Genomic DNA, 57,249 nt, shown 5'->3' on the forward strand with positions numbered 1-57,249 from the left:
TACCTAATCTCAGCGCGTCCTCAAGCCCAGGAGCGTCCGTGTCGATCAGCCCTCAATTTCAGCGTTACCAGGATATCTGTCCCGATTGGCCCGCCTTCGTGGAGAGTCTGCAGAAGCCTTTGCCCACAACCCTATGGGTCAACACCAAGGCCATACGCTCCGAGGCCCTATTTGATGTGATGCAGTGGCCGCAAAGCTCGGCGCAACCTCTGGCCTGGAGGTCCGATGCGTACCGTGTCCCCGAGGATTGGAAACCGGGCCGGCAGCCGGAATACCAGGCTGGTTTTTATCATCTGCAGGAAGAAGTTTCGATGATTCCGCCGCTGCTGTTGGATCCTCAGCCGGGTGAGCGCATTCTTGATCTCTGTGCCGCTCCGGGCAACAAAACCATGCAGATTGCGCTGGCCATGCAGAACCGTGGGACGGTGGTGGGACACGATTGGAATTTCAATCGCCTCCGCATCCTGCGTTCCCATAGTCAGCGACTCGGCCTTAGCATCATTTCCACATCCCTGGGCAACGGCGCTCATTTTAAAGGTGCCGATGATTTTTTTGATCGCGTGCTGGTCGATGCGCCGTGCAGCTGTGAAGGCACAGTCCGTAAGAATCCACGTATCATGTTTCATCAGCAGCAGCCTGGAACCTTGCTTTATAATGGCGTTCAAATCGCGATTCTGCAAAAAGCTGTGGAGGCCTGCCGCCCAGGAGGACGGATCGTTTACAGTACCTGCACCTTTCGTCCGGAAGAAAACGAATGGGTCATCGATCGGATCCTCGCTGCAAATCCGGGGCTTCATGTGGTCCCCGTGCATGTGCCGGGTCTGATCCATGCATCGGGCTTGACCGCCTTCGAAGGACAAACATTTCATCCCACGGTGCAGCATGCGCTACGCATCTGGCCTCATCAAAATGATACAGGCGGTTTTTTTATCTGTGTTTTGGAGAAAAGTCCAGGACCTGCCGCCGCGGCCACGCTTCAAAAAACAGCGAGGCCGGTCACGGCAGCGGATTTAAGTTTTCTGCAAGATCGCTTTGATTTTCCCGCTGCTGTTTGGGATGACCATGTCGTCTTTCATCGCAGCCCTAAAAAGTTAAGCTACCATCCGACAGTGCATGAAATCCCGATCAGTCTATGTCTTGAGGAGCTGGGCCAAAACTTTATGAAGGTCAACTTTCAGTTTCCCAAGATCTCAACAGCGGCCGCCCGTGTGTGGGGTCATGCCGCGCGGAAAAATCGAGTGGCTTTAAACCGCGATCAATATCGACATTATATGCAAGGTGACGATCTGTTTTTGAGCGCTGAAGAATCGCGCGACATTGGGAGCGATGGCTATGTCATGATTTTTTACGCAGGCGCAGCCATGGGTTTGGCATTGGCACAAAACATGGAAGGCGTGTATCGCCTTCGCAGTCTTTTCCCGAGAGACTGGGCTCAGCAGGTGGATGCCATCACGGACGAATAATATCCAGCGTGCGATCAAAACCGCGCTGCCCAGGCTGCAGACTCAGACGATAGTCCTGAGGCTGGTTTTCCCAGACCCGCGTCTTCGGACGGCCCCGTAAACTGAGCGTAGGCTTTGAAAGGATAGCTCGGGCTGGTGAAACCTGCGTCTTGGCAGAGACCCACATCGATAAAACTATGGACCAGCGCCGGTTCATTGTTATTCAAAAAGAACACATCCTTCTGCACCAGCAGCTGGGATTTGTCCGTGAAGCTGAACGAGCCATCCGCGTAAAAGCCCAGCCCCTCAAAATGTTTATTATCCCATACGGCTCGACGGATGAGACTGCGTATTTCAATCAAAGAGCAGCTCATCGTTTCTGGAAAAGCCTCGTCCTTACCCTCCACAATCATCGGCCTCAGCAGGACGATAGTTTCGTAACCCGCGACGTGGCTGAGTCCACGACGCAGGGCTTCCGTACAATCGAAACGGTCGTTATCCAGCCGGTCACAGTCCTGAGGCAGGATACGCAGATCACTGACGCCTGGAGTTTCGCGGTGATTGAAACGCAAACGTGGACCGACAGACGCATAGAGGGTCTGAACGTCACGACCTTCTTGATTCACAATGTGATCCTGAGCCAATGAAGCTGTCGAAAGTATAAGGCCGAGCAGACTGAGCCGAACCATAATTGATCTCCCACGAGTTTACAGTTGTAGGCGACCATAGCAGGCTGTTCGAGGCAGTCAAGTCGGTGAAAACAGGTTGGAAAGGCGCAAAGCCAACGCCTTGGTAGTAAAAACCAAAGCGTAGGATTCAGCGTATGTTTGTATGGATTGAGGACAGAAGAGGGAGGGCGTGGGATCCACGCCCCTCTTTAGGGGTTAGCCCAGGCGGTTTTCTTGCCGGGCTTTTTCGCTTTACCCGCAAACTTGCTTCCACCAGCAGCAGCTGCTGCTGCGGCTGGATATTTTTTGAACGGCTTGCTGCCGCCCTTACGGACTTTGTCGTCACCAGCATCATCCTGGCGAGTGGCGCGAGCGCTGACCTTGTCCCAGGCGCGTGAGCCTTCTGGACGAGACACAGCGGCCACAACCGGACGGATGCGGCTGTCACCACGAGCGGGACGAGGACCAGAGGAACGTTCGCTGCGCTCACCCGACGACGGGAAACCCGACGAAGGCATAGGCGCAGAACGCTCAGGATCGCGTTCAGCAAAGATTTCTGGGAAAGTCAGGGCCAGGAAACGACCAGCGACTTCCTCAGGCGTCATGGTGGCGAGCAGTTCTTTCCAACCATCACCCAAAGCTTCCACGGCACGTACATAACCAGCAGGTTCCTGGAACTTCTGGAGATAGTAGGACACTTTTTTCACGCCCAATTCCTTTCGGGTGGGGATGGTGCCTTCCTGGAGTTTACTCTTCGTCAAGCGTTCGATCTGAGCGATCAACACGCGCTGACGCGGGGAAATCAGACTCAGGGCGAAACCGGACTTGCCGCAGCGCGCGGTACGACCGATACGGTGGACATAACTATCCAATTCCTTGGGAATCGAATAGTTGATCACGTGGGTCACGTCCTTGACATCAAGACCGCGAGCCGCAACGTCCGTACAGATCAGAAGCTTCACTTTACGGTCACGGAAAGCCTTCATGGTGATTTCACGCGCGGCCTGACTCTTGTCGCCGTGCAAGGAATCCACGCGGTAACCGCGATCCAAAAGATACATGGTCAGGTCGCTGACCAAAGCCTTGGTTTGACAGAAAACCAGACCGTAGAAGTCATCAACCGCATCAATCAGCTTGCGCAGGACTTCAGGCTTATTCGCTTCATGCGTCACGTAGTAACGCTGCTCAATCGCAGTAGGAACCATTTCCGTGCGATTGACCTGAACCTGCTGTGGGTTCTTCAAGTAGGTATCCGCCACGCGACGGACATCGTTACTCATGGTCGCCGAGAAGAGCCAGGTGTTGGCCTGACCTTCGGGCAGACAATCCAAAATCGCGGTCAAATCATCTTTGAAGCCCATGGAAATCATTTCATCAGCTTCATCAAGGATCATGACCTGAAGGCTTTCCAGGTTCAAAGTTCCGCGACGGATGTGGTCGCAGATACGGCCTGGGGTTCCGACGACGACCGGCAGACCCTGGTGCAGGCCGCGGTGTTGATCGGTATAGCTGGCGCCGCCGTAGATCGGCAAAGCTGTGACGCCCAAATATTTGCCAAGAATGTTGACCTGCTCGGTCACCTGCATGGCGAGTTCACGTGTTGGGCACAGGATTAAAGCCTGAACTTCCCGTCGCACGGGATCAATGCGTTCCAGCATAGGGATGGCAAAAGCTGCTGTTTTGCCGGTGCCTGTTGCGGCCAAACCTAGGAAATCACAGGTTTGTTCCAACAGGATGGGAAGCGCCTGCTCCTGAATGGGGCTGGGCTTCTCATAGCCGAGTTCTTGAATAGCGCGCAAGACTTCGGAACTTAAGTTCAAATCAGAGAATAATGACAAGTGGATCTCGTTTCTTTTGGGCGACCCCAAGGAACGGTGTCGCACGATGAATAAGTGAATTGGGCCAAGCCCAAGTTACACAGTGGGGCTTCTGTTATCACAGTTTTTCAGGGTAGGATAGGTCATTTCTTTCTAAATGTCCGCAAGCGTAGGCCCAGCACTTGTTTGCTGAGCAATACCCATACCTTATCAAACTGGCATGCCGTGGCTGCATGCCCCATAAAATGATTAGGCTTGCGACCGAGTCATAGGTCTATCACAGGAAGTTCGCCAAGGAAATCTTTTTTACCTAAATCGACCCCGCCCTGACGCAAAAGTCCATACGCGGTGGTCACATGGAAATAGAAATTGGGGATGGCCCGCTGCAACATGTAATCCCGGCCGCGCATGCCCTTGCCCGGCGTGCTGGGAAGCTTGATCTTGCGCTCGTCCGCACCGGTAAAATCCGCGGCCTTGAAACCGGCAAGGTAGGTGCGTGTGGTGCGTATGCGCTCGCAAAATTGAGTTAGGGTCGTTTCATTGTCTTCATATTGAGGGGGTTCCTTGCCACTGAGTCCAGCAGCTGCAGCCTTGGCCGTATCCGTGGCGATCTGAATCTGGCGAGCCAGAGGAAACATGTCTGGAGTGAGGCGCATGCCGAGAAAGTTATTGGCATCAAAGCTTCGTCGTTCCGCGTGATGACTTGCCTTCACGAGAATGGCTTCGAGACCACCGAGCACCTTATGGAACTGCTGAATCATCTCAAAATACATTGCTGGCCTCCGGTCCGCTGATTTCTTCGACACTAACAGATTGTCAAAGCTGCTGGCAATGGTCGACAGCCTGGCCCTTGTTATAACCGCCCACATGCTCGGCATCCGCTGTATCGGCTAAAAACTGAGCCGCATAAAAGCAATGCAGCTTGCTGCTCGGATGTGTGGCGTCCCAGTAAGGGGTGCTGCCGGGCTGACGACAGAACCGCCTTATTCCTTCCACCTGACCCCGCGCGTCGCCGTTGAAGCAGGCTTCCTTTTTCAGAACAACACCCGTGGATTCGGCCTTTTCCTGACTGATTTTTTGCATTTCATAGGTCTGATAAAGATAGGCGCGCAGGTCCAGCCTCGTCTTTTTCAGCTCCTCCAAAAGCAGGCCAAGACCGGCGTTATGCTCGGCGGCAACTCCTTTCCAAAAGGCGCGCTGCGCGACCGGAACCTTGGGTGACAGAGCCAGGGGCTGCTGGGATGGATCAGGCAGATTCCCCACGGCAATGCGATGGAAGCCAAGGCTATCCAGCGCAATGAGGGCCTTGCGCAGCTCGCCCAACGCCTCCTGAATCGCATCACGATCGGACTCGCCGCGATAGAAATCCGGACCGATCCAAAGGACCACCAGCATCTCCGCGCGGTTCATATTTTTGGTGTCGCGTTTCAACTGCTCAATCTGTTGTGGCACGGACGTGGCAGGAATGGTGGCAAGACCCTCGCCTTCTTCGATGTCGGTAAAAGCATAATTGCGGATGGTCCAGCCCGTAGCACCCTGAACGTAATCCACCCAGATGGGGCCATTGCTGAAGCGCGAACGCCAGAAGACCTGAGGCGGTCCCAAAGTCTGCGTGCGCTGGAACAGGTTGCCTGTATCCGAATAGCTGTCGCCGAGCACAACCAGGGTTGTAACGCCGGTTTGATCAGGATCCAAAACCAGACCTTTCAGCCACTGATTTTGATGAGCTCTGACACCTTCATCCACACGAGGTCCCTTGTCGAGCCAGGGCGCAGTGGTCACCATAGCCTTCGCCGGCAGCTGGGGGCTTTGACAGGCGGCAGCCCCAATTTGGATCATCAAAAGAAAAAATATGCGCAGCATGGTATGTCCTCATCTTCCCTCAATAGGCCATTAAATGTCATTATGACACAAAAAGCAGGGCTGGCTTTCCCTTATGTTTCTCCTTAAAAAGAAGCTCTTGTTGCGAAAGGATTTCCATGTTCAAAAAGTTGCTGCGTATTCTGGCTCTAGGCATCGCCTTGATCGGTGTATATCAATACCTACAAAACCCGCAGCAGGACACCCGGCCCTCGCGTCCCGCTTCACAGGAAACAGTTCCATCGCAGCTTCCCCCTCAACCCGCACCGGCATCGGTACCAGCTCAGGTTCCAGGTTTCGGCGTGAAGCATCCCCGGGATTTTGATGAAGCCAAAGGCATTCTGCGCAAGATCTATCCGCGTGGCGTCGAGATCTACTGCGGTTGTCCCTATGATCTGGAACGCAAGGACCGCATCTATACTGCGGCCTGCGGTTATAAGGGCCAGGGGGCGCGTAGCAAGCGCATTGAGTGGGAGCACGTGGTCCCCGCCAGTGTCTTTGGCCAGCGCTTTGCGGAATGGAAGAATGGGCATCCCAGCTGCGAAAATCGCGGGAAAAACGCCAAGGGTCGGAACTGCGCACGGGCCACATCCGATGTTTTTGCGCGCATGGAAGCGGATCTTTACAACCTCCTGCCTTCCCTGGGCGAGCTGAATGGAGCACGTTCCAATTATCCATTTGGAGGGATTGGTGGCGAGCCTCGCGAATTTGGCCGCTGTGATTTTGAAGTGCAGCATCGGGTGGCCGAACCTCGGAAGGAGATTCGGGGGGACCTGGCGCGAATCTACTTCTATATGGATGCCCGCTATCCCGGCTTTGAAATTGTCCATCGTCGCAACGAGGGGCTCTTGAATGCCTGGGATCGCGATGATCCCATGGATGATAACGAACGCCAACGCGTTCGCCGGATTGCTGAGATTCAGGGAAATAGTTTTTTTATAGGCCGGCTGAGCCGGCTCGCGACAGCTTCAGAGTGAGCCGGGACGATCGGTTTGAATGCTCTGCTCCCGTACAATAGGAGCCTCAAAGTCTTCGAGTTCGATCGCCGGCTTCAGGACATTGACGATCTTATCCTGCTTCACAGGCACCACATCGCCGGAATCCAGTTTCCAGCTGGCGATGATATCGAGATTTTTGACCTTGTCCTGGAGTCCATCCAGACTGGCAGCACTAACGTTATACAGGACATGATAGATGGGAGAAATATCCTGATCGGTGATCTTCACGCCATCGCTGATACTGCTGGACCAGCTGAGACGCTGGCCGGTCGACGCCAGATCCAACTTCTTTTTGGTGCCCTGATCGGTCAACTGGCAGCCGTATTGGGCTTCCAGATCATCCGCCTTGGCTTCCTTGCGTAGGGCACAGGTCAGGTACGATCCGGCAATATTCGACGGAATATCGACCTTTTCCTCGTTGGCATCCTGCGACTTATCGCCTTCATTTTTTTTGGGATCTTTGGTGTTATTCAAGGATTGGTTAGGTTTACAGGACGAGCCCAGGCCACTCGCCAGCAGCACGAGGAAAACCAGCAACGATGCAGGCCAGCGCTTCAGCATGATATCCCCTATGGCTGCAGACAGAAGGTTCGCACTGCAATATTAGCATTGGCTCCCGTCGGGCAGTTCGTCTCATTTTTAACGACCGTACTGCCCAGCGGATTGGTGAGCAGCCGGAAGTTTCTCAGCTTCGGCAAAGCGGCCAGAGGCGCAATATCTGCGATTTGATTATTGGTCAGATTAAGGAGTTCCAGCTTGTTCAATCCCTTCAGCGCGCTGATGTCAGTAATCAGGTTGGCCGCTGCTGTCAGACTGTAGATCTGATTCAAGTCCTTCACTGGTGCGAGGTCAACAACCCGGTTGGCCTGAATATTCAGCACCATAAGATTGCGCAGATCCTTCACACAGGTGATGCTGGTCAGTGCGTTGCGGGCCAGGCTGAGTTCCGAAAGACTGCTGAGGCCCGCCAGGCTCGAACAATCGGCCAGGGCGAGGTCAGTCAATTCCAAAAAGTTGAGCTGCTTCAGGTTGGCAAGACCCGCCACTTCCATTCCTGGGTTGGCCCCCACGATCAGTCGTTTCAATTTCGCAAGGCCGGCCAGAGGCGCGGTGCTGCGAACCTGATTGGTTCCGATATCCAGGACCAGGAGATTGCTCATCCCGGCCAATGCCGCGAGGTCCACAATCTGGTTCGACGCGATATCGAGTTCTCGGATTCGGGTCAAATTTTTGAGAGCTGTAATGTCAATCAGGCGATTGGCAAAGAGGATCAGCTCTTCCAGCTGCAGCATTCCCGCGAGCGGAGTCAGATCCGCAAGCCCGGTCGAGGTCAGATTCACTGATTTCACTTTGGGCAATCCGGCCAGAGCCGCGAAATCTGTGATCGCGTTGGAGCTCAGGTCAAGAATTTCAAGATTTTTGAGATTGGCTAAAGGTGCTGTGGTGGTCAGAGCGCAGCTCGCGCAAGAGAACTGCACGAGATTGGTCAACTGGCTGACGGGTGTGAAATCCACAGGGGTGTTGAAATTTAAGTTCAACGCTTTCAGTTGGGTCATACCGGTTAGAAACGAAAGGTCTGTTATACCCTGGCGAATCAGCACCAGCTTTTCAAGAGTTTTAATGCTGCTGAAAACCCTGGGATCGGCGACCGCGCGTGGAGCGACACCGACGACGTCTCCGGCAGCATCAATATCAATACTGAGGAGCTGAGGCAGTCCCATGAGCGGCGCCAGGTTTTGGACGGTCGCGGAATTGATTTTGATGCCTTTGAGTTCCTTGAGATTCGTCACAAACGAAATGTCGGTCACGGCTGTACCCTGCAGGTCAATGGCTTGCAGGTTGGTCATTTTACTCAGCAGACTGAGATCCTTGATAGCCGGATTATTTTGCAGATCAAGGAAGGTTATTTTCACCAAATTGGTCAGCGGTGTGATATCGCTGATCGCGTTGGTATGAATGCTTAGGATTCCGATATCGACCAGGTCCTTGATGGGCGTGATGTCCGTGATCAGGTTGCGTGAGATCTGGAGAACCTTGAGGCCTTTGAGTCCAGCCAGCGCACTGATATCAACCAATTGGTTTTCCGAAAGACCGAGTTCGATCAGGTTGGTGAGATTCTTAAGGGCACTGATGTCCTGAAGACCATTGCGGCTGATTTCGAGGTACTTCAGTTCCAAATTATCCTTGAGCGGGCTCAGGTCAGCGATGCGGTTGTCATTCAAATTGACTCGCTGTAGCTGCGGCAGATACTGAAGGGGTTTAATATCGGTTAAACCCGATCCTGAAAAATCAAGCTCGGTAGCTTTGGCAAAATAAGGCACCGAGGCATCACAACTGGCAAACTCGTAATGAGCGGCCATTTGTAAATAGGCCCGCTGACCCGGAGCCGAAGCTTCCGACACGGACGTTGAACAGTATTCTGTAAGTTTGGAAACGTTGGGTTGAGGCACAACGGGATTGGCGGCATCGGTTTTGGAATCGTAGGATCCCACCCGCTCCGATTGCTTCGTGAACCGCAGATCCTTGGTGACAGGACTGCAGGAACACAGCTGCATGACAGCAATGATAGCTAACAAGCGCATTGCAAACCCGCCCCTGAAAGGTGCCTTAAAACACAACATCGTCCTTATCGGCTATTTGCTGGTGAAAATTGAGACAAACCGGCTTTTATTGAGAGGTTCACGGAAGTTACGCTTGTCATTTCAGGCAGCGAGGGCGTCGGCGAAGCCGCATTTCAGGATGAGAATGGTTTTACGCCCTCGCAGGATAACTGCGTCCGGGCAACGATCCCTTCAAAAACTCACTTCGGACTCGGAGATGTTTGCGACAGAGCCGGTTTATTAAGACCTCAGAACTACTGGGCGACGCCTTACGATCACGGCCAAACTTGCCGATAAAGTATAGCCTGGGAGGGGCGCGACGAGAGCGTTGATACTCTAGCAAATATCACGGGTACTTATCCCAGGTGCGCTGAGGTGAATGTGCCGTTCGATCTGGATACCGCCAGCACCATCGGCTGTGCAATCCATAGTGAAGAAGCCGATGCGCGAATCGATATCAATCAGTAGTGTCCGATATAGACCGGGCCTACGATCGATCCGGAATCTCCCAAGAGACATCTGTTTCCATTTTCAATGCTGATAATGCCCTAAACCTTAACTATAATGTCTATGACTCGTTTTCGGGTTTCTCAGGGGCTTTTTCAGAATTACTTTCTCGATTCACTATAAAAATGAATGTCACCGGGTGATGTCATAGGGAGTCCGTAGTAATGGAACGGGATGCCTATCCAATCAGATCTTTCGCGCGCTTCAGCGCTCTTGCATTATTGGCAATTTACGCTGTCGGTTGCGTCGATGTCTTCTCCGTACAGAACGTGTCTGTCAGAGGGAAGGGCGGCCTACAGGGGACACTGAAATCGGCGGAGGACGAAGGCTCTTCGGATCAAATGAAAACCATTCCGTCTCGGGCGATTGAAAACAAGTTTGCATTTGATTCCATATGCCCTGAAAGCCTACAAGGGCGGTCGTCCAGTGAAATTAGCAGGACGATTAACGCAATCCTGGACGCCCTTGACACAAAATCCTGTGAGGAAGCTTCGCTTAAGCTAAGGAAAGTAACTGAGATTAACCTTGCCTCCCGCGAATTGATAGACTTGACCCCTCTAGTAGGACTGCCCCCTAATGTCAGCGGCCTCGATCTTTTCGGCAACAAGATCACGGATCTCGTGCCCCTTACCTATACTTATCTGCGGAAGCTGAGTGCAGGCAGTAATCAAATATCTGACCTGACTCCGCTCAAGAAGCTTGATCTCGAAACCTTGGCTATTGGGAACAATCCGGTCAAGGACTATGGCGTCTTAAACGAGCTGACAAAATTGAATAATATTGATTTGTCCTCATCGGATTTGAGTAAGGGCCTCAACCTTTCCTCGGATGCAATCCGCCAGCTTGATTTGAGTTTTTGCAACATTCAGGACCTAAAGACCATTGTCTTGCCTCCGCATGTTATTACGCTTTATCTGACTGGCAACCCTTTGAACGATATTAGCGTCCTTGCTCAGTACCAATTTCTGAAAGCGATCCAGCTTGATTTTGTGCCCGTGAGCAATCTTACGCCTCTGGGCAATATAGCGGGTTTACGGAATCTAGGTATGCTTGATGTGGCAGCAACCGATTTGACTCCATTAAACCGTCTGAAAAAACTCGAGCAATTCAGCTTCAGGTCCACTTCCGATGCGGTTGCAATTGATTTCTCCTTCTTTAAAGGCATTACGACGCTCACACGGATCTTCATTAGCGAAGCCCGATTCACCGATCTGTCCGTATTGGGGGATTCGGTCGACATGGAGCTGCTCGTTTTACTCGACAGCACCATAACTGATGTTTCAATTTTGACTCGATTTCCCAAACTTCGGGAGCTGGATCTCAGTGGCACTGTTTCGATTGCCAATATCAGTAAGCTTGGACTTTTGCCGAGCCTTGAGGTGTTCAATTGTAGCGGATGCAATCTTTCGGAGGTTGCATTTTTAGCTAATTTTCCAGCTCTGACGAAGGTGTCAGTTGCGTCCAACCCAATTGTATCCATCGAGGTCCTTAAGACCCTGACTAAGCTTGGTAAAGTTGACCTGGGAGGTACATCGGTAGCAGATCTGAGCCCGCTTAACTCGCTCCCCATTCTCAAAGAGATCGATCTTAGCGGTCTGGCTTTTTCAATGCTGAGCCAAATTTCTAATCCTCAGCGAATCAAGTCCTTAAGATATTCAGCTTCGAATATTACGGAGTTAAAAGGGGCCGAAGTCTTAACTGGTCTGGAGATTCTGAACTTATCCGGAAACCGAATCGCCGACCTTGATCTTATTGCAAGTCTTCGCTTGCTGGAGCTTACGGTTAGTGGGAACCCTTTGACCAACGTCAAACCCTTACTTGCGATGAAAACCTTGCAGAAACTCGACATAAGCAATACACAGGTTCATGATCTTGGACCCTTGAGGATACTCCCGCTGAAAAGTTTATTCGCCCGTCGCATTCCTTTGGGCACAACGATTCAGAAAACGTCCAATAACTGCCCGACAGAACGTGGCACTGCTTTTCCGTTGGAGCGTTTTTGCCTAAGTCCTTAACCGTTGGACCAAGGGTAAAGTTGGCTCTGTCGCAAACATTTCCGAGGCTGAAGTGAGTTTTTGAGGGAATCATTCCGGACGCAGTTATCCTGTGAGGACTAGCAGAGAGTGATAGGGGCGGGATACGACGAGGCGGGATCAAGTTCCAGCCGACGATTGTGATGCGCTTACGAGCAATTCCGTTTAGAGCCCTGGATTATTGACCAGACCGCATAAATCCTCGCATGCTTCAGGATCGATCGGTCCTGGATCGCCACCACTTCGAAAAGTGGGCTGAATAATGTAAATAACCCATCATTGCAACTGGCTTGTACTGTTTTGTGCATATCGGGCAGCTGACCCTCTACCAGCCTTCTCATGCAGTTGTCAGATCAAATCAAAACTTTTGCACCTTAATCACGTCCTCCCGGCGCCTTCGTTCGGACTTTTCTTCTTTGCAGCTTCGGCGGTGGCCCGTCATTGTTTTGATTCTTCCTCCCGCAAGAATTTTCAAGTGATCCTCATGGTTTGCAGTCGATCGCGGAAATCCGATATCGCCTTGACGCGCTAGAGTTTTCTTATGCATGAACTTATTCAAAGATATAAGACATTTACAAAAGCTGCGAGAATTCATGGCTGAGGCTCTGTCGGGAATCTGCCATTCCTAATTTCCTATGGGCTGCGAATATAATTAAGATTTTTGTCTGGCCCAAGGCTTGTAATAAGGAGTTTGTGTTTTACGAATCACTTCGCCCAAGAGGTTATCCAATGCTCTCCTTGAACAAAGTACTATCAGCTTCGGCCCTTTTGCTTCTCCTGACTGCTTGCGGAACCAAATCGTCGAAAAAGGATAGAGACGCATCCCAGAATCCGAACACTGAGACGAGTGGGGACGCCAGCAAAGACGCTGCGCCCTCATCCAATGACGACCAAATTGCCCCGTCGAAAAACGACCAGGTTGGGCAAAACGCTGACATACCCGCGCCTATCAGCACAAAGCAATCATCAGAGCTCACCCTTGAACCGTTAAAACCACAGTTTTATAAAATAGACGTACCTGGTGCGACGAACTTAAACATTGTCATCGAGGCAAAAACTGCAGGAACGTATACCCTTACTGCTGAGTTGTTTAACGATGATTGCAAGGCTTCATCAGGCCAGGGCAAGACTTCCGTCAGTAGTGGCAGCTCAGGAACTATATCGGCCACAAATAATGTTTGTCTAAAAGTCTCTGCAGACAACCCGACACCGATTCAGTTCACATTTACAGTTCAGTGAAGGGAGGGCCCGTTTCCTTTATACCTCAGTGCCGTAACCACTCCCTGGATACGGTGAACTGGCGACCATGATCAATTCCATGTCAAGATACTTCTTAAGTCGCACTCGCCTCGAATGAATCGGCCAGGGAAAAGGCAGACCGTATGTCAGATTGCATTGAAAAGCGTCCCGAAGAGGAGGATTGAATCTCTCGGCTGGCGTCTTTTAGTCAACAATATTAGTGACTTGATTAATTTATAGGCAATCTTTCCGGGGCCCTGGCATTTATAGACGGGCTTAGCGGATTTACACTGACATTTCAGGCGGCGATGGCGTCTGCGAAGCCGCGCTTCAGGACGAGAATAAACCGAGTCCCATGATCATCCGGGCACTCTTCCACGGGCTTGCTTTCCACACGCAAGTCACCCTGATATTTTTCCACATAACTCTTCACAATCGGCAGACCAAAGCCGGTGCCTTTTTCCCCCTTCAATCCGGGACGCGTGGTGGGACTGGAGATATCAAAAATCTTGGATTGAAGGTCGCTGTCCATACCGATGCCGCGATCGGCGATCATGAGCTCAACCGTGTCAGGCTTGGCGGTGATCGTCAGTTCAACGCGCGAATGGTCAGGACTGAATTTAATGGCGTTGCTGAGAAGATTCGCGAGCACGTTATACACGAGGCTGCGCTCTTCCGCGAGCACGTGCAGATCGGGTTCCAATCCGGTTATGACAAGGTCAACGCCCTTTTCCTCGAGGCGTTTCTGCAGGAAGTCCTGCAATTGCGTCAGTGTTTTAGCGAGGGGCACCGCTGTGAGTTTAACTTGAATCTTTCCGGAATTGATCGCTTCAAACTCCCGGACGTGTTCGATGATTTCCTGCTGGTGCACGGCGGCGCTGTGCATACGCTTCAGATAGCGTGTTGCTTCAGGCCAAGTCATTTCAGGTTGTTCGTAGATGGTCGAATAATTAAGCATGATGTTCAAGGGATTGGCCAGATCGTGACAGATCACGCGGACGAGGTTGCGATTGGCAGCAGCTTCACGCTCGTGAATCAACTTTTCCCGTCGCCGGGCTTCGGCCATCAATTCGGCTTCACGTGCCGCCAGTTCTTCATTACGAATACGGCGAAGATAGTTGATCTCCTGCTTTTTGATCTGATTGAATTTATCGCCTAGACAGACGGACAGGAAAACCGCTTCCCAGATGGAACCAAAGGCCAGTTCCACACCTTGCGGCCAGGAGCTGATCACATAGCCAAGCCGTACAAGCGAAAACAGGACAGCCCCGAGGATCAAGGGGACCCAGGCAATGAGAAAGAGAATTGCATAGCGATCCCGTTTGAAAGCTCCTACCAGGGACACCACAAAAATCATGAGTGGCGCGAGAATCAAGACATAGTAGAGCGTGTGCATGACGAAGAGATAGCCGCCGCCGAAGGCCCCAAACAAACCGACCAAGATTTGTATCATCGCAATCGTCTGAATCACCCACCAAAGGCCCTTGCTCTTATCCCGAACCCCTAAATAGGATGCGGTAAAGACCAGAGCGGAAGCCGGCGCCAGGCTGGGAAGAAGGAGCGACATGACACTATTGATGTAAGGTGATTCGGGCCAAAGCAGTCCATAGGCCGAACCAAAGCTGATGGATATCGCTCCCGCGGTGACTCCCTGGAAAAGGCAGTAGCTGAGATAGATCCTTTCCCGACTACTCACAAAAAGCAGGAAATTGAACAGAATAATCGATGCCATGGCTCCAAAATACAAGGTCCCGGCATGACCCGCCTTGGCGGCTTCACGCTCCAGGCTGAGCGTGGGATAGATCTGCATATCGATTTCCACGGGTGCTGTCGATTGAAAGCGCAGGTAGACGTCACGGGTTTCACCAGGTTTCATCGTTAAGAGAAACGCGAAGCCCCGATAAAAAAACGCCCGCGATGCAAAAGGAGTATGGTCACCGGTGTGCCTTTCGAGCAGCAACTGGCCCTGATCCACAACATAGAAATCAATGACATCCGTGCGAGGATCTTCGCTGACGAGATAGAACGATTTGGTCTCGTCGGCCGAGTTAACGAGCGTGGTCCGAGCCCAATAGGCTTTATCAGTAATACCAAATTTAAAGGTTTTGAATCCTGGCTCCACCCCACGCCAGCCGGTGGCATTCCGCATGGTGTCGAACCGCAGTCCGGGCAAAGGTTCCTCGACGACTTCGAATTCCTTGGAGACAGCGACTTTTTTCGCAAGATTGCCAATATCGATCGTCGACGCCGCAGCATCGAACGTCAAAACCAGCAAAATGGCTATGACCCACTGCATAATCGATCGAAACCTCCAACTGCATTATCGGAAGAGACGGTCTCAGCTATAATGATAGGAAACGCTGCCGCGTGGAGGTCCCTTTTATGATTTGCATGCAACTCCGGCCTTTCATCTTTGGTTTAGGCAGCTTTCTGCTGCTCCCTTCCTGTGGCCAGGAATCCAAAAAGAAGGGTCCCGCCGCCCCTCCCCTGGGAGAGATGGCTCAGGTCTTTGCTGATGTTGCCAGCCAGTATCGGTTGCCCAGGGACATTCTCATGGCCGTGGCCTACAAGGAATCCGGGCTGTCGGCCGTACCCAGCCGTGGGATGTATGACCAGGATGGATCCATCCGAGGGATGCTCAATGGTGAGACGGCCGTTGGTCTGCCCCGCTCCATATTGCAGCTGGATGAGGCGCCGGAGAACAACACGTTCCGCGCCCAGATGCAGGCCTATGGCGCCTTCGTTCGCACCAACCTGGACGCGCAGCATCTCGACCTGTCACCGGCATTGAGCACACCGGATGCGATTTATGATTGGGCCTGGCAGCTCGCCCAGATGCATTCCCGCGACAAGGAAGCCCGTAAAAACGTTCAGATCATCTTTGCCATGGAAATGATCAAAACGCTGAATCAAGGTTTTCTCTGGCAGGATACTCAGTCGTTGGAAAAAATTGAACTGATGCCGCGCACGCCGCCTTTGACCCCGGAGAGCTTTTCCGCGCCGATTCAGGCGAATCTGCAGCTCGATACCAGCATCTCGGAAATCTTTACGGTCGATTATCTGCAGTTGACCTATGGTGAGACGGGCAAGGTCGACAATCAACCCAAGCGGGTGATCGTGGTGCACTGTCCCCTGACGCTTTCCAGTTGCCTCGCCTCCCAGGTGCAAACCGGTTCGTCCGAGCATGTCGTCCTCGGCACCCATTACATCATTCCTGCTGATGAGGACATGCTGAAGAAACCAGTTAAAATCCTGCCGCATCGCGCTCCCGTACGTCTCACCGATGTCCACGGTCAGCAGCAGCTGATCACGGATGCGATTGTCATCATGATGGTGGGACAATCGGGTCATTATAAGGACGGCCAGAGGATGCAGGCGGACCCTGCCTGGTATAATCGCAAGCAGCTGCAGCACATGGGCAAAGTGATTCAAGGCGTCTGCACCCTCATCAACCGTGATGATCCCAGCGTCGATCTGGAACGCTGCCGGACGCCCCAGGATGGACTTGAATTCAGAACACCGACAGCAAAAGCCTTTCGCATCGGCGATATTCCCGATTTTGAACCCTCCATCTTCTGGTCCTTTGCCCGTAATCCGGATGACCTGAGTGGGGATATCGACCTGCAACTCCCGCCGAATCAAAAACTGTTTCCAGCGGGCTCACCGGTCACGATCAACCTTGCTTTTATCCGCAGCACAGCCAAGATCGATGTTCAAATCCTCGAGCGCTGTCCTTCGGGAAAAACAGTCTGGTCCACGGTCAACAGCATGGCCGTCCGTAATATCGATCGCAAAACCATTCAGGTGGAACGGTTTGACCAAGGGCCCAATCTCAACGGGCAGCAGTTTTTAAGAGCCCTGGCCTACGATGCCAATGGCCGTCTTATGGGTTGGGGTATGCAGGATTTCTTTTTGAGCAACTTCGATCGAGCCGGAACACCGGGTCCCAATGAAGGTCTGTGTGCAGCGCCCTGATGTTTAAGGCCAAAGCAGGTAACGATTGTTGATGGGCAGATCGATGACATCCATGCCATTGCGCGGCCCACGCATCGTTTCCAGCTTGGCGTCATAGTAATCCACAAACGTGGATAGCCCATCCTCATTCACCAGGTGCAAAACGTTCGGCTGCCGTGGACTGATCCCTTTCACCGTAAACGAATCACCCTCACGAAAATCAGCATTTTTTCCGCGGACGAGGCGCACCTCGTCCTCCACTTCCATTTCGTGAAGTTTGGGCGGCGGTTGCCGGCGAATGGAATGCTTCACCCCATCTTTCATGTAGGTGACCGTATACGGAGTTCTGGGAAAACGTACGCCCAAAAGCAAGTCCTCGCACTCCGGAAGGGAGTCGAGGACGTATCGGGCGCAGAGGCTATGCAGTTTCTTACTTTACCGTCGCAGTTCTAGACTTTGCGAACAATTCCGCTGGCATTCGGAGCGCCGTTGGCCGTGATACCAAGCGCCTGCAGCATAACATGATGCACATCGCCTTCGCTCAACTGCCTGCCGCTCTGAGGTTCGCCGGTAGAAAGGTCACAGCCATAGGTATAACCCGTGTTGGGATTGACTCCTCCGTAAACCTTATTGCCCTTGAGCAGCGGGGAAACCATAACCGCCGCATTATTCAAATCGTGACCACTGCCGCCTACCTTGGATCGATCACGGCCGAATTCTGTCGCCACATACATCAGGCTGCGATTCCACATTTTACCGTGTTCCGGTATTCCCAAGTGATCCTCGGTTTTCAAGAGCTGGATCAAACGATCCATCACGGAAAGCACCCGGCGCCACATCGTGTTTTGTGCGCCCTGATGGGAATTATGCGACCAATCGAAGCCCAGCGGCAGATTGCTCATGATACGGCCCGAGCCCAGGTTTTCAAAACGTACAAGGTTATCAAGGCCAATGGTCACGCTGCAGCTGACGCCATAACGCAGAAGCAGAAAGGCCATCGCCCCTTGGGCTTCCAAGGGATCGGTCAGGAACTTGGGAAAGACTTCCCGCAGTTTGGTCAAAAGCGTATTGCGTTCATCACGCAGCTGGCCCATTTCATTAAAGCGTGCCAGATCCAGTAGGCTCAAAGCCTCCAGAAGCTGAGCGGCTTCGATCTGAGGAACCTTCTGACGGAAGGTGAGAAATTCCCGCACGGGGCTCAGACTCTGCATAGCCTTCGCGCGCGGCTGCAGTTCTTCCAGCTGACCACGAACCACACGCGCCGCTTCCAAAAGCTCATGGTTGGTTCGATCCGCAATGACCTGTTCGCGATGCAGAGCCAAGGGAAACAGGAGAGCATCGGCAATCTGCTCCGCTTTGGCCAAGGCCGGCAGGCCGGAATCCGTTCCATCCAAAGCATAACCGCCAAAGGACATGTTGATGTTCGGCAGCAGTTTATCGGCTCCGTACTGGGCCGCCACAGCCTCCATCAAGGTTCGACCCTTGTTCGCGCCGTTGCCATTCAGGGAACGCTGCGCGGCGATCAGATGGTTGACACTGCTGCAGGTAAACGGCAGGACCGCCATATCCGAACCATGACGTTTGAGAAAGTCCTTCATCTCATAGTCATTGCCAACCGGAACACCGAGCGCATAATTTACTTTTTTCACAGTACGGAAGGCCGAGCCCTCAACGCTCTCGATCTGTTCCGGCTTATACGATCGGATGCTGGCATTGTCGCTGCTGGCCACAACCGGCAAAAACGAATCCACAATACTCGCGCCCCCGGCGGCGGCGAAGACGATCAACAGCTTGCCCGGATCCGCAGCGAAGCGTTCGGGCGAACGGGAACGGGCCAGAAGTGAAGGACAGGACAGAGCCGCGGCTCCGGTGGCAGCGACCTGAATAAATTGACGTCGATTCCCTTGCATGTCCTTGCTCCTTAGAAGAACAGATTGGTCCACTGAGAACCTACTGCCAGACAGAGCGCCTGACTCCACTGATCCATGCTGGTGGACCCAAACCGATTGCGATCCGCGAGCTTAAGGGCTGTCGTGACTTCGGTGCCAGCCGCTGGCCTTTGGAAAAAGCGCTGATAGAGATCCTGAATCTGCAGTTTGATCAGCTCATCACTGGTGTCATTCAAAGTCTTATTGAGTGCATAGAAGCGAAAGACCTTGGGATCGCTGCCATCCTTTTTGATGCGCTGGATGCAGCTCTGCAGCACGGTGCGTTCAAAGGCTGTCGCGGTCAGCTGGGATGGCTTTTCCATGGACGTGTACTGAGCGCGGTCAAAAGGATCCCGACCACCCAAGGAAAAGTTGTGAACCAGATCGGTGCAGGAATAGGTCCCCAGTTCCAAACATAACTGATTCGGAGGCAAAGCCAGGGCTTGGGCCAGATCATTGCGCAGCATCGTCGCCCGTTTCCACATGGGATCGGCGTGGAGCTGACTGGACAGGAAAAGCATGATGATCAGAATTCTATTGCGCATCGCTGACCCTCCCAGCAAAGCTCAAGGTTTCGACAAGGCGATGAAGCAGGCGATCTGCGGAATATCCGTCGTCATCCAGATTTTGCCAGAGACGGGTAAAATCCGTTCGATGTTGGCTGCTGGCTGGATTTCGGCCAACGGCAAAGTTAAAGAACATGAGCGTCAGAGTCTTTTTGAATTCATCCGATTCAGAGGCCATGCGGGCCCAATCCCCGAGATCGCCGACCGGCTGCCCGAAGAGGTAACCGCGACCTTCATACTGCGTGCGCTCAGGTACATAAGTTCCCACTTGATGTCCACGCACGGCAAGGCCAGCATACGGAGTGAACGCATAGGAAAGAGGATCCAAAGTGCTGTGGCAGAAGGCACAGGCGGCCTGCTTCACACCCTTGTTATCATAGTCGGCCGGTTCATGCTCAATGGGGAAGAGTCCCTCGCTCTTGGCGATATCATAGCCCAGGTAAGACCGATAGGCCTGCGCTGCAGTATTACGCGGGATATCGGCAAACATCGTGTTCAAAGAGATAAACCATTGGGTCGTGAGCATTCCATAGCGACGATCCATTTGCAGAGGCTGACCATTCCCGATCACGGATTTGCCAGGAATCGAGTAGCTGGGTATAGGCCCCTCCACTTTCTGACCCTTGTCATTGATATGATACTGGGCCAGAAGAAGGTCACGGGCATCGTGTCCTTCGCTGAGCGCATAAGCAAACAGGCGATAGTCATAGCTGTAGTCACCAATCACAAAGGGATCACCTTGGGGACCGATGGCGAGATTGGGCCGGATCTTGTCATCCGCCAGGCGCTGCAGGGCTTCTTTTTTCCAAAAATCACTGCGCAGGCACTGGTCGAGATAGTCCTGCCTCAGCTGCTTTTTCAGGATCGGATCCACCTGATCGCGCTGCTTCTGAAGATCGGCAGAAGACGGGCTGCTGCCGCAGAACAAAAGTCCGATCCGCCGCAGAGCAAGCTCGCCATCAAACACCAGGAGTGCGTCTTGACCAGGCTTATGGGTAGGATCACCGGGGCCGGTTCCCACATCAATTTCCGAACCATTGCCCGTGCCATCGGCATCACTGTCCAGTGTTTCCACCGTGATCATCACCGGGCGGAGATACTTTTGAAAGGCGACCGGTTTTCGATCAAAATCAGGGAATTTGATAAGTTCGGTCCGCAAATCGCGACCGTAGGGGTTCAGATTCGGCGCCTCGGTGTGACAGGTGGTGCAAACCGTGGCCTGATTCACGCAAAGGGGTGAACCGGGATACCCTTCACAAAACAGTCGCGTATTCTGAGGAATGGCCAGAGCCGTCGCTGAGCCCAGCTGCCAGAGGCCTGCGATCGCTAAAACAAGACGCTTCATGGAAAGCTCCTTGCGTTCATAAGACGAACTAAGATCTGGCTTCATGCTAGATTTTTTTGCAAGTTTCGCCAACAGGAATTTACGGTCAAAAAAATTGAATCAACAATCCAATTGAATGAGCTTTGGCGTTTTATTAAACATTTGTATCCCTGGCTTCGGATCAAAGGGTCCATGAATTTTGTGATATCCTGATCCATACAGCCATAGGGGACCCGGACATGCATTGTTTGCTCCTGCTCCGACCTTCGACCGCCTTGCAGAAAACAACCGATGAGGCTATCCGTAAGTTCTCGGGTATCCACGAGGTGAAGATCGAAGTCGATATCGTGAAAACCGCCATCGAATTCGCCAAATGCGTGGATCAGGGCCGGCGCTACGGGGCTGTGATCATTGAGCATGAGATCGAAGAGGTTGAGGTCAACTATATCCTGAACCTCTACCATGACCTGAAGCGCAAGCCGCCCCTGCTGCTCTCCAAGGCGAACTATGAAAAGCTGGTGAAACGCCTGCTCGCCACCCAGATCACCCCGGTTTTCAAGGATTTCAATAAGGACTTCATCTACGACTACCTGAAAGAAACCCTGATCATCGCCGAAAAAAAGATCGACATCCGCATCATCAAGGAGGTGCTGCTGTCGGTCACGGGCATTATTCATGAAAACACTCAGGTCAAGCTCGAGGCCTTGGGTCTGAGTGAAATCAAAGCCAAGGATTCCAAGCAGGAGATGAGCTCCATCATTGCCTTTATAGGTGACGGTGTGATGGGAACCCTCAGCATTGCCACGACCAATAACCTGATTGGTCTTTTCTGTCAGAAGATGCTCTTCTGCGAGCCGTCTGATGTCACCGCCACGATGCGGGCGGATGTTCTCAATGAGCTGTCGAATCAAATTCTGGGCGCCTTCCGCAATAAGCTGGCCCAGGATGGCTACGAGCTTTCCACCAGCATGCAGATTGTGGTGGCAGGGGACAAGGATCATCTCTTTCAAACCAAGACCAATGGTCACTACTACTACCTAAGATTCAAACATGCGAATGATGATTTCCTCATCACCTTTGCTTATGGATCTTATAAAAAGCAGACGGGCGAGCCCAACTTCAGTCGGGCTGCGCTCGGCAATCGCTCGCTCGATGTGCGCGTCCTGAATCTGGTGGTCAAGGCTCTGGGGGATGTCATCAACATCAACGGGGATAGGCCACACAAGATGTCCCTTTCGGAGCAAAAGGGACAGGATTATCTGGGTGAGTCGCTGCATATCCTGCACTGTCGTGGCCACCAGGGCAGTTTCATTGCCGCGATTGATATGCCCCGCTCCACCGTAGGACTCATTACGCAGGAAACCATGGGCATCTCGGCCGCCGACCTTACGCCTGATATGATCAATGACGTCTGCGGCGAGCTCATCAACCAGGTGGCGGGTTCCATCAAAAAATATATCAGCGCTATGGGATATGAGTACCTGAATGTATTTCACGGCAGTTTTTGTGCTGAAGATCAGATCAGCTATCTTCTGAAAAATCAGGGCCTATACTGCCGGATGGGTTTCACCCTACGTGATCAGCCTTTTACAGTCTGCTATGGAATGGAAGCCGCGCAGGGATCCAAGATTTTTGATATCTGGGGTTATGTGAAAAGTCTGGGTCAGGCTGCCAAGCCTGCTGGAAAAGGCAAGTCAGCCGGCTGAACGCTACGAGGCTCGCAGCAGCTCAAGCTGTTCCTTGGCTTTGGTGTAGTCCTTCGGGGCGACCTCGTGGGCTGATTTAAAATACTGCTCGGCGCGTGCCAGATCCCCTTCCTTCTTGGCCAAAAGACCCAGATTCATCCAGACCTTGTGGACATCAGGCTGCTGAGGAATCAGCTTTTGCATCGATTCCAAAAGCTTTTGGGCATCGGCATGCCGCTTGGCTTTGGCCAGTTGAAGAACGCGGAGCTGAGCATAGCGCGCGACATTCCTGGGCTGGGCCGCAGCCTTCAGGCGTTCCTTGGCATCCTTGGTTTTGCCGAGCAGGATCTCGGCCACGATGAGGCCGGAGCGGGCTTCATCCTGGAACTCATCCAGCTGCAGACTGGCTTCAAACTTATGCTGGGCCTCTTCGTACTGGCCCCCATCCAGGGACATGTGACCCATAATGGTAAGAAAGCGTGGATGCTTCGGCGCCAAGGCCACGCTTTTATTCAACACCTCATAGGATTTTTCCACAAGTCCGGCTTCCTGATAGATGGAGGCCAGAGTTATCCGGGCTTCCAATGAGTTGCGATTGTCATGGATGGCCGCCAGAGCCGCTTCTGAGGCTGGCTTATACTGTTTCATGGCGAGGTGAGCCCGGGCCTGCAGGAGATGGCCTCGGAATACATCCTTGCCTTCTTCGGCATACTGGGCAATGACTTGCAACGCTGCTGCGTGGTTGTTTTGCTTGAAGAGCATGGCGATCTGTTCCCGCAGGGCCAGAGCTGTATGGCGTTTGCGAGCAAAGAAAATAATTTTTTTGAGGCTGGGAACCAAATCCGCGCTATTAATGGGAAAACTGCATGGCAACACGTATTCCAAATCAAAGCAGATCGTCTTGAGATACGGGTCCAGGTCATGGAGCATGATCAAAATCGGCATTGCACAATGCATGGAGCCATCCCGGACGTGGCGCGCCATATTCAGGATCTTACGGTTACCGCTGTCATCCTGCAGGACAAGTCCCTGAGCTGATTCAATGGAGCTCAGCTCGTCCAGGCTTGTGATGCGACGCACGGCGCAGTCCAGCTCCTCAAAGACGAGGAACTCCTGAATCGCTTCTGCGATTTCATCCTGACTGCAATACACCAGCAAGTCGCCCATGACCGCCTTCCCAAATTATGGCCTTTTGCTATCGGAGCTTCCGCATGACAACTTCAAAAGATTATCACCCAAAGAGGGGTTTGACTTTTTGATAATTTGGAAAGAAGTTCCAAAAACAGCTCAAGTACCAGCAGCTTCCCGAGAAACGGAAAAATCCAGACGATTCCAAATCCTTAACAATAAAAAAATTATGCCGATCGTCCTTCCGAAGCGTCCCGTTTCGGCAAGGGAGTTGCAATGAGCGCTCATACACGTGTTTTGTCCTTTATCCTATGGCTGAGCAGTCTGCTCGTATGCCTGGGGGCGACCAATCTCGCCATCTTTGATATGGGATCCTACAATCGCAACGATGAGTTGCAAAAGATCCAGGACAGCTGGGAAGAGTTTGGGCTCACCTTTGCCAAAGATAGCAACGAGGCTCGCATCATCGCTGCCAACGTGCAAAATCTCAAGGTCTCGCGCGAGGGCAGCCTCCTGCTCGATCGCGATACGGTGGCGACCCTGAGCCTCGTCTCCCTGGTTGCCCTGGGTCTGGCGACCTTATCTCTGCTCATGGGTTCGCCCCGCGTTCCCCTCATCATACGCCGGCGCCAACAGGCCAAGGTCCAGAATACAGATGCGGAATCCATGTCCTTTTACCTGCAGAACCTCGAGCAAACTGCAGCCGATCTGAAACTCGTCTGCCAGGATTTAAGCGATCTCGACAATGACAAGGAGCGTCACGGCAATCGACGCAACGCCTTGATTGACAGTCAGTTCGATCAGCTGGTGCGGGTCGAAGCCCAACTGCAACGGGTACGGAGCGATGTTCTGTCCACGATCAGCAGCTCCAAAGATATCACAGACAAACTGCAGCGCCTATCGACCCAGTGTGAGGATTCATCACACTTTGCTGCCGCCACGCGTATGGAATGGAATGCCATGGGCAGCAAGCTGCGGCAAATCAAGGAAAGCCATGACAAGATCAAAAACACGTCTGATAAAATCGGCAAGCAGCATATCATAACCAATGAACTGCTCATTAAGACCCTGGATTTCGGCACCATTCATGGCAAGCATGCCGACGCATCCAAGGAGCAGATGTCACGCCTCACTGAAATATCCAAGTCCACCTTGAATACCATGGATATGCTGGCGTCATCCATGGCCGAGTCCAATCAGGATGTGACACATGCCAGTAAACTCGTGCGTGGCCTGTCCGAGCGCGCCGAAGAAATCGTGAACATTATCGATGTCATCGATGACATTGCCGAGCAGACCAACCAGCTGGCCTTGAATGCCTCCATCGAAGCAGCTCGTGCCGGTGAACAAGGCCAGGGTTTTGCCGTGGTTGCCGGCGAGGTGCGTAACCTCGCCGCGCGTTCCTCGACAGCCACCAAATCCATCACGGATCTGTTAGGCACGATTCAGCAGGAAGCGGATCATGCCTCGCACTGCCTGGAAAAAAGCGCTAAATCTGTGGAAATGGCTCATTCCAGGATGCTGGAAGTGGACCGTTCGTATCGGGAAGCCGTGATCCTCTCGCGCCAGGCTCTGACCGAACTCAACCAGCTCGTGAGCGATGTCGGCAACCATATGCATGACTTGAAGCAGATCGAGAAGCAATCCGCTGAGCTTCGCAAATTCTGTGTGGGTTTGAATAATCTCCTGGAAGAGCAAGGCCGCATGACGTCTGTGACCTATACGGAGAGCAACCAGCTGACCATTCATTCCGATCGGTTGTCCCGCCTGCTCAATCGCCAGTTCTTTGAGATGTCGCATTGCGATCGTCTGGTGGAAGGCCTTTTCTATTCCCTGGAAAGCATCAAAGGTCGGATTGAGGAAGGCATCGCCAATTCAGAAAACCTGTTGAATGGCTTCAATCAGGTTTATCAGCAGAGCCTGCAGCACGAAGTCGGCAATGGACGCCGAAGCGCCCGTTACGGCCGCATGATCGAACTCGTCAAATCCTGCAGCCGCAGTTTGGACATTATTCGCAATCCCTCCGAGATGGCGCGCACGGAAATCGATGCCATCTATAAGGCTGCGGATATGGAACAGGCTCTGCAGCCCAGCCCCTTGCTGAGCAAGCAGGCCAGTCCGAAAGAAGAGCGCGCGGACACGGACATGACGATGCTGCCCGCAGACGATGTCCTGATCGGGGAACCCGATCAGTCGCAAAAAGTGAGTTGAGCATGACCTTTATTCTCAATGACAAGGCCACGGGACTTAAGATAACCAACGCCCTGGAACAGGCCCGCAAGGAAAACCAGAGCAGTTTGGAAAAACTCAGCTCCGGCCAGATCTTTACAAGTCAGGAGCCAAAACCGGCCGACCGGGCTCTGGCGGATCGTCTGGAACATAAGCTGCGTGGGCTGGCCACATCCAAGCGCAGTATCAATGATGCGGTCTCGCTCTTGCAAACAGCGGAAGGCGGCTTTTCTGAAGTCACCAATATGCTGCTGCGGATGAAGGAAATCAATACAGCGGCGTCAACGACCACGCTGAGTGACACCGAACGCAAGTACCTGTTCATTGAGTACCAGGCTCTGCATGAAGAAATCGACCGCATTGCCTCGACGACGGAATTCAACAGCATTCCGCTCCTCAATGGCCAAAATGAAAAAGTTCCCGAACGCCTGATTTTTCGGGTTGATGATGCGGTACGGGATGATGATGCCCCGCAGAACAGTGGCGATTGGAACGAGCTGCGTTTCGATGGCCTCAAGGATGTGATCGTGACCACGGTGGGCTTGGGACTTAAATCAGCCAGTGATTTTTTAACGGGTGAAGAAGGCGTTGATCTCGATACCGCACGGGAACTGATGGAACCGTCTGACACCCGCTTTGCCAGTGTCTATGATGAGGCCCTGGATAAAATCAGTGGTTTCCGTGCGGCCTATGGCGCCATGCAAACCCGCCTGAACAAAGCCATGGATTATAATGATGTGGCCACGGAAAACGTTGCCGCTGCCAAATCGCGAATCGCTGATGTGGACTATGCCTCCGAAGTGGCGAAAATGACTCAAAACAATATCCTTCTGCAAACCGGTACGGCCCTCCTTACGCAAAACAACATTGCCGCCGGCACGGCTCTGCACCTGATCCAATCCCTTCTTTCCTAAACTCCCCTATCAGCTATAATAAGTTCGGAGGAAAGAATCATGAATAGATTCTGGCGCGGATCCCGTTCTGAATCCACTCGCAACAATCGCAGTTATAATGTCAATTCCCTGATTGATACGGAAAGTCTGCTGACGGAGTCAGCGGCTGATGTGCAAATCATTTGTGACATTGATAAAACCTATATTGAAACCCGCTTTGAAAGTGCTGTCGGCATGATCAAGATTGCCTTTGAAGACGCGGATGCGAAAGTTGCGGTCAATGGCGCGCCCCTGGCCTTGCTGACGGCCCGGTGGGGTGCGGCCTTCGAGGGTCAGGATATTCTCGGTCCACGGCCTCTGCATTTTCTCTCGGCCTCGCCGCCTCAGCTACGACGCGTGATTCGCGATAAGCTGGCCAAGGATGGGATGGACTGGACCAGCGATACCTTTAAAAATCAGGCCTACAATCTCAAAATGGGCCGCCTGAAATTATTGAAGCAGCATGTCGCCTATAAAACGGCCACCATCCTGAATCATATGGCCAAGGCACCGGCTCAATCCAAATTCATCCTCATCGGTGACAACGCTGAGCTCGATGCCTTTATTTACTGTGGTGTGCAGATGCTCCTGACCGGGGAGCTGACACCGGCTGGCTATCGCGAATATCTGAGTCTTGGCAAAGTGGAACACGAAGTTTTGAACACCCTGGAACCGCTGATCACGCGGAACTTCGGGGGCGTTCAGGTCATGGGCATTCTGATCCGCAAGGCGCCGGGTTACGTTTTCAACGAGGTGCCTCCGCTGACAGATATGGCTCTGACCTTTGATTCCTATTTTGAAGTGATCATGCATTTCCTGGCCTGGAACCTGTGTCCGGCCTCGTCACTGCCGCGGATCACCCGCCTTCTGCACAACGACTATGGTCTGGCGCGTGAGGAACTGCTTGCCTGTCTGGCTCAAGCCCAGATAGCGTTTACAGCGATGGGACGGGATGTCAAGGATTTGAAAACGGCGGAAGATTTTCTGCGACGCGGTCCACCCCTGGGGACTTTGCCGAACCGAACCTATCTACGTCCAGGGCAGCATCGTGATCGCGTGGATCTCGACGAAAAATCGATTCTTGGCCTTGCCAAAGATTGGGTCAAGGCCATCGAGGAACGGGAGTAAATCCGCTCCCGTCTTATTTCACGTCCAGCAGTTCAACATCAAAGATCAAAGTGGCATTGGGTGGAATCACGCCGCCCGCGCCGGCTTCGCCATAACCCAGACTTGGGGGGATGGTCAGCTTGCGTTTGCCGCCGATTTTCATGCCTTTCACGCCTTCATCCCAACCTTTGATCACCTGGCCTGCGCCGAGCGAGAAGGTAAAAGGCTCATTACGATCCACCGAACTGTCGAACTTGGTGCCATCGGTCAGGGTTCCTGTGTAGTGAACAACAACCTGCTTGCCTGGTTCCGCCACTGCGCCTTCGCCGACTTTGATGTCTTCGATTTTCAATTCTGTGGCGGCGGCTGCGGGTTCACCGGCAGGGGTTGTCGTCGTCGTCGTGGCTGGTGTGTTGGCGTCCTTGTTATCGCCACTGCATTTGCAGCCACCCATCCCGAGCAACACAACGAAGACCGAAGAAACAACATAAGATGTGCGCATAATTTGTCCTCTGCTTTGCCAAAACATTACAAGATCGTCCATTATGTCCAAAGGACCTGCGAATGCAAGTAGCAATCCAATTGAATTTCAGACACTACCAGATCAACGTATCAATGGGTTCCTGACTCTTATCCTGTTCGAGGTAATCAAGATTGTAGTGGATGCCCCGTGACTCCTTGCGCTTCATTGCACAGCGAATGGTCATGAATGCAACATCAGCGAGGTTGCGGACTTCAAGGAGGGACGTATCGATCTGATGCTCCCAGTAGTAGGACTGCAGTTCATTGCGAATGGCATTGATCTTGTCAAAAGCACGCTGTAAACGCTTCTGCGTCCTAACAATCCCGACGTAGTTCCACATAATGCGCCGAATTTCGTCCCATGTATGGGTCAGCACAACCAGTTCATCGGCCTGGATGGTCCCGGACGAATTCCAATCCGGCACATGAGTTTCGGGAAGCGGCGGCAGGCCAAAGGTTTGCACGTGCTTCGACACACGATCCGCGAAGACCAGAGCTTCAAGCAAGCTATTGGATGCCAGACGATTGGCCCCATGAAGACCGGTACAAGCCACTTCACCAACGGCAAAAAGATTACTGACCGTAGTACGTCCCCATGAATCAGTGGCCAGTCCTCCGCAGCTGAAATGGGCCGCAGGTACGACGGGAATCATTTCCTTGGTCATGTCGATGCCTTGCTCAAGGCAGACTTTATGAATGTTGGGGAAATGCGCTTGAATTTTTTCGGGCCCAATGGAACGGGCATCCAAATAGACGAAGGGCAGACCGCTCTTTTTAATCTCCCGGTCCACCGCACGGGCGACGATGTCGCGAGGCGCCAACGATTCGAGCGGCGAGTATTTGTGCATAAAAGGCTGGCCCTGTGCGTCTTTCAGGATCGCGCCCTCGCCCCGAACAGCTTCTGAAATCAAAAAGTTCTTGGCCTTGGGACTATAGAGACAGGTGGGATGAAACTGCATAAATTCAAGGTTCGCAACCTTGCAGCCGGCTCGCCATCCCATAGCCAGACCATCACCGGTGGCCACATCGGGATTGGACGTATAGAGGTAAACTTTGCCATGACCACCGGTGCAGAGAAAGGTGGCCTGCGCGCGAAATTGAATAATCTGATTTTGTTTCTCATCGAAGACATAGGCGCCCATGCAGCTGTTGCTACCAAATTGTGGGCGATACTTGTCGGTGGTGAGCAGGTCAACGGCAAACATGCCATCAAACACTTGGATATTAGGGTTCTGCATAACCCCTTCGATCAGAGCCCGGAGCACTTCCTGTCCGGTCAGATCATTGGCATGGATAATACGCCGCGCGGAATGCCCGCCCTCCCGGGTCAAATGATAAGGCTGATCGTCCGTGCCGTCCTTGGAGCGGGTAAAATCCACACCCAATTCGATCAGCTCGCTAATGAGCGCCGGCCCCTTCTCGACCACCATGCGTACGATATCGCGGTGACATAGACCAGCCCCTGCTTCCAGGGTATCCTCAATATGTTGCTCAAAGGAATCCTCGGGACCGAGGACCGAAGCGATGCCCCCCTGGGCATAGCGGGTATTGTTGTCAAGCAGACTGCCCTTGGCAATGACAACCACCTTGCTGAATTGGCCTAGCTTATGGGCCAGCATCAAACCTGCAATGCCAGAGCCAATGACGAGATGATCCGTTTCGATCGTTAGCGCCATGAGAGCACCTTTCATGGAAAGCCCGCAAAATCCGTGGTCTTCGTTCCATATCTTCAGCTATATTGGGAACCGTATGCCGCAGCGACAGCAAAAGCTTTGCGTGACCAAGGCCGGGCCCCCCGTTTGCGGTTGCTTATCAATATCATGAGCAGTGCGAAGGCGAAAGATGGATAACGACAACGAAGGTGTAAAGAGTTGGATGCGCAACCTGCCGAACAAGCTCACGCTGTTTCGCATCGCCGTCATCCCTGTGATCGCATTTCTCTACATATGGGATGTTCGTCCCCTGAACTACCTGGCAGCCATACTGTTTGCGGTGGGCGCGATCACGGATTTTCTGGATGGCTATATCGCGCGCATGACCAATAACGTCACGCGCATTGGTGAAGTTCTGGATCCCATTTCGGATAAGCTCCTGGTCATGGCCGCCCTGGTGATTTTAACAGAAGCACAAATTGTGGCCGGTTGGATAACCATTCTCGTCCTGTGTCGGGAGATTGGCATCAGCGGGCTGCGACTGGCCGCGAGTGAGCAGGGATTCAGCATCAAGGTTTCAAGCTACGGCAAAATTAAAACTGCTTTGCAGGATGTGGCGATTGTCCTTCTGCTTTTGCGCTTGGATGAATATCACGTCCCAGGAATGGTCTTGCTCTGGATCTCCATTGGCTTTTCTTACGTCTCGGCTTGGGCGTATTGGAGCAAGTTCTGGGAGCATAGCCGTCATAATTTCCAATAATTTTAGATAATTAAATTCAAACCCTTTAAAACTTTCAAAGAAATCGCTGTTGAAACTTAACTTCCGTCTTAGGTGGCCGATAGCAGAAGAGTTAAGAGGAGAGTTTTCAACAGGCGGCGTATGTCGGAAGAAAAACCAAAAAAGAAGCGCTTTGAAGGGCTGATTCAATTCAAGGAAGCCCTCAGACAAACCATTGTATGCCTCCAGGCATCAATGGAAGATCGCTTCGCCAGTTCCCTGCAATCGGAACTGGTGCGCCGACTCGATGAAAACACGGAACAGATGCATCATCTGCTCTTTGCCACCTCGGGCGCTGTGGGTAAAGTCGACGAAACGCAGCAGATGACGGAACAGCACCTGCTGGCCCGTATCTATCAGCAGCAAAGCGAAGACTTACGAACCGAGCTGACCTGCACGCAGTCAGATCCAGCCCATATCACTGTATGGCTCGATCCGGCGGACCCTTTGGTCACCAGTTATTTTTTCCGACTCATTTCGCTGGCCTGCAACGGCACAGTTTCATTTGATTTAAAGGACTGCCTGGCCTGGGGGAGTGTCTTGCGATCGCAGGCCATTCAGGATCAGCAGGCAGCTGAGGCTTTCGTAAAAAATTGCAGCACGCAGTACGGCTTCAGTTGGGACCGCACAGGTATCATGCTGGGCTTTGTCCAGGCCTTGGCGGAGCTGCTGCAAAGCTGCGACAGTATCCATCTCGTGGCCGATGGTTCCTATGTCGGCCTTTTGATCGAAGGCAAGACCAAAGCCAGCGTGCCGCAAAACCTGCAGGCAACCATGGCGAAACTTGCCAGCAGCGACGCCCATACCATTGCCATCAATTGCTCGGCAGATCCAAGCATCAGCACACAATTCGCGATGCTCATGCCGATTCGATTGCAGAGCAAAGCTGTGTGTGCTTCACTTCTCAAGGGATTTGTTGTGCTCAACAACATACGCCGCAAGCCTAATACCCAGAAAAATAAGCTCGCCGGCTAAGCGCAGCACCGCCTCGCAAGCTTGCTCGTGACAGAGATCAGATTTGCGATTATAATTCAACCATATCCAAACATTGCTGAATGAATGGGGCAGCCATGGCATTACCTCAGATCGATGCGGCCACCTGCGCAGTCATTGTCACTTTAAGTCTGTGGATGTGGACCCGACTGAAGCTGCCTGAAGGCTGTCATCATCAGGAAGCGATCCTGCGTCGGCAAAACGTTTACGCGTATTGGGCCTTTGGCATGCTGGTTGGCCTGGAAATACTCGCCGATTCCCTGCCTACCCATCTGTGGCGCGTGTCCATCGGCCCCTTGAGCGGACTGGTATTCCATTTTTTTGCGGTGGCATCCTATCAAACCGAGACCGGTTTCTGGTCGAAGCGCCGGAATCAGTTATTTGGTCTGACCGTGGCCATGGTCCTGAGCCTCGGATCCAGCTTGATCCTGGCGGACACCGCGTTTGTTCCAGTGTTTGCGGCCCTGGCGATTAGCCATCTTTGCCATAAAAAATATGTCCAGACTGTATTTGCCAGCATCAAGGATATTGAAACTCTTCAGGCCAAACTGCTTAAGCAGGAAGCGGCCTACGCCAATCTACGTCACTTTGACTCCATCCCGGTTCGGCAAACCTCACAGCAGGCCTGATCTCCGTTGAACATTCCATTTCCCTGGTCCATATTAGGCTCTTCCATAAAGTCACAGGAGTACTTTCGTGAAGAGCCTCGACGTCGTTTCCATATGCAACGCCCTTGTCGATATCCTCGTGCAAGCGGATGACCGTGATATTGAAAATCTGTCCCTCAACAAAGGCATCATGCATCTTGTCGATGACGCGAAGCAGCTGACAGTGATCGACCATTTCGCTCAAAAACAGCAAACCGTGGAACTCGGCGGTTCTTCGTTGAACGCCATTCGCACCCTGGCCTCCCTTGGCGCTAAAACATCCTTCGCAGGTTCCGTGGGTCGTGATAGTTACGGCCAGCTGATCGATAAGCGTCTCAATGAAATCGGTATTCGCGGCAGTCTGCAGCATGTGGCGGCCCACACGGGTATTTGCTTTATCCTCGTCACGCCCGACGGCGAACGCACGATGAACACCAACCTGGGTGCCAGCTGCCTATTTGATGAAAGCATTGTGCCCGAGCAGGATATCAAGCAGGCGAAGATCTTTCATTTCGCCGGTTATCAATGGGCCAACCCCAGCCAGATCAAAGCCATTCGCCGCGCGCTGGATATCGCCAAGGCGAACGACACCCTGATCTCGTTTGATCTGGCCGATCCTTTCGTGGTGCGCGCCAACCGCGATGCCTTTATTGAAATCATCAAAGACTATGCGGATATCGTCTTCAGCAACCGTGAAGAAACCAAACTGCTGTTTGATTCCACGCCGGAAGCAGCGGCCAATTTCATTACCGATGCCGGCGCGATCGCGGCCATCAAACTTGGTGCCGAAGGCGCTTTGATCGGTCACGGCACGCGTCGCATCGTCGTCAAGCCGGTGCCGACTCAAGTGATCGACACCACGGCTGCGGGTGATATGTTCGCGGCAGGATTTCTCTACGGTATGTGCCAGAACAAGCCGCTGGAAGTCTGCGGACGCATGGCTGCGGAAATGGCCAGTGATGTGATCAGTCGACTGGGAGCCACGGTTTCAAGCGAGGCTCTGAAATCGGTGCAAAAACTCTAAGCTTCGTCCGTTACCAGGGTGTGGGTTTGGTCTTGGGTGGAATGAAGCGCACCAGCTTCGGATCTTCCGGGTAAAAATCCGCACCGCGCACCAGTTTCCAATAAAAGGATTCAGCTTCCTTTTTCTTATTGAACAGCACATAGGATTCGCGAAATTCCTTCAATTCGGCATCGGTGTAGTTGACCGTAATCCGATATTGGCCATTTTGCATAAATTCAAAAGCCACCTTGTTTGCCGTGTAAGCCTCTGCACTTGCGCTGCCCAGCGCCAGGATCATTGCCAGATAAAATGCCCGCATCATGGTCCTCCCGACTCACATGGGAGTTTTATCGGTCGACCGCCGGTCCTTCTAAAATCCGGAGGTAGGCAGAAACTCTCAGGATTCTTTCATGACAAGAGAGGCATCCTGGGGTAAAAGTGATGTCAAGGCTTGCCCCGAAAGCAGCTCGTGATATTCAGCAAAGACCCTTTATGAGGAATCAGGAACTTTATGGCGGAAAATGTAAAGCCTCAGACCAAACCCGGCTTTTGGAGCCCCGAGAATTTGCGCCAACTTGGCATTTTGGTCCTCGCGATTTTTGCTTTTCGTTGGTCTGTCGCTTCCCCCTACCATGTCCCGACGGCTTCCATGGAACCGACGATCAAGGTGGGTGACCGCCTCCTGGCTTTCAAATTGTCTTATGACCTGAAAGTGCCGTTCACGGATATCTCGCTAGTCAAATGGGGTACGCCTCAACGCGGTGATATCATCGTATTCAAATATCCGCAGAACACGGACATTGATTATGTGAAACGCGTCGTGGGCCTGCCCGGCGATCATATTAAGGTCGATAACAATATTCTCTATATCAACGGCGTCGAGCAGAATCGCATCGATGCCAATAACGACAGGGGTATCCTCGAGGATATCACCAACAACCCGGACCAGAAGGACCTTTATAAGGAAAAACTGGGCGAGCTCGAACACTGGGTCATGCAGGACAAGATGACCAGTCCTTATTATGATATAGGCCGCAAGTTTCCGGCGGACGGTGAGGACAAGGTTGTTCCCGAAAACGCTCTCTTCGTGATGGGTGATAACCGGGACAATTCCACGGATTCACGGAGCTGGGGATTTGTTCCTTATACCTACGTACGAGGCAAAGCTCTTTTTGTGCTATGGAGCTGGTATAACGAGGATTCTGAAACGTTCTGGCCGACGGTTCGGTTCAATCGTTTTGGCCACTGGCTGAACTAAGACTTTGATTTATTGGCGCTTTCTGCCTGCCCCCAGGATCGACTCAACCTTGCTCGTTTTTTGCCGAAAGATGTGCAGGGTCGTCAGAAATGGGCAGCAATCGGAGGGCAAATCATGCAGCACCACAGTGAAGCGAATTTTGACGTCATGTTTGCCAAAGAATATTGGACTGGAGACTCCCGCGATGGCCGCCTGGTGAATGGTGATGGATATCACTACTACCAGTTGACCAAGGATGGGAAAATTTTGGAAGCTTTCGAATACTATGAGCGCGATGATGGGACGAGCGTGGTCTCACCTCTGCCTGAAATGCGTAACGTGCACTGGATTCAAGATCTGGGCTTTGATGACCTTGAGGTCCTTGATGTCATCCCCGAATCTGAATTTCAGCAGGTGAAAGAATCAACTTACAAGCATAGCTGATCACGGTTTAAAAAAACTTTCAGCTCAAAAGATCAAGGGCCTGCTTCTCGCAGGCCCTTTGGCTTTTTGCTGCTCAAAGACAGAGTTCAATATCAGTCGTCATCACCGTCATCGATGACGCCGCCGGCTTCCATCTCGCGACGCTCCAACACATGACGATACCAGGATAGAGTCTGGTCAATCAGCCATTGGTTGGCGGCATAGCTTTGCGGTGGAACGATTTCATCGCAGTAATCTCTTAAGTCGACCAGCGACCCCTGGGGATTCACTCGAATCCAGTCTTTCACCGATCTTTTGAAATGATTGACGTCAAACATAAAGTCTTGACCTTTCTCCATCCCAGCTGGATGCTGTTACCCTTAGGCTCGCTTCGGTACGTAGGCAGTTTTCTTGAGGCAATATTTTCCCTCTCTTGGAGGAGCCCATCATGGCGGAATCGATAAACCCCAGACTTCTTTTTGATCTCGATAAAATTTATCGCGGTTCACAATTCGCTGTCAGCGACGTTTTTCAATTGCTTGGAAAACCACTGACCGCGCTTGTGGAATCGATGCTGCGTGACCATGAAGTCACCGATCGCCCTGTCGTCAAGGGCCGGGTATCGCCCCAGGCCGTCCTGGAAGGAGCCGTCTACGTCGCCGAAGGTGCTGAAGTCGGCCCTTTTGCTTATATTCAAGGACCCACCTTTATCGCCGCAGGCGCTGAAGTCAGGCACGGCGCCTTCATTCGAGGCAGCGCCTACATTGGCCCCAAGGCTGTTGTGGGTCATACCACTGAAGTCAAAGGTTCCATCTTCTTCGATCACGCCAAAGCCGGACACTTCGCCTACGTCGGGGATTCCATCCTGGGTTACGACATCAATCTGGGCGCCGGAACAAAGCTCGCCAATTTAAAACTGAAAGGCGACGAGGTCAAGGTTCAGCATCCCAGCGAGCCAACTCGCATCAAATCAGGCCTACGAAAACTGGGGTCTTTGCTGGGGGATCGCGCTCAAACCGGCTGTAACGCCGTCCTGTCACCAGGAACCATACTTCTGCCCGATACAGCCGTCCTGCCCTGCGTGCACTATCATGGCACCCTTTTAAAAGGACTGGCGCGATAATCAAGCGCGTTCGCCCGCTCCTATCAGGATACTCAATAGGCGGCGACACTCAAGATTTATCGCAAGGACGACGGGCTGATCGCTCGGGCGACTCAACCTCGTCATCACGTGTGTGTAGCGGCAGCGGCAGCGGGCGCTGCAGGTGGAAGGGCCATGCAGGTTGGAGTATAAGCTTAAAAAACGAGTTTGCGTAATTCGTCGAGGCGGGCTTTTTCTTCCACCGGCAGATTGATTCCGGCACTTCCCGTATAGCCCAGAGTCACCGACTCTTCATAAAGTTCGAAGGCGCGCTTGGCGAATGAGGCTTTGGGCGCCAGCCGAATCGATTCTTCCAGATACATGCCCGATTCCCCCGCCAGGAGCGACTCACCGATGCTGAGTTCGCAGATTCCCAGTTGGTAATAGGTTTCTGCTTTATCTTTGGCGCTGATGTTGGCTCGCTTCAAATGATCCTTTAGATATTTCGAAGCAAAGATGGTGTTCACCAGACTCATGCGATCGCGATTCACATCCTTCATCAAAGTCCGAGCAAATTCCAAATCACTCTGCTTTTTGGGCCGACTTTTCACCTGCTTCAAACTTTTCTGCCAGGCTTCCAGATCATGTTTCACCGGACCGGGCAAGGGCCGCTTCTGCAGCTCCGCGATGGTTTTGAGCGGACGATCGGCATCACCCTTCACACGGACGGCGAGAACGAGGTAATCCACCAGCGGATCAAAGTGCATCAGCTCTTCCAGACTCAAATCCTGACTCTTGAAGATGCGTTCATACTCGTCGAGAGCGCGATCGAACTGCCGACTTAGAGCCAGGAACTTGGCTTTGCCGAATGTTCCCATGGCATCCAGATCCAAATTCTTCGACAGATCCATGGTAAAGGCTGAGTCCGTGCTGCTGCTGCGACTGGTGTGGCAGCTCAGACAGGTGTCGTACAGCTCTTCAACAAAAAAATGCGCCTGATCATGCAGGCCATCCTTGTATTTCAAAGCGGCCTGGCGGGCATTGCGTTCCAGCTGCAAACTCAAATACGCATGACCCTTTTCATCCTTGGCCGCTAGCGTATTGATCTCTTTCGCATGCTGAGCGATCAGATTCAGGTTCTCTTGTATCGCTTTGTTATTATCCTTGCTGGTGAAGCTGCGGGTATTCAAAGCCAGCGGGAAAATGGTCACGAGAGAAGCATAAACCGCACGCATATGCGGCTTGAAGTCTTCATAATTTTTTTCACCGGATTTGATGCGGAATCCGCTAAGAACAAGAGCAAAGACACTGAGAACGACCAGGCCTGACCGCATAATTGACTCCATGAAACGTATCCTTCGAGCATACCGAAACGCCAGTTCAGCCGCAAGGAACGCTTTTCGCGCCCTGATGCAGCGCGAAATCACGCAGTTTTTCCCAGCCGACTTGAAGAGGACCAGGGATTGCGCTAGCATTCTTCCCCAGTGACGTGGATGCGTCGCAGTTTTGGGGGATGTCATTGCAAACTTTACGCCGTATTTGGATTCAGACTTTGATGCTGCTCGCTCTCTATGAATCCGTCCGTCTTTTGTTTTGGTTGGTCAATCACAGCCAGTTCCAGGGGACCGATGGGAATATTCTGGCCTTGGCTTTCGCCCAGGGCGCCCGCTTTGACCTTGTTGCCATTGTGATAACCAACGCTGTCCTGTTTCTGCTTTATTTCACACCACTCCCGGAACGATGGCGGCGGGGCCAGGAAAAAATTCTGGCCTGGGCTTTCGGCTTGATCAATGGCTGCTTTTTGGCCGTGAACATCGTCGACGTCGAGTACTATCGTTTCACTGGCAAACGCTTCACCCGGGATTCCCTGGCTATCGGCCAGGATCTGCTGGCTCAGGCGGGACAAATTGCCGTTTACTACTGGTACTACACGCTCCTGATCCTGGCCCTTACCGCAGGTCTCATCTGGTTTTCGCTTAAAAATTTGCGTCGTGTGCACCGTGATTCCAAAGTTTCTCTCGCCGTGGGCCTAATTTTATTGTTGGCTTCGTGCGTGCTTGGTGGCCGGGGCGGCTGGCAGCATAAACCCCTGATTCCAGCGCAGGCCTATGCGGGTGAAACCGGAAAACTCGGCATTCTGATCTTGAACAGTTCCTTTACCCTGCTCAAATCTTCCGACGAAGCCTTTCTCCATGCCGTGCAGTATATGCCAGACAACGCGGCGCGCGCGATGGTCGCGGCAAGGAATGAGGGACCCGTGATCCCGCTGCCCCGGAAACCCAAAAACGTCGTGCTGGTGATACTGGAAAGCTTCGGCAAGGAATATGTTTTACCTCCTGAAGGCCATCCCACATACGCCCCTTTTCTTAAGAGTCTTGCCGAAAAAGGCAGCTCCTTTCCAAACGCGTACGCCAATGGACGTCGCTCGATCGATGCCCTGCCTTCGATTTTCGCCGGCATCCCGGCCTGGATGGAAGCCGCTTTCATCACCTCGCCGTATCAAACCAACCGCGTGCAGGGTTATCCGGAAATCCTTCGCAAAAACGGTGTGCACACCCAGTTTTTTCACGGCGGTGAAAACGGGACCATGTTCTTCGATGTGATGGCGGATCGCTTCGGTTTTGAACAGTATATTGGCGAAAAGGAATATCCCGACCCCAAGGATCACGATGGCCGTTGGGGCATCTTCGACGAACCCTTCATGCACTATGCCGCCCAACGCATGGGTGGTGACGGACGACCGTTCTTCGCCAGCGTTTTTACCCTGACCTCGCATCACCCTTACACCATCCCGCCCCAGCACAAGGATCGTTTTCCTAAAGGCCAACTCGAAATTCATGAAAGTCTGGGTTACACCGACCTTGCCTTGCAAAAATTTTACGAGACCGCGCGGCAGCAGCCGTGGTTCGCCGATACCTTGTTTATTTTCACAGCCGATCACACCCAAAAAAGTCAGTTCCCCGAGTATGAAACCGCCCCCGGGCGTTACCGCGTGCCCCTGATCTTCATCATGAACGACCAGCCCTTGCCGTTCGCGGATCTCGATCGACCCGTGCAGCATATGGACATCATGCCGACGGTGCTCGACGCTGTCGGGATCCAGGCTCCAGCTCACAGTCGCTTTGGCAGCAGCTTGCTGCAGAATACGTCGCGTCCTGGCGTGGTGCTCCAGGAGGGGCCCAGTTTCGTCCTGGTGGGTGTCGATAGGCTGCTGATGTGGAATGTTCAAACCGATGAAAAGGCCCGCTACGATTGGCCTCAGGATACCCTCTTGAAGGTTAAACAGATGTTCACTCCGGAAATGGATCAAGATTTGCTTTACGTAAGGGCGCAGATGCAGTGTTTTAACAATGGGATGGTGCAAAATACGCTGGTCTGGTAAAACCGAATCAATATCCACACAAGGGCAGAACCATGTTGAAATTCTTTGAAGGCAATACCCTCATCCAGAATGTTTCCAACTGGGGCGCTGCAGCTCTGGAGCAAGCCCGGGGCTTTGACGTCAATTGGTCCGACCTCGGTCGACTGAAGAATAGCTGGCAGGATTCCACCTTCGAAGCCAAGGTCAAAGCCGGTGAATCCCTGTACCACGCCTGCATTAAGGCGGCGCGTCGGGTCATTGGAGCCGAGTTGCATGAAGTTGAGTTGTCCGACGGTGTTGTACACTACTGGACAACCAATAAGCCCAATCGCGAAACGGTTCTCTTCCTGCATGGTTTCGCCGACAGTAAGGATAGTGTGTATTCGCTGGCGATTCATCTCTTTAAAGAGTTCAACGTCATGGCGATTGATCTGCCGGGTTTTGGCCAAAGCTTTGCCAATCCCGAGCTGGCCTATGACACGCACGCTTACGGTCGTTGGCTGGATGAATTTGTGACCAAAAGCGGCATGGGTCCGGTGCATGTCGTTGGCAACTCGCTGGGTGGTGCGATGGCCCTGAAATTAGCCCTGGTGCGACCCGATGTTGTGAAATCCATTACGCTCCTCAACACCGCCGGCCTCATCGACCTTGAGCATGAATCGCTCTATGACGAAATCATCCGCGGTGAGAATATATTTCAGGTCAAAACCATCGAGGAATTTGAAAAATTCTGGTCGAAGGTTTTCCACCGGCAGCCCTTCCTGCCCCCGTTCGGCAAAGAATTCATATTCCAGCGTTTCCGTCAGAACCATGACTGGTATGGCGAGCTCGTGAAGCGCAACTTCGGTGGTTATAGTGATAAAAACGATCCGGGTTTCTTCGACCTCTTTATGAACAAGAACCTGGAGCGCATTGAAATACCGACCCTGATCGTCTGGGGCGATCGCGATCAGCTTTTCCCCGTGGCCTATGGCGCCAAGGGTCATACACTCATGAAAAATTCCCGCTTTGTGGTGCTGAAAGATGTCGGCCACGCGCCGCAGGTGGAAGCGCCACGCATGGTGGCTCGTCACCTGAAAAGCTTTATCCGCGAGCTGCCTAAAGCAGCGCCAGGTAACTCTTAATCCAAAGGCCGACGGTTGTGGTGTAGCCACTCCAGGCTTTCACAATCCGTCCCTGCGTATCGATGATCAGGTAGGAAGGATAGGCCCCAATCTGCAGGGCCGCTTCCTCCGGTCCACGCCCCATCAGGACTGGCACCCGCAGACCCACGTCCTGCACAAAATTTTCCACCTCATTCGGATGTTCCCAGCTTAAGGCTAAAGCGGCTTTTTGAAAACGATCCGGCAATCGTTCAATATTAGTTCCACTGGCGCGGCAAACGCCACACCAGGGCGCAAAGATATAAATCACTGTATATTTTTCAGGACTCCAAAGGCTGCGCGTGGTCCCCTCCACAGTCGGTAACGACAGGGTGCGCAAGGATTCCGGCAAAACGCCTCGGGTGATATTGCGCGATTGCCAATATTCCACCACATAGGCCAGCACAAGAAATGCAAAAATGTTCACTATCCAGCTTTTCAGCTTCTTCCGATCCATTTTCAAAGGCATGGGGGGTCAATTTCCTTTGGCAAGGAGCTGGATATCCTCTATCGAATAGGGTTTATAACCCTGATAGATATCCTGATCTCGATGTTTCTGCGAATCTTTGGTTTGAAACTGTCCGTCTTTCAAGAACTGACGAACGGCTCCATAGGGATCCTGAATACCAAATTTTAGCAGAAGGTGCTTAATATAGCTGGAAGCTTTTTCAATGCTGCTTATCCGGCGTGTCAGCAATGGATCGAGAGTTTGTTCCAGAAACATATTGAGCGCGAGCCGCAGGTTTTCGTCGGTACATTTGATGATCCCGGCGCGCAAGTTACGCATGGCGTGGATCACCTGCACCCGGTGGGTTTTGGCATCCATTTCGGGAATAATCTTTTGACCTTCCACCATTTCAAAAATCAAAAGACCCATCACATAAATGTCTGACGCGGCAACCACGGCGTCGGCACTGAGATGTTCGGGCGAATAGTAGCCCGGGGTGCCAATCATCACGTTTTTATAGGATTCGAGGTGCGAATCCAGGACGAGGCTGAAATCGGCCAGGTAAACCTTGCCACTGCGTTCCACCATAATGTTGGACGCCGAGAGATCGGCATGAATCAGATCATGCAAGTGCAGGCCATCCAGCCCCTGGGCAAACTGCCAGGCAATGGCAAGACTGACCAGCGGGGGCAGTCGACCATAATGTCGAAGCACCTGGCGCAGAGTCCAGCCGTCAATCCATTGGGTGACCATATAGTAAACGGGCGGATTATAGCAGCCGTCCATGTACCGCACGAGATGCGGATGATTCACACGCTGCTGCATCATCAGTTCGCGGTGAAAGACACCGGTAAACATCGGATCCTGACGTAAGCGATCATGCAGGACCTTGACCGCCACCAGGGTTTGGTTGCGCGTGTCGAGAGCCTTGTAAACCCGGCCCAGCGAGCCTTCGCCGATCGGCTCCATGAGTTGATAAGGTCCCAACATTCCTTGCAGCATAACCGCTGTGCGCTCCTTGTAACAGTCAGCGCTCTATCGGTTGATTGCAGACCTCTCATGAAAAATTTTAATGCCGTCTGTTTAGGCATCAATTTCATAAGTTTAACCCAGGCCTTTCAGAGCCCGGCTGCGCAAGTCGAAAAGTGAAAATATCAGCCATTTATCAGAGTTGTTCTCAGAGACCAACAAGGTCACACGAAGGAGTTTGTTCCATGGGTCTTTTCAATCGAAAAAATCCCTATGAAAAAGAAGCCTTGGACCTTGAAGCCGCGATGCGCATCAGTCCGGAGCGACCGGATCTAAGACCAAGGCCGACGGCGCCACCCCTGGCAACGGCACCGCAAGCGCCGACCCTGCAGACCCCTGCGCCCATGCCGCCCACTGTTGCCGCCCCAACTCTGCCGGCGCGGAATGGATCCTACGGAATTGAAGATGCCATTAAACTGATGCGTGAGCTGCCTGATAATAAAAAAGAAATGGTGATCAGCATTGTGCAGAAAACCCTGATTTCTGCCAAGATCAACGTCAGCACCATCCTGGATGATGCGGGCCGCAAGATTGATCGTTTGGAACGGAAGAATGAAAAACTGCATCAGGAGATTCGGGAGCTGGAGGAAGCCATCATCCAACGCAAGTTGGAAATGGACACCAATGCGCGTGATATTGAGGAAACGCGTGAAGTGAAGCTCAGTTTTGAAAGCACGAAGCGTCCCGTCCTCGACGAAAGCTTCGTGCCTGCGCCTTACATTCCTGAGCAAAAAGCCGGTTAAAGCCTTGGCTTTTCACCCTGCCCTAGCACCCAATAAAGAATCTGGCTCGTCAGCCCGGCCTTGCCATCCCAGGTCAAGGCATCCCGGGCAAAAGCCTGCCCCTTGCGGCTGAGTTCGAGCAAGCGAGCCCGATCCTGTTCCAATTGCATTAAAGTCTTCTGAATAAAAGCCACCGTTTGGGCTTCATCGCTCAAGGGAATTTTATAACCTATGGCCTCGTGCACGATATCACCCGGACCGCCGTAATCAGCCACCATGGGGACTGCGCCGGTCGCCAGCGCTTCGAACACCACGCCGCCTCCAAACTCACGGATCGAAGGGAAAACCAGGACATCCGCTTTAACAAAATGCTGCAACGTCACCTCATGACTTACCATACCGGTGAAAGTCACAAAGGCTGACACACCCAATGCTTTGACCAATTCTTCCAATGCGGCTCTTTCGGTTCCATCACCGACAATCGTCATATGCGCTCGACCGGACCGCAAGAGTTCGGCCGAACCCTTGATGGCCAAATCACAGGCTTTATAAGGCACAAGGCGCCCAGCAAAGAGCAGGTGCAGGGGGCGACTGGTATCCGCCATGGCCCGCCGGAGCTGAATCATATCCGGGGTGATGCCATTCTCGGGAATAAAGAACACCTTGTCCTTATAGGCCGCAAATTCTGAGCAGGTTTGCGATGAACCGCCGATAATAGCCCGCGCCTCGCGATAGGTGGATCGCGCATAGGGCATCAGGTGATAAAGCCTGCGCAGATTGGAGATCCATTCCTTCTGCTTCTGAGCCTGCTCATAACCGGCAGGAAAAGGCAGGCCGCCGTTGATAGGGCCGATCACAAAAGGCACCTTCCATTTTTTCGTCCAGCGCGCCCAGGGGCTCGGCAGCACGGGCGCAACCGGCGTCACGCGCAGAACACAATCAAAGGTGTTTTGCTCCACCAAACCCTTAAGCTGCCGCCAGGCCAGCCATTCAAAGATCAGATAGAAGGGCAAACGCACAGCCGTAAGAGCCTGACTGCCGAAGTCGCCTTTGAAAATCGTTTCGAAGATCCAGTAATAGACCCGGTCGAGCCAACCTAGATCGATGTAGGTGATATCAGCAAAGGGGCCATTCCGCTTGTCATGAGCCGGTTTGTTGCGAATATGGGTGACCAGATGCACCCGATGGCGGCGAGCCAGGGCTTCTGTATGCCGGTAACCCACCAAGGGCACGCTGATCCAGTCGGGGTTATTTTGCTCACTTAAAATAAGAATACGCAGGGGTTTCATGATCAACCTTTGGCGAGGATCGCCTTGTGAAGTTCCGTCGCAAAATGCTCGGCAGAAAACTCGTTGATGGCCGTCTCTCGCGCCGCCTGAGCGAGCGCGCGACGCAAATCGCAATCGGCGCCGATTTTTAACATGGCCTGAGCCAGACCGGTGACGTCCCTCTGTTGAACGAGGATACCGTTAACTCCGGTCTGAATCATCTCCGGAGTCCCGCCAATGATCGAAGCAATCACCGGCAGTTGACAGGCCATGGCTTCCATGACGGAAACGGGAGCGGCTTCGCCAAAGCCAATGCTCGGCAGGACAAAACAATCGGCATCATGCAGGAACTGTAAAACTTCATGCTCCCCTGCCGTTCCTACCATGCGAACATTGGACTGCAGTTCCAAAAGAATCACTTCTTTTTCCAGAATCGCACGTTCTTCACCATCACCGACGATGGTATAGGTGGCGTTCAGGCCCGAACTCAGAGCCAGTTTCAAGGCGCGGATGGCATAGATATGACCTTTGCACTCCGCAAGGCGGGCAACCGTGATGAGTTTTAAAATTCCCGGCTTGCCGACCCGTGCTGGACCGGGTCGGAATTTTTTAACATCGACGCCCATGCGAATCACCGGGAGGCGCCTGGGGTCGAGTCCACAGACGTCCTGCACCTGCTTCTGTAGGGCGAAGGTTACGCAGGCCACAAAACGGGCCCGGGCAAACTTGGATCGATGTCCCTGTCCATAGACAGGTAAATCACCATGCAGAGTCAGGCTGTAAGGCAAATCTCCGGCCTGATCCGCCAGAGCCAGCAGATGAGCGACATCCGCACAGCTGTGGCCGTGAATGTGCTCCAGCTTCTCTTCGCGGGCCAGGAGAATCAGATCAGCCGCACAGAGCATGAGACCAAGCAAACGCAGCCTGATTCTTAGGTTGGCGTCCTCAATATTAACTATATAGCGAAGCATGCTAAGCGTGAGTTGAGGTCGACTCATAAGAAAGAACAGAGCTTTAAAAAACTGAGGTGGGAAAATATAGCGCGTTTCAGCCAGGGCCTCAGGACCAAACGCATGCCGGCTGAGCATCTGCGGCCGACGCGTCGAAAGCAGGAGGAGATCCGCATCCAGCTTTCGCAGGACGCAGATTTCACGCCAGAAAAAGATATGAGTTTGGCCCGGGAATTCCGGAACGAGATAACCGATGCGCATCGCGGCTCCGCTCAGGATCAGATATCAAAACCGATGCCGGCTTGGACCTGACCGTTTTCAGACTTATCGACATTGTAAGCCGCATAACCATAAAAATTCGGTTTTCCGATCATAAGCCCCGCCCCGATAAAGGGCCCACCGAGGTCCGCGTTGGCATCTGTGTCGTCACCTACGGCCGCCGAAGTCCAGGCGCCGATCCCGACTTGAACGTAAGGTGCTATGGCCCCTGTGGTGAATCGGTACTTCAAGTTAAGGTCACCCGCCAGCGCCAGGCCCACGCCGTCATCGTCCTTAACCGTTTCATCCACATCATCGGTGGCCTTGGCGTCTGCATCCACCCAGCCGATGCCGACTTCAAAATTCCACTGGCTGCCCCAATAAAGAAAATTGACGCCCAAATCAGCGTTCATAGGATTATGATAACCAAGATTCAAGGTCCAGTTCGCGTAGCAGGGGCTGGCCAGACAGAATCCGACCGAGGCCGCGACTCCAAGCAGCTGTTTCTTCATGCTTTCACCCTTTCCCTTTTCATTAAGGTTAATGCATCCCATGCCCTGCGTCATCATTCTTTCCGTTGGGGCAGAATTGCCTCTGCAACCTATGAAAAGCATTATGAAAGCCTCCCCATTGCATTTTTTTCTCAAGATCGACTTCGAAATGCCGATACGGTGGGCTAACAACCTTTCGTATGATATTGGGTCTTAGAGAATTTGCTGAATGCTTGTTTTTCGCTTGAAATTTTATAGAGTTATCTAGTTTTATGCAGGCGAAGGGAAGGCAAATTTCCACTAGGATCTGGGTCGAGACAATTGGGGGAGTCGGCACATGAAGTTTCAGGGAGCCAAGGCCTTACATAAAAGTTTGCTTTTGGGTTTGGGTGCGATCTATCTGCACACAGCCTGTAGCAACTCAAGCTTTCGCAGCACATCCGATCAGGCCACGACCGAAAGCGCGACCAGCGAAGATGCTGAAGCCGCGAATAATAGCGTTGATACGGGTGATACCGGGATTACCACGGCTCCTATCAGCTCGACTGATTTGGAGGTTCTGGCGGTGCTGAAACCGCGTCCGGATTCGCTGTTTGCGCAGTTTCCCACGACTGTGATCAAAGACGCCGAAAGCCGATTCACTTTGGATTTGAAAGGCGCCTCCACGAGCTTTAAACTCAAGAATGAAATTGCCGACGGCAATGAAACGTTTACGCAAGTTAAACGCGATACCAACACCAACCTTTTCACCCAGGGAAATCCCGGCGTAGAGCAGAATGAAGCCAAGCCTCAGTCGGGTAAAAAAGGGGCGGTGGACATTGTCCTTGTGATCGACAATTCAGGCTCGATGAAGGAAGAACAGGCCAACCTATCGGGCAAGCTCAATGAGCTCCTTGTTTCCCTCGCCGATTCCGACTGGCAAATCAATGTCATCAACACGAACGTAGTGGTGGCCAATAACGATATTTTAAATCCCGATCTGGGTGGTCAGGAGACCTGTAACTCAACCTTAATCAAGAAAACTGATGCCAATGCAGCTGATGCTTTTGCGAATGCAGTGAAAGCAGGAACCTCGGGCAGCGGTAATGAAATGGGTATTCGCCAGGCTGTCGTCGGCTTGCGTTGTCCAGGCAAGACAACTCGAACTGGTTCAAGCGTGGCCGTTTTGATTGTCAGCGACGAAGATAACTGCAGTCTCGATGGTCTGGATTGCCCCACAGCAGGCTGGGCCAAAGAAACGTATTTGATCGATTATGTGGAGACCACGTTGAAGCGTGAAGTCGGCAAAAATGCTGGATTCTACGGCATCGTCGCGCCCAGCAAGGCCGAATGTGCAACAGCGGGCAATCCAGCGCCGCAGTATATTCGTCTCTTCAACTATAAGACGACGCCTCCGACGAAAAACTACGGAAATATCTGCGATGCAAGCTATAAAGACACTTTGAATCTGATCTCTGCGAAAATAGCTTTACTGCTTGATAATACCTTTACCCTGGATAAAGAGCCCGCTCCTGGCACACTCACGGTCAGCGTGAAGTCAGCGGCTGGCGTCATCACACCTGTGAATCCTGGCGATTATACTTTGAGTGGCACAAAGGTGCAGTTCAATGCCGGCAAAGAACCTGCTGCCGGCAGCACAGTTCTATTCAAATACCTCATCAATCCCGTGCCGATGTTTACTTCGGTGCCCTTGACCGGGACACCCGCCCCAGGAACATTGATCGTAACCGTAAATGGTACGGCACTGGCCGCTGGAGCCTATACTCTTGTTGATAGAACGTTGACGTTTAATACGCCACCGCCCGCGAATGCGACTGTCAAAGCCGAATATCGTGTGGACGATCCGACCAAACCTTTGTTCGGGGCAGTGACTGTGGCTGGTTCACCTATAGACGCTGTTACGGTGACAGTCAACGGAGTCTCAACCAACGCCTTTACGTATGACAAAGCTACGAAGAAAGTGGAACTTGCAGTGAAGCCACTCGATGGTCAGCAGGTCGTAGTCAGTTACAAGTTCGTCAAGGCGCCCATTCTTACTTATTCAGTGATGGTTGCCACTGGGGCCAAGAATTTCCGTGTGCTTGAGGGCACCACGCAGATCGATGCTACAGTGACTGCAGTCACTCCCAAGGAGACTTCAGTCGCAATTAAGGCAGCGGAACACAAGGCAGACAAAGAATTGACCCTGTCTTATGAACTTCCGGATGGCGCGGAACGCCGCTTCCCACTCGTTGGAACACCTGAGGCAGGTACTCTTAATGTCCAGATGATGGCGGGTAACTGCGTGCTGGGAACGACATTGATAATTGACGAGCTTCGAAACGAAGTCGTTACAACCTGCCCGGTCGCGGAAAGAACGGAATTCATCCTGACATATAAATATAAGGCCCAGGTGAAGTCTTTCACGATTGCCGGCGTACCCAATCCTGAAAAAGGCACCTTTGATGTTTACTACAACGGTAAACCTGAACCCAACTTTACGCGGGCTGGCGCCACGATCACTTTGAATTTTGAGCCAGCGCTTGATTCGAAAGTCGATATCGTTTATACCTTCCCTGAGTAAACGAAGGACGCTGCCTTAACTCGGGAAACTATGAGTATACGCAATCAAGTCCCCATGAGCGTGAATAAGCTTCCTCATGGGGCTTTTCAATGGACCCTCAGTTTCAATAGCGACCAGCTCCAGGCTGACTCATTCCTTGAGGAAGAAGGCCTGGAACTGCCACCTAATCTTCGCTATGCCATCAAAAAACGACAGATCGAATTTCTCTGCGGGCGCCTCTGCGCCAAGAGTTGTATGGAGAGTCTCGGCTACTCCCATCCGCCTCTCATTCCTGCAGGTGAAGATCGGGCTCCGGTGTGGCCCGCTGACCTTGTCGGGTCGATTTCCCATACAGACCGCCTGGCGACAGCCATAGTGGGTCCTGCGGCCCAGATTGAATCCGTGGGCATCGATATTGAACGGGTGATCAAGGAAGCCACGCCGCAGATGATTAAGCATATCTGCTGTGATCTGGAGGAACTCGACGAGATCAGTGATTTACAAAAGATTTCGCGAGAAGAATCTTTGACTCTGATTTTCTCGGGGAAGGAAAGTCTTTATAAGGCTGTCTTTCCTAAGCTGCAGCGGCTCTATGGTTTTCAGGCCGCACGCGTGAAATCGTTCGGCAGCAATCGGCTCAAAATCATGCTGGTGACGGATTTAAGCGACACCTTTGAACAAGGCACCAGCTGGGATCTGCACTGCCGGATGCCGTCAGCCAACCTGATCGAAACCATGGTGCTGAAGCCCAAGACCTAAACCTCAAGCTGGTTTGCGCGCCGTCGACCGACCCATGTGATCATTCCAACGGTCCAGATAGTCGATACCTTCACGGACCGAGGCCCTGAAATCATCGATATTCAAGGGCTTGGGTAAAATAGCCCGGGCGCCGAGGCTGAAGCAACGATCGGAAATAATCATGGTGCCATTGCCCGTCACCACATAGACCTGAATGCCGAGCTTCAGTTTCATGCATTCACGCAGCACGTCATCCCCAAACATCTGGGGCATATTGATATCCAAAAACACCAAACGAATTTTCTGATTCTTGATCTCGACCAAAGCCTCTTTGGGGTTTTGGAAGGCGAGCGGCAGGACGTCCTTATCACGACTGATGGCCTGATTCATCAAGGAGAGAATCAGGGGATCGTCATCGATTAAGGCAATCTTGTAAGGTTTTTCAATGAACATCGACGCACCTGTAAATTAAGATTCAAGGCTACTTTCGACAGACGATCCAGGAACTTGACTTGCCATGCGGTAAGGTTATATTTTTCGGCAAATCCGCTTGCTTGCTATACCCCGAAGCTGCTAATTCAGTCCCAAGGGAGGCTCGCATGCGTAATTTTCAAATGAAAAAAATGGCTGGACTCGATTGTGTTGTTACGGAAAAACCCGGCAATCAGAAGGCAGTCATTCTTCTGCACGGCTATGGCGCCGATTTTCGTGATCTGGCCTCCCTTGCCGTCGAACTGGACGAGGCCGAGTCCTATGACTGGTTTTTTCCCAACGGTATACTTCCCGTCGCGATTGGACCCCATATGGAAGGCCGCGCCTGGTTTCCCATTGATATGGTGGCCTTGGAGGAATCCATGCGTACAGGCAACCGTCGCCCCTTTGCCGATCGGGTCCCCGATGGCCTGACCCAGGCCAGTGAGATTGTACACAATCTGCTGAGCGAAGTGCAGGCCAGGTACCCCAAGGTGATCCTGGGCGGTTTTAGTCAGGGCGCCATGGTCAGCCTTGACGTCGCTCTGCATAGTTTTCAGAAGCCGGCGGCTTTGGTCCAACTTTCAGGCAGTCTTCTGGCCTTGCCGCGCTGGGAACTCCAATGGGCCCGTCATACAGGTTTGAAAGTCTTCCAGTCGCACGGGCGCGGCGACCCTATTTTACCCTACGCAGCCTCCGAAGATCTGGCTGGGATATTCAAAAAGCATGCTTATGAGCTGGAATTTGTCCATTTTGCCGGCGGCCATGAAATACCCCTGAATGTCATGACGTCTCTCAAGAAATTTATGGCCCAGATGTAGCTACATATTTACTTGTAGCTATCCGCGGGTCTTTGCTCAATCTTCATCCCCGTGTGCCGATAATCCTTGTGGATGAGGATGACTTTTATGAAGTGGAGCCAAAAATCAAGCCTGGGCGCTTACTACACCATGCGCACCCTATGTATATTTCTGGGTGTTTTGGGCTTTTTTACCGTTCTATATTACTGGTTCGATAGCTATCATTGGATGAAATCATCCCACCTTGTGGTCCTGTTCGGAATCAGCGCTCTCATTGTCCTGGGCATAGCCCTTTGGGTGAACAGTCACCTGCTGCTGGTACGCTCCCTGCGGACCTTAAAAAATCGACTCAGCGCCTTTCAGGTGAAAAATATTCTGGAAAAGGAAACCTTCTTCGAAGTCAAACGCGATGCGGTTGGCGAAATCGAGGAATTGGAAAACATGTTTTTCATGTATTTCCGTCAGCTCCAAATCGAACATCGCGAAGCACTGGTGGCGAAGAATAATCTTGCCAGTCTGAATAAGAATCTTGAAAAGGAACTTCTGCTTCGCAAAACGCAGCTTGAGGACCAGATAGCCAAGTCGTTCAACGATCGTAAGATGGCTGCCCTGGGTGAGATGGCGGGCGGCATTGCTCATGAAATTAATAATCCATTGGCGATCCTGGTGGGACGTGCGGCTCAGTTACGAAAATTTGTCAGCACGCTGGACTGTGATCAAAACCAGAGTGAAATGATTTTGAACAGCATTGAAAAAACGATCTTCCGGATTCAGGAAGCTGTCACAGATTTGGAAACCATAGCCAGCAATCCGTCCACTGAGGAAATCAAACTTCTCCAGTTCGGCCGTCTTTTGCAGCGGATGCGTGATCTGAGCATCAACCGTTACGCGCCTCGTGGCATTCGCGTGGACTTTCCCGAGACGTTTGAAGGCACGATTGAAGCCCGCGAAGTGGAGCTGGCTCAGGCCTTTTTATATCTGATTGAAAACGCCTCGGAAGCCGCGCTCCAATCCGAAACGCCATGGTTTCGCGTCGAAGTGCAGGCGATCGATACCAAGATGCTCAGGTTCCGGTTGATCGACAGCGGACCTGGCGTTCCTTTGGACGTGCGCGACAAGATTTTTCAGCCTTTCTTTACGACCAAGGAAGTCGGGCAGGGTCGAGGCGTTGGCCTGAGTTTGGCGATCAGCATCATCGACAGTCATGGCGGGCGTCTTTATTTTGACTTCAGTCAGCCCCAGACGACAGTATGTGTGGAACTTCCTTTCGCAAAGCACAGTCAGCTCGCGGCGTGATCAGCGGCTCGCGGCCTCGCCCAAAGCTCGCGTCTGAACAGACGCGAGCTTTGGTGCCACCTGCCGTCATCTCAAAAATTCAGCTCGCGACATTCACGCTAGTTCTATATAATCCCCCCACACGTACAATCAACAGGAGACAATTATGACAAGAACTCGCGCACTTGTGGAACGCGATCTCGCAACGGCCACCACTCAAATGAAGGCCTTTGAGGCCAAACTTGGCGGCACGCCTGATAAGAAAACTCTGCGTCACGACGCAGGCTGGCGCCGTCTGCGCGCTGTCGTAGACAAGTATAAAAACCAGCTGCACTTCATCGACAAGCGCAATAAAAAGCCTGAACCCAAGGCTTGATCAGGATGACAGCCACCAGCGCGTTTCTTCGAGCTGGGGAAGATGCAGGACCTCGAGGATATCGAGGTCCGCCTCGCAAAACGGCAAGCGCACGAGTTCAGGTAATGTCAGCCAGCGCGCATCACTATGTTCCTTTAATTCGAAGCGACCTCCAAGCAGGGTGCAAAGCACAGGATAAAGCTGAATGCAGCGATCTCCTAAAACAACAGCCCGGGCCCGCAATACACCACGAACGGTGACATCGATTCCCAGTTCCTCCTGCAGTTCCCGGTGCAGACAGTCGAAAACATTTTCTCCAGGTTCCAATTTACCACCTGGAAACTCCCAAAGCCCCGGATCACGCATCTCCGGGGAACGTTGCACAGCCAGATAGAGCGGTCCATCACGCAGGACAGCACAGGCAACAGGCACATTGCGCATACTCAATCAACCCTCCAGATGCATAGCGCGGATGATCGTGGATCTTTTCCGACAAATATGCAAGAAATCTCTGGTGATGAAGGATACGAAGGGGAATCTCATGTTGCAAGGTCCGACGCTGTTTCAGGCCGAGAATCTCGGTGCTTTTCCTAATTTATCAAATTTGGCACGACTGCATTGGCGGCCTGTCAGCGCTCAGAATCGCCCGCCCCGCGCGGCGCCTGAGATTAGCGTCGAAGACAAGCTGCGGTTTTTGCGCGAGCAGAAGATTGGTCGCCTGACCCTTCTGCCCAGCCCTAAACTTTGGCAGGGAGTCGTCGGGGAACAAAGCGGCCCCGCCCTCCGGGCTATGCTGCACCTGGATTATACCGCTTCGGCTCAGGGCCTCGATTTTATCGAGCGCTATATGAACGAGTGCATGACAACCTATGCCAACACTCACACCGAAACGTCAACCACCGGCCGGTATTCGACGTGCCGCCTCCATGAAGCGGTCGAGATCATTCGTCGCCACGTGGGAGCGGGTGCTGAAAGTTTTGTCGTGCCTGCAGGTTATGGTGCCACCGGTGCGATCGAAAAAATTCAGAAAATTTTAGGCCTCTATCTTTCGCCCAAAGGTCAGAAGCTGATTCGTGAGCAACTCGGTCTGGACATCAAACAAGCGCTGGCGGAAAAAGTCGTGGTCTTCGTCGGACCCTACGAACATCACTCCAATGATGTTTCCTGGCAGGATGATGCGCTGTGCACGTTTGTTCGTATCAAAGCCTTGCGCGATGGACCCTGCAGCAACGATGTGGATCTCGAAGACCTTGACCGTCAGCTGGCCAAATATCCGAACCACATGAAAATCGGCTCGTTTTCAGCCGCCTCCAATGTTACCGGTATCAAGAGTCATTTGAAGGAAATCGCCACCGTCCTCCATCGGCATAACGCTCTTTTCTGCGTGGACTATGCAGCCTGTGCTCCGTACGCCGACATCAATATGGAACGCGATGACATCGACGCCATCTTTCTCTCCGTTCATAAAAATCTGGGCGGAGCCAATATTGGTTTTCTGGTGGGACGACGTCACTTTTATGATTTGACGAGCAACCCCAGTTTCGGTGGCGGTGGAACGGTCGCTGCCGTGACGCCATGGGAATATCATTTCCATCCAAGTATCGAGGAACGGGAATCGGCGGGCACGCCTGCGATTCGGCAGACGTGGCAGGCTGCTCTTTCCTTTCAAATCAAGGATTGGGTGGGCAAGGATGCCATTCATCGTCTGGAAAGCCACCTGACCAGGAGCATGCTTGAGTTTTTCACCCATCATCCCAAGCTGGAAATTCTGGGGAATTGCGATCCCGATAAGCGCTACCCTATTTTTTCCTTCCTCGTGCGCCATGGACAACGCAAGCTGCATCACACCTTTGTTGCGGTTCTCTTCAATGATTTCTTTGGTGTGCAGGCTCGGTCGGGCTGCGCCTGTGCCGGCCCCTTTGGGCATGAACTTCTGGGCATTGAACGGGATCTATCCGGCAAGTATGTGGAATTGATTCTCAACATCCTGAACGGCTTCAAGCCGGGCTGGACCCGCATCGGCACGCACTACACCATGAATCGTGCCGAGCTTGATTACACCCGTAAATCCCTCAGCGCCATCGGTTGGTTTGGAGCACTGTTCCTGGATCAGTACCGCTTCGATCCTTACACCGGGGACTGGCAACATAAATTCCCCAATGCCTCGCAACCACGTCTGCATTTGGATGATGCGTTGACTCTGGAGGATCACGAGCACCTGCTGCCCCAACTGCCGGATGACACGTCGCTCGAAGCCTGCTGGGCGGATCAGCTGGAAGAATTTTACCTGCTGGCCTCGGCTCAACTCGCCCGTCTGATTCTTGCCGAAAGTGGGGGACGCTCAGCACAAATCACCATGGATCGCCTGGCGGCGGCGTGTTATCCCCTGATCAAAAGCCAGGTGGAAGAGTACACGACCAACGAAGACGTGTTCCTGCAGGGGCTGGTGCAAACTCTCTGTCCGCTCCTGGTTCCCGCCGGCAAGCAGGTCGAAGACTGTCGGCATGATATTGAGCATCTGCTGCGGGGTCTGCTGTTTTCACCAGAAAAACATATGCACCGTTTTGAAAGTTTTGAAGGCATCGACACCAATCTGCCCTTTTTCTTCGTCGCCAAGGACCATCTGACGAGGCCCATCATCTGGGAAAAAGTGCGCCTGAGCAGCTGCAGCCGTCCTGTGGCATCCTTACCAATTTGAAAGAACGGCCCAAAGACTTCAGCTCGCCTCCGAATCAACCGAAATCATAGGATGATTCGGAGGCTTCATTTTTATGCCCCAAGATCCAGGCCGGCACCGTCCGGCGGATATCTCACTCAAAGCGCTTTTTGTGGCGGGAAGCCTCTGCGTCCTTGCGCTTTGGTGGGCCTGGCCACGCCTCCAGAGCCAGCAAAAGCTGCATGCGGAAATCGCCCAGCTGATCAGCTTCGAACCAAGGCCGTTACCCGATTTCCAACTCGACGGCATACGTGGGCCTTTGCATGTCAATGCCTTGAAAGGCCACTGGACCATCCTTTATTTTGCCTACACACGCTGCGCCGACGAGTGCCTCACGGCTCTCGGGGCGTTGGCCAGTCTGCATCGGCAGATGGCAGCCGCCGGGCAAACGCGCAGTCTGCGTTTTGTTGTGATTTCCGTGGCCGCAGATGATGATGCACTCCGCATTCAGGATTTTGCATCTTCATTTGATCCTAAATTTGAAGCCTATGCCGGAAGCTGGGAGGAAAGGGAAAAACTTTTTCTCTTCTTGGATGCGGACGTCGACGTGGCACCTGAAAAAGGCCCGGGTCAATACGTTCACTCCAATCAGCTTTATCTTATCGATCCGGAAGCGCACTATGTCGCCACCTGGAATCGCATGCCCCCTCGTGAAACTCTCCAGCATGATCTCTGTGGTTTCATCAATTGCCCGCTTTGATCGTTTTCGCTATCATGAACCCACTCGTTCACCGCCAAGGACCAGCGTGAGGTTCCCATGAAGCGCATGCAGCTGTTTGAAGTCGAGGATTTTTCGTGGTTTCCGGATTTCCTCCGGCAGTGCATGACAGCCTACCTCAACGCCCTGCATCGCATCTTTCATACACCGGAATTGCTGGCCCCGCTCCTGCTGCGGCTTCTGCACAAGCATAAAACCCGGCAGATCATGGATCTTTGTTCCGGCAGCGGTGGCGCCATGCCCACGGTCGCCCGCCTCCTGCGCGAGTCCTATCACGAGCCGGTGCAGCTGACGTTATCCGATCTTTATCCGAATAAGACCGTAGCCCAGGCCGTCAATGCCTCGGATCAGACGTGGCTGCGGTATGAAATGAAACCCGTCGATGCCGGACAGGTGACGCAGGATCAACCCGCCGTGCGGACGATGATCTGCTCCTTTCATCACATGCCGCCGCCGGTAGCCAAAAAAATTCTGACCGATGCCTTTCAAAAAAGGCAGCCGCTGTGCATCTTTGAAGTCAGTGACAATTCATCCCCCAAGGCTCTTTGGTGGACCGCATTTCCGGTGGGTATTATCCTGGTCCTGCTCGTCACCCTTTGGGTGAGGCCTATGACTTTCCGCCAGCTGTTCTTCACCTACGTGATTCCCATACTGCCGCTCTGCATTGCCTGGGACGGCGCGGCATCCAATGCACGAACATATTCAGAAAGTGATCTCAGGGACATGCTGAAGGATCTTACGGCACCGGACTATACCTGGGAAATCGGGACGGTCCGGCACAGGAATAATCCAGGCCCTATGCTTTATCTGCTTGGACAGAACGCATAGCCGCATGCCAGCGTTTCAAAACCCAGTCCTGCTGCATTTGATAAACCCAGCCGACCAAGGGCAGGATGCGATTGAACACCAACGTCAAACGGAAGATCAAAGACGGGAAAATAACAGCCTGATCTTTTTCCACCCAGCGTAAAGCCTGTGAAAAGCTTACGATCGAAGCTTTGGTAGCGCCATAGACGGCATAGCCTGGAATCGGCAGATAGCCCATCGCGGACGCGGTGACCACCACTCGAAATGGTTGTCCGGCCGCCAGATCCCGGACCTTTTGAAAGGTGTAAATCGGTGTCATGACATTGGTTGCATAAATGCGCTGCAGCCTTGCCCAGTCGGCGGAACCCAGTTTTTCATAATAGGCGAAGCCGGCATTGGCAAAATAGATATCGATACCGCCCATGGTGGACTGGGCTTTTTGAATCGCGCGATCAGTGCCGTCAGGCGCGCTCAGATCACAGGCCAGCGTTGCGACCTGGGGGCTGGCGGGAATGCCGCTGATGTTCAGATCCACGCCGAGCACGCGGACACCATCCAGTTTTAAAAGTTCGAGAACCAAAGCCCGTCCGATGCCAGAGCCGGCACCTGTCACAACAATTCTTTTCCCAGCCAGATTCATGGAGCCGCCTCAGGAATAATAAGAGGTTCATGAAAGGTCATGCGAAAGTTGGTAATCCGGACTCCGAGCCAGGGTTTCTGCGTCGACAGGTCGGGAAAATACTGACCATCCCCTCGCACCTCGGCAAGCCGGGCACGTCGGCCCCAGCCCCGCGCGCTGAGTCGG

54 protein-coding genes (1 of these 54 cut by a window edge) are annotated in these 57,249 nt (G+C 52.7%); 28 read left to right on the plus strand and 26 right to left on the minus strand.

Translation table 11 applies throughout. The annotated features are described in order from the left end of the window. Nucleotides 1-38: 38 nt before the first annotated feature. The gene (locus tag VE954_RS41390) at nt 39-1,463 is read left to right on the plus strand and encodes an RsmB/NOP family class I SAM-dependent RNA methyltransferase (RefSeq protein ID WP_324964293.1); all 1,425 of its coding nucleotides are present in this window, start codon (nt 39-41) and stop codon (nt 1,461-1,463) included. A 14-nt stretch (nt 1,464-1,477) separates the two neighbouring features. Here the strand turns inward: VE954_RS41390 and VE954_RS41395 are convergent, their stop codons facing one another. The 4 genes from VE954_RS41395 to VE954_RS41410 all read right to left on the minus strand — a co-directional run bounded on the left by VE954_RS41395 (nt 1,478) and on the right by VE954_RS41410 (nt 5,790). Beyond that, entirely contained in the window at nt 1,478-2,131 is a 654-nt protein-coding gene (locus tag VE954_RS41395) for a hypothetical protein (protein WP_324964295.1), read from the minus strand. Between the two features lie 188 nt (nt 2,132-2,319). Continuing rightward, complete coding sequence (locus tag VE954_RS41400; RefSeq protein ID WP_324964297.1) at nt 2,320-3,948, minus strand: DEAD/DEAH box helicase; 1,629 nt, start codon at nt 3,946-3,948, stop codon at nt 2,320-2,322. 245 nt (nt 3,949-4,193) lie between these two features. Further along, on the minus strand, nt 4,194-4,700 hold the full coding sequence (locus tag VE954_RS41405; RefSeq protein WP_324964299.1) for a DUF1993 domain-containing protein: 507 nt from the start codon (nt 4,698-4,700) through the stop codon (nt 4,194-4,196). 43 nt (nt 4,701-4,743) lie between these two features. Continuing rightward, nucleotides 4,744-5,790: an SGNH/GDSL hydrolase family protein gene (locus VE954_RS41410; protein WP_324964301.1), complete on the minus strand. Its 1,047-nt coding sequence runs from the start codon at nt 5,788-5,790 to the stop codon at nt 4,744-4,746. Nucleotides 5,791-5,906: 116 nt separating this feature from the next. Here VE954_RS41410 and VE954_RS41415 point away from each other — a divergent pair, with 116 nt between their 5' ends. Next, nucleotides 5,907-6,764 carry an endonuclease I family protein gene (locus VE954_RS41415; RefSeq protein ID WP_324964303.1) on the plus strand — a complete coding sequence of 286 codons (858 nt, stop codon included), beginning with the start codon at nt 5,907-5,909 and terminating at the stop codon, nt 6,762-6,764. Here the strand turns inward: VE954_RS41415 and VE954_RS41420 are convergent. After that, nucleotides 6,756-7,346, minus strand: coding sequence for a hypothetical protein (locus VE954_RS41420; RefSeq protein ID WP_324964305.1), 591 nt, complete (start codon nt 7,344-7,346; stop codon nt 6,756-6,758). The two genes, VE954_RS41415 and VE954_RS41420, sit on opposite strands and share 9 nt — an antisense overlap. An 8-nt stretch (nt 7,347-7,354) precedes the next feature. Beyond that, entirely contained in the window at nt 7,355-9,367 is a 2,013-nt protein-coding gene (locus VE954_RS41425) for a leucine-rich repeat domain-containing protein (RefSeq protein WP_324964307.1), read from the minus strand. 689 nt (nt 9,368-10,056) lie between these two features. Between VE954_RS41425 and VE954_RS41430 the strand changes: the two genes are divergently transcribed. Together VE954_RS41430 and VE954_RS41435 are read left to right on the plus strand one after the other, a co-directional pair. Next, nucleotides 10,057-11,907: a hypothetical protein gene (locus VE954_RS41430; protein ID WP_324964309.1), complete on the plus strand. Its 1,851-nt coding sequence runs from the start codon at nt 10,057-10,059 to the stop codon at nt 11,905-11,907. 747 nt (nt 11,908-12,654) lie between these two features. Further along, complete coding sequence (locus VE954_RS41435) at nt 12,655-13,164, plus strand: hypothetical protein (RefSeq protein ID WP_324964311.1); 510 nt, start codon at nt 12,655-12,657, stop codon at nt 13,162-13,164. 298 nt (nt 13,165-13,462) lie between these two features. Here VE954_RS41435 and VE954_RS41440 read toward each other — a convergent pair whose 3' ends face one another. Continuing rightward, nucleotides 13,463-15,460 (minus strand): sensor histidine kinase, encoded by a 1,998-nt coding sequence (locus VE954_RS41440; protein WP_324964313.1) that lies wholly within the window; start codon nt 15,458-15,460, stop codon nt 13,463-13,465. Nucleotides 15,461-15,546: 86 nt separating this feature from the next. On the opposite strand from VE954_RS41440, the gene VE954_RS41445 reads away from it, so the two are divergent. Beyond that, a complete protein-coding gene (locus VE954_RS41445; RefSeq protein ID WP_324964314.1) occupies nt 15,547-17,139 on the plus strand; it encodes a hypothetical protein in 1,593 nt (530 codons plus the stop codon). Between the two features lie 3 nt (nt 17,140-17,142). Here the strand turns inward: VE954_RS41445 and VE954_RS41450 are convergent, their stop codons facing one another. The 4 genes from VE954_RS41450 to VE954_RS41465 form a co-directional block, all read right to left on the minus strand. After that, the gene (locus VE954_RS41450) at nt 17,143-17,490 is read right to left on the minus strand and encodes a hypothetical protein (RefSeq protein ID WP_324964317.1); all 348 of its coding nucleotides are present in this window, start codon (nt 17,488-17,490) and stop codon (nt 17,143-17,145) included. A 77-nt stretch (nt 17,491-17,567) separates the two neighbouring features. Then, entirely contained in the window at nt 17,568-19,028 is a 1,461-nt protein-coding gene (locus VE954_RS41455) for a hypothetical protein (RefSeq protein ID WP_324964319.1), read from the minus strand. An 11-nt stretch (nt 19,029-19,039) separates the two neighbouring features. Continuing rightward, nucleotides 19,040-19,591, minus strand: coding sequence for a hypothetical protein (locus VE954_RS41460; RefSeq protein ID WP_324964321.1), 552 nt, complete (start codon nt 19,589-19,591; stop codon nt 19,040-19,042). Further along, nucleotides 19,581-20,957, minus strand: coding sequence for a hypothetical protein (locus VE954_RS41465; protein WP_324964323.1), 1,377 nt, complete (start codon nt 20,955-20,957; stop codon nt 19,581-19,583). The genes VE954_RS41460 and VE954_RS41465 overlap by 11 nt, the downstream gene beginning before the upstream one ends. A 218-nt stretch (nt 20,958-21,175) precedes the next feature. Between VE954_RS41465 and VE954_RS41470 the strand changes: the two genes are divergently transcribed. Beyond that, a complete protein-coding gene (locus VE954_RS41470) occupies nt 21,176-22,642 on the plus strand; it encodes a chemotaxis protein CheX (RefSeq protein ID WP_324964325.1) in 1,467 nt (488 codons plus the stop codon). A 3-nt stretch (nt 22,643-22,645) separates the two neighbouring features. Here the strand turns inward: VE954_RS41470 and VE954_RS41475 are convergent, their stop codons facing one another. Then, a complete protein-coding gene (locus VE954_RS41475) occupies nt 22,646-23,788 on the minus strand; it encodes a tetratricopeptide repeat protein (protein ID WP_324964327.1) in 1,143 nt (380 codons plus the stop codon). Here VE954_RS41475 and VE954_RS41480 point away from each other — a divergent pair. The 4 genes from VE954_RS41480 to VE954_RS41495 are packed head-to-tail and all read left to right on the plus strand — an operon-like array spanning nt 23,787 to nt 28,038. Beyond that, complete coding sequence (locus VE954_RS41480; protein WP_324964329.1) at nt 23,787-24,029, plus strand: hypothetical protein; 243 nt, start codon at nt 23,787-23,789, stop codon at nt 24,027-24,029. The genes VE954_RS41475 and VE954_RS41480 overlap by 2 nt on opposite strands. Then, a complete protein-coding gene (locus VE954_RS41485; protein WP_324964331.1) occupies nt 24,026-25,960 on the plus strand; it encodes a methyl-accepting chemotaxis protein in 1,935 nt (644 codons plus the stop codon). Before VE954_RS41480 ends, VE954_RS41485 begins: the two co-directional genes overlap by 4 nt. A 2-nt stretch (nt 25,961-25,962) precedes the next feature. Continuing rightward, the gene (locus VE954_RS41490; protein WP_324964333.1) at nt 25,963-26,892 is read left to right on the plus strand and encodes a flagellin; all 930 of its coding nucleotides are present in this window, start codon (nt 25,963-25,965) and stop codon (nt 26,890-26,892) included. A gap of 39 nt (nt 26,893-26,931) precedes the next feature. After that, nucleotides 26,932-28,038 carry a phosphatase domain-containing protein gene (locus tag VE954_RS41495; RefSeq protein ID WP_324964335.1) on the plus strand — a complete coding sequence of 369 codons (1,107 nt, stop codon included), beginning with the start codon at nt 26,932-26,934 and terminating at the stop codon, nt 28,036-28,038. 13 nt (nt 28,039-28,051) lie between these two features. Here VE954_RS41495 and VE954_RS41500 read toward each other — a convergent pair whose 3' ends face one another. Beyond that, the gene (locus tag VE954_RS41500) at nt 28,052-28,519 is read right to left on the minus strand and encodes an FKBP-type peptidyl-prolyl cis-trans isomerase (protein WP_324964337.1); all 468 of its coding nucleotides are present in this window, start codon (nt 28,517-28,519) and stop codon (nt 28,052-28,054) included. A 94-nt stretch (nt 28,520-28,613) separates the two neighbouring features. Then, nucleotides 28,614-30,215 carry an L-aspartate oxidase gene (nadB, locus tag VE954_RS41505; protein ID WP_324964339.1) on the minus strand — a complete coding sequence of 534 codons (1,602 nt, stop codon included), beginning with the start codon at nt 30,213-30,215 and terminating at the stop codon, nt 28,614-28,616. Between the two features lie 166 nt (nt 30,216-30,381). On the opposite strand from nadB, the gene pgsA reads away from it, so the two are divergent. From pgsA to VE954_RS41525, 4 genes are all read left to right on the plus strand, one after another. Beyond that, nucleotides 30,382-30,951, plus strand: coding sequence for a CDP-diacylglycerol--glycerol-3-phosphate 3-phosphatidyltransferase (pgsA, locus tag VE954_RS41510; protein WP_324964341.1), 570 nt, complete (start codon nt 30,382-30,384; stop codon nt 30,949-30,951). A gap of 120 nt (nt 30,952-31,071) precedes the next feature. After that, complete coding sequence (locus tag VE954_RS41515) at nt 31,072-31,944, plus strand: hypothetical protein (protein WP_324964343.1); 873 nt, start codon at nt 31,072-31,074, stop codon at nt 31,942-31,944. Nucleotides 31,945-32,039: 95 nt separating this feature from the next. Then, nucleotides 32,040-32,591, plus strand: a complete 552-nt coding sequence (locus tag VE954_RS41520; protein ID WP_324964344.1) for a hypothetical protein — start codon at nt 32,040-32,042, stop codon at nt 32,589-32,591. Between the two features lie 67 nt (nt 32,592-32,658). Further along, complete coding sequence (locus tag VE954_RS41525; RefSeq protein WP_324964347.1) at nt 32,659-33,633, plus strand: adenosine kinase; 975 nt, start codon at nt 32,659-32,661, stop codon at nt 33,631-33,633. 10 nt (nt 33,634-33,643) lie between these two features. On the opposite strand, the gene VE954_RS41530 is transcribed toward VE954_RS41525, so the two are convergent. Next, nucleotides 33,644-33,934 carry a hypothetical protein gene (locus VE954_RS41530; protein ID WP_324964349.1) on the minus strand — a complete coding sequence of 97 codons (291 nt, stop codon included), beginning with the start codon at nt 33,932-33,934 and terminating at the stop codon, nt 33,644-33,646. Nucleotides 33,935-34,123: 189 nt separating this feature from the next. Between VE954_RS41530 and lepB the strand changes: the two genes are divergently transcribed. Then, nucleotides 34,124-34,870, plus strand: coding sequence for a signal peptidase I (gene lepB, locus VE954_RS41535; protein WP_324964351.1), 747 nt, complete (start codon nt 34,124-34,126; stop codon nt 34,868-34,870). A 114-nt stretch (nt 34,871-34,984) separates the two neighbouring features. Beyond that, entirely contained in the window at nt 34,985-35,293 is a 309-nt protein-coding gene (locus tag VE954_RS41540; RefSeq protein WP_324964353.1) for a hypothetical protein, read from the plus strand. Nucleotides 35,294-35,385: 92 nt separating this feature from the next. Here VE954_RS41540 and VE954_RS41545 read toward each other — a convergent pair whose 3' ends face one another. After that, the gene (locus tag VE954_RS41545; protein WP_324964355.1) at nt 35,386-35,610 is read right to left on the minus strand and encodes a hypothetical protein; all 225 of its coding nucleotides are present in this window, start codon (nt 35,608-35,610) and stop codon (nt 35,386-35,388) included. A gap of 110 nt (nt 35,611-35,720) precedes the next feature. Here VE954_RS41545 and VE954_RS41550 point away from each other — a divergent pair, with 110 nt between their 5' ends. Further along, on the plus strand, nt 35,721-36,395 hold the full coding sequence (locus tag VE954_RS41550) for a hypothetical protein (protein WP_324964357.1): 675 nt from the start codon (nt 35,721-35,723) through the stop codon (nt 36,393-36,395). Between the two features lie 173 nt (nt 36,396-36,568). Here VE954_RS41550 and VE954_RS41555 read toward each other — a convergent pair whose 3' ends face one another. Continuing rightward, on the minus strand, nt 36,569-37,687 hold the full coding sequence (locus VE954_RS41555) for a hypothetical protein (RefSeq protein ID WP_324964359.1): 1,119 nt from the start codon (nt 37,685-37,687) through the stop codon (nt 36,569-36,571). 185 nt (nt 37,688-37,872) lie between these two features. Between VE954_RS41555 and VE954_RS41560 the strand changes: the two genes are divergently transcribed. Next, nucleotides 37,873-39,735, plus strand: coding sequence for an LTA synthase family protein (locus VE954_RS41560; RefSeq protein WP_324964361.1), 1,863 nt, complete (start codon nt 37,873-37,875; stop codon nt 39,733-39,735). 32 nt (nt 39,736-39,767) lie between these two features. After that, on the plus strand, nt 39,768-40,838 hold the full coding sequence (locus VE954_RS41565; RefSeq protein WP_324964363.1) for an alpha/beta hydrolase: 1,071 nt from the start codon (nt 39,768-39,770) through the stop codon (nt 40,836-40,838). Here the strand turns inward: VE954_RS41565 and VE954_RS41570 are convergent. Beyond that, nucleotides 40,813-41,325, minus strand: a complete 513-nt coding sequence (locus tag VE954_RS41570; RefSeq protein ID WP_324964365.1) for a TlpA disulfide reductase family protein — start codon at nt 41,323-41,325, stop codon at nt 40,813-40,815. The genes VE954_RS41565 and VE954_RS41570 overlap by 26 nt on opposite strands. Nucleotides 41,326-41,331: 6 nt before the next feature. Then, entirely contained in the window at nt 41,332-42,306 is a 975-nt protein-coding gene (locus tag VE954_RS41575) for a serine/threonine-protein kinase (RefSeq protein WP_324964367.1), read from the minus strand. 212 nt (nt 42,307-42,518) lie between these two features. Between VE954_RS41575 and VE954_RS41580 the strand changes: the two genes are divergently transcribed. Next, on the plus strand, nt 42,519-43,076 hold the full coding sequence (locus VE954_RS41580; RefSeq protein WP_324964369.1) for a hypothetical protein: 558 nt from the start codon (nt 42,519-42,521) through the stop codon (nt 43,074-43,076). Here the strand turns inward: VE954_RS41580 and VE954_RS41585 are convergent. The 3 genes from VE954_RS41585 to VE954_RS41595 are packed head-to-tail and all read right to left on the minus strand — an operon-like array spanning nt 43,073 to nt 46,043. Next, nucleotides 43,073-44,344, minus strand: coding sequence for a glycosyltransferase (locus tag VE954_RS41585; RefSeq protein WP_324964371.1), 1,272 nt, complete (start codon nt 44,342-44,344; stop codon nt 43,073-43,075). The genes VE954_RS41580 and VE954_RS41585 overlap by 4 nt on opposite strands. A 2-nt stretch (nt 44,345-44,346) precedes the next feature. After that, nucleotides 44,347-45,534, minus strand: coding sequence for a glycosyltransferase family 4 protein (locus VE954_RS41590; RefSeq protein ID WP_324964373.1), 1,188 nt, complete (start codon nt 45,532-45,534; stop codon nt 44,347-44,349). A gap of 17 nt (nt 45,535-45,551) precedes the next feature. Then, a complete protein-coding gene (locus VE954_RS41595; RefSeq protein ID WP_324964375.1) occupies nt 45,552-46,043 on the minus strand; it encodes a hypothetical protein in 492 nt (163 codons plus the stop codon). Nucleotides 46,044-46,359: 316 nt separating this feature from the next. Between VE954_RS41595 and VE954_RS41600 the strand changes: the two genes are divergently transcribed. Continuing rightward, a complete protein-coding gene (locus VE954_RS41600) occupies nt 46,360-48,585 on the plus strand; it encodes a hypothetical protein (RefSeq protein WP_324964377.1) in 2,226 nt (741 codons plus the stop codon). 30 nt (nt 48,586-48,615) lie between these two features. Next, nucleotides 48,616-49,323 (plus strand): 4'-phosphopantetheinyl transferase family protein, encoded by a 708-nt coding sequence (locus tag VE954_RS41605; protein ID WP_324964380.1) that lies wholly within the window; start codon nt 48,616-48,618, stop codon nt 49,321-49,323. 3 nt (nt 49,324-49,326) lie between these two features. Here the strand turns inward: VE954_RS41605 and VE954_RS41610 are convergent, their stop codons facing one another. Beyond that, a complete protein-coding gene (locus VE954_RS41610) occupies nt 49,327-49,755 on the minus strand; it encodes a response regulator (RefSeq protein ID WP_324964382.1) in 429 nt (142 codons plus the stop codon). A 146-nt stretch (nt 49,756-49,901) separates the two neighbouring features. Here VE954_RS41610 and VE954_RS41615 point away from each other — a divergent pair, with 146 nt between their 5' ends. The 3 genes from VE954_RS41615 to VE954_RS41625 all read left to right on the plus strand — a co-directional run bounded on the left by VE954_RS41615 (nt 49,902) and on the right by VE954_RS41625 (nt 52,224). Beyond that, entirely contained in the window at nt 49,902-50,594 is a 693-nt protein-coding gene (locus VE954_RS41615) for a hypothetical protein (RefSeq protein ID WP_324964384.1), read from the plus strand. Between the two features lie 87 nt (nt 50,595-50,681). Then, the gene (locus VE954_RS41620) at nt 50,682-51,869 is read left to right on the plus strand and encodes a sensor histidine kinase (RefSeq protein ID WP_324964386.1); all 1,188 of its coding nucleotides are present in this window, start codon (nt 50,682-50,684) and stop codon (nt 51,867-51,869) included. Nucleotides 51,870-52,014: 145 nt separating this feature from the next. Continuing rightward, a complete protein-coding gene (locus VE954_RS41625; RefSeq protein ID WP_324964388.1) occupies nt 52,015-52,224 on the plus strand; it encodes a hypothetical protein in 210 nt (69 codons plus the stop codon). Here VE954_RS41625 and VE954_RS41630 read toward each other — a convergent pair whose 3' ends face one another. Continuing rightward, complete coding sequence (locus VE954_RS41630; RefSeq protein ID WP_324964432.1) at nt 52,225-52,644, minus strand: (deoxy)nucleoside triphosphate pyrophosphohydrolase; 420 nt, start codon at nt 52,642-52,644, stop codon at nt 52,225-52,227. Nucleotides 52,645-52,744: 100 nt separating this feature from the next. On the opposite strand from VE954_RS41630, the gene VE954_RS41635 reads away from it, so the two are divergent. The 3 genes from VE954_RS41635 to VE954_RS41645 all read left to right on the plus strand — a co-directional run bounded on the left by VE954_RS41635 (nt 52,745) and on the right by VE954_RS41645 (nt 56,465). After that, nucleotides 52,745-54,901: an aminotransferase class V-fold PLP-dependent enzyme gene (locus VE954_RS41635; protein WP_324964390.1), complete on the plus strand. Its 2,157-nt coding sequence runs from the start codon at nt 52,745-52,747 to the stop codon at nt 54,899-54,901. Nucleotides 54,902-54,974: 73 nt separating this feature from the next. Further along, nucleotides 54,975-55,619 (plus strand): SCO family protein, encoded by a 645-nt coding sequence (locus VE954_RS41640; protein ID WP_324964393.1) that lies wholly within the window; start codon nt 54,975-54,977, stop codon nt 55,617-55,619. 57 nt (nt 55,620-55,676) lie between these two features. Then, complete coding sequence (locus tag VE954_RS41645) at nt 55,677-56,465, plus strand: hypothetical protein (protein WP_324964395.1); 789 nt, start codon at nt 55,677-55,679, stop codon at nt 56,463-56,465. On the opposite strand, the gene VE954_RS41650 is transcribed toward VE954_RS41645, so the two are convergent. Further along, on the minus strand, nt 56,434-57,084 hold the full coding sequence (locus VE954_RS41650; protein ID WP_324964397.1) for an SDR family oxidoreductase: 651 nt from the start codon (nt 57,082-57,084) through the stop codon (nt 56,434-56,436). The genes VE954_RS41645 and VE954_RS41650 overlap by 32 nt on opposite strands. Beyond that, nucleotides 57,081-57,249, minus strand: the final stretch of a protein-coding gene (locus VE954_RS41655) for a hypothetical protein (RefSeq protein ID WP_324964399.1). 527 nt of this gene lie beyond the right edge of the window; 169 of the gene's 696 nt are visible here — the last part of the coding sequence; its start codon lies beyond the right edge, outside the window; it ends in the stop codon at nt 57,081-57,083. Before VE954_RS41655 ends, VE954_RS41650 begins: the two co-directional genes overlap by 4 nt.

It is taken from the genome of Oligoflexus sp., assembly GCF_035638955.1.
Lineage (GTDB): Bacteria > Bdellovibrionota_B > Oligoflexia > Oligoflexales > Oligoflexaceae > Oligoflexus.

Bases quoted from the DNA above. Each gene is read 5' to 3' on its own strand.
- VE954_RS41520 (WP_324964344.1), top strand. From the start codon at position 32,040: ATGGCATTACCTCAGATCGATGCGGCCACCTGCGCAGTCATTGTCACT.
- VE954_RS41455 (WP_324964319.1), bottom strand. From the start codon at position 19,028: ATGCAAGGGAATCGACGTCAATTTATTCAGGTCGCTGCCACCGGAGCC.
- VE954_RS41630 (WP_324964432.1), bottom strand. From the start codon at position 52,644: ATGCGCAATGTGCCTGTTGCCTGTGCTGTCCTGCGTGATGGACCGCTC.
- VE954_RS41635 (WP_324964390.1), top strand. From the start codon at position 52,745: ATGTTGCAAGGTCCGACGCTGTTTCAGGCCGAGAATCTCGGTGCTTTT.
- VE954_RS41530 (WP_324964349.1), bottom strand. From the start codon at position 33,934: ATGATGCGGGCATTTTATCTGGCAATGATCCTGGCGCTGGGCAGCGCA.
- VE954_RS41620 (WP_324964386.1), top strand. From the start codon at position 50,682: ATGAAGTGGAGCCAAAAATCAAGCCTGGGCGCTTACTACACCATGCGC.
- VE954_RS41460 (WP_324964321.1), bottom strand. From the start codon at position 19,591: ATGCGCAATAGAATTCTGATCATCATGCTTTTCCTGTCCAGTCAGCTC.
- VE954_RS41640 (WP_324964393.1), top strand. From the start codon at position 54,975: ATGCCCCAAGATCCAGGCCGGCACCGTCCGGCGGATATCTCACTCAAA.
- VE954_RS41495 (WP_324964335.1), top strand. From the start codon at position 26,932: ATGAATAGATTCTGGCGCGGATCCCGTTCTGAATCCACTCGCAACAAT.
- VE954_RS41475 (WP_324964327.1), bottom strand. From the start codon at position 23,788: ATGGGCGACTTGCTGGTGTATTGCAGTCAGGATGAAATCGCAGAAGCG.
- VE954_RS41425 (WP_324964307.1), bottom strand. From the start codon at position 9,367: ATGCGCTTGTTAGCTATCATTGCTGTCATGCAGCTGTGTTCCTGCAGT.
- VE954_RS41645 (WP_324964395.1), top strand. From the start codon at position 55,677: ATGAAGCGCATGCAGCTGTTTGAAGTCGAGGATTTTTCGTGGTTTCCG.
- VE954_RS41565 (WP_324964363.1), top strand. From the start codon at position 39,768: ATGTTGAAATTCTTTGAAGGCAATACCCTCATCCAGAATGTTTCCAAC.
- VE954_RS41540 (WP_324964353.1), top strand. From the start codon at position 34,985: ATGCAGCACCACAGTGAAGCGAATTTTGACGTCATGTTTGCCAAAGAA.
- VE954_RS41395 (WP_324964295.1), bottom strand. From the start codon at position 2,131: ATGGTTCGGCTCAGTCTGCTCGGCCTTATACTTTCGACAGCTTCATTG.
- VE954_RS41550 (WP_324964357.1), top strand. From the start codon at position 35,721: ATGGCGGAATCGATAAACCCCAGACTTCTTTTTGATCTCGATAAAATT.
- VE954_RS41545 (WP_324964355.1), bottom strand. From the start codon at position 35,610: ATGTTTGACGTCAATCATTTCAAAAGATCGGTGAAAGACTGGATTCGA.
- VE954_RS41430 (WP_324964309.1), top strand. From the start codon at position 10,057: ATGGAACGGGATGCCTATCCAATCAGATCTTTCGCGCGCTTCAGCGCT.
- VE954_RS41595 (WP_324964375.1), bottom strand. From the start codon at position 46,043: ATGAAGAAACAGCTGCTTGGAGTCGCGGCCTCGGTCGGATTCTGTCTG.
- VE954_RS41445 (WP_324964314.1), top strand. From the start codon at position 15,547: ATGATTTGCATGCAACTCCGGCCTTTCATCTTTGGTTTAGGCAGCTTT.
- VE954_RS41410 (WP_324964301.1), bottom strand. From the start codon at position 5,790: ATGCTGCGCATATTTTTTCTTTTGATGATCCAAATTGGGGCTGCCGCC.
- VE954_RS41650 (WP_324964397.1), bottom strand. From the start codon at position 57,084: ATGAATCTGGCTGGGAAAAGAATTGTTGTGACAGGTGCCGGCTCTGGC.
- VE954_RS41600 (WP_324964377.1), top strand. From the start codon at position 46,360: ATGAAGTTTCAGGGAGCCAAGGCCTTACATAAAAGTTTGCTTTTGGGT.
- VE954_RS41555 (WP_324964359.1), bottom strand. From the start codon at position 37,687: ATGCGGTCAGGCCTGGTCGTTCTCAGTGTCTTTGCTCTTGTTCTTAGC.
- VE954_RS41420 (WP_324964305.1), bottom strand. From the start codon at position 7,346: ATGCTGAAGCGCTGGCCTGCATCGTTGCTGGTTTTCCTCGTGCTGCTG.
- pgsA (WP_324964341.1), top strand. From the start codon at position 30,382: ATGGATAACGACAACGAAGGTGTAAAGAGTTGGATGCGCAACCTGCCG.
- VE954_RS41615 (WP_324964384.1), top strand. From the start codon at position 49,902: ATGCGTAATTTTCAAATGAAAAAAATGGCTGGACTCGATTGTGTTGTT.
- VE954_RS41570 (WP_324964365.1), bottom strand. From the start codon at position 41,325: ATGCCTTTGAAAATGGATCGGAAGAAGCTGAAAAGCTGGATAGTGAAC.
- VE954_RS41490 (WP_324964333.1), top strand. From the start codon at position 25,963: ATGACCTTTATTCTCAATGACAAGGCCACGGGACTTAAGATAACCAAC.
- VE954_RS41500 (WP_324964337.1), bottom strand. From the start codon at position 28,519: ATGCGCACATCTTATGTTGTTTCTTCGGTCTTCGTTGTGTTGCTCGGG.
- VE954_RS41485 (WP_324964331.1), top strand. From the start codon at position 24,026: ATGAGCGCTCATACACGTGTTTTGTCCTTTATCCTATGGCTGAGCAGT.
- VE954_RS41435 (WP_324964311.1), top strand. From the start codon at position 12,655: ATGCTCTCCTTGAACAAAGTACTATCAGCTTCGGCCCTTTTGCTTCTC.
- VE954_RS41515 (WP_324964343.1), top strand. From the start codon at position 31,072: ATGTCGGAAGAAAAACCAAAAAAGAAGCGCTTTGAAGGGCTGATTCAA.
- VE954_RS41580 (WP_324964369.1), top strand. From the start codon at position 42,519: ATGGGTCTTTTCAATCGAAAAAATCCCTATGAAAAAGAAGCCTTGGAC.
- VE954_RS41625 (WP_324964388.1), top strand. From the start codon at position 52,015: ATGACAAGAACTCGCGCACTTGTGGAACGCGATCTCGCAACGGCCACC.
- VE954_RS41605 (WP_324964380.1), top strand. From the start codon at position 48,616: ATGAGTATACGCAATCAAGTCCCCATGAGCGTGAATAAGCTTCCTCAT.
- VE954_RS41610 (WP_324964382.1), bottom strand. From the start codon at position 49,755: ATGTTCATTGAAAAACCTTACAAGATTGCCTTAATCGATGACGATCCC.
- VE954_RS41470 (WP_324964325.1), top strand. From the start codon at position 21,176: ATGCATTGTTTGCTCCTGCTCCGACCTTCGACCGCCTTGCAGAAAACA.
- VE954_RS41585 (WP_324964371.1), bottom strand. From the start codon at position 44,344: ATGAAACCCCTGCGTATTCTTATTTTAAGTGAGCAAAATAACCCCGAC.
- VE954_RS41480 (WP_324964329.1), top strand. From the start codon at position 23,787: ATGACCGCCTTCCCAAATTATGGCCTTTTGCTATCGGAGCTTCCGCAT.
- VE954_RS41590 (WP_324964373.1), bottom strand. From the start codon at position 45,534: ATGCGCATCGGTTATCTCGTTCCGGAATTCCCGGGCCAAACTCATATC.
- VE954_RS41575 (WP_324964367.1), bottom strand. From the start codon at position 42,306: ATGCTGCAAGGAATGTTGGGACCTTATCAACTCATGGAGCCGATCGGC.
- VE954_RS41440 (WP_324964313.1), bottom strand. From the start codon at position 15,460: ATGCAGTGGGTCATAGCCATTTTGCTGGTTTTGACGTTCGATGCTGCG.
- VE954_RS41405 (WP_324964299.1), bottom strand. From the start codon at position 4,700: ATGTATTTTGAGATGATTCAGCAGTTCCATAAGGTGCTCGGTGGTCTC.
- VE954_RS41415 (WP_324964303.1), top strand. From the start codon at position 5,907: ATGTTCAAAAAGTTGCTGCGTATTCTGGCTCTAGGCATCGCCTTGATC.
- lepB (WP_324964351.1), top strand. From the start codon at position 34,124: ATGGCGGAAAATGTAAAGCCTCAGACCAAACCCGGCTTTTGGAGCCCC.
- nadB (WP_324964339.1), bottom strand. From the start codon at position 30,215: ATGGCGCTAACGATCGAAACGGATCATCTCGTCATTGGCTCTGGCATT.
- VE954_RS41465 (WP_324964323.1), bottom strand. From the start codon at position 20,957: ATGAAGCGTCTTGTTTTAGCGATCGCAGGCCTCTGGCAGCTGGGCTCA.